At 72.5% G+C, this 57,240-nt stretch carries 52 protein-coding genes and 2 pseudogenes (2 of these 54 cut by a window edge); 15 read left to right on the top strand and 39 right to left on the bottom strand.

Annotated features, from left to right (window positions below):
• The 5 genes from ACPYN7_RS04770 to leuS form a co-directional block, all read right to left on the bottom strand.
• On the bottom strand, positions 1–753 hold the 5' portion of the coding sequence (locus ACPYN7_RS04770; protein WP_424346845.1) for a FecCD family ABC transporter permease. 327 nt of this gene lie to the left of the window's left edge; 753 of the gene's 1,080 nt are visible here — the first part of the coding sequence; it begins with the start codon at positions 751–753; the stop codon falls past the left edge of the window.
• Complete coding sequence (locus ACPYN7_RS04765) at positions 750–1,748, bottom strand: FecCD family ABC transporter permease (protein WP_424346844.1); 999 nt, start codon at positions 1,746–1,748, stop codon at positions 750–752. Before ACPYN7_RS04765 ends, ACPYN7_RS04770 begins: the two co-directional genes overlap by 4 nt.
• Positions 1,749–1,976: 228 nt before the next feature.
• Positions 1,977–4,544: a ComEC/Rec2 family competence protein gene (locus ACPYN7_RS04760; RefSeq protein WP_424346843.1), complete on the bottom strand. Its 2,568-nt coding sequence runs from the start codon at positions 4,542–4,544 to the stop codon at positions 1,977–1,979.
• The gene (locus tag ACPYN7_RS04755; protein WP_424346842.1) at positions 4,541–5,572 is read right to left on the bottom strand and encodes a helix-hairpin-helix domain-containing protein; all 1,032 of its coding nucleotides are present in this window, start codon (positions 5,570–5,572) and stop codon (positions 4,541–4,543) included. Before ACPYN7_RS04755 ends, ACPYN7_RS04760 begins: the two co-directional genes overlap by 4 nt.
• A gap of 337 nt (positions 5,573–5,909) precedes the next feature.
• Positions 5,910–8,402, bottom strand: coding sequence for a leucine--tRNA ligase (gene leuS / locus ACPYN7_RS04750; RefSeq protein ID WP_424346841.1), 2,493 nt, complete (start codon positions 8,400–8,402; stop codon positions 5,910–5,912).
• Between the two features lie 221 nt (positions 8,403–8,623).
• Between leuS and ACPYN7_RS04745 the strand changes: the two genes are divergently transcribed.
• The 5 genes from ACPYN7_RS04745 (at position 8,624) to ACPYN7_RS04725 (ending at position 13,456) form a co-directional block, all read left to right on the top strand.
• The gene (locus ACPYN7_RS04745) at positions 8,624–9,763 is read left to right on the top strand and encodes an alpha/beta fold hydrolase (protein ID WP_424346840.1); all 1,140 of its coding nucleotides are present in this window, start codon (positions 8,624–8,626) and stop codon (positions 9,761–9,763) included.
• Entirely contained in the window at positions 9,760–10,878 is a 1,119-nt protein-coding gene (locus tag ACPYN7_RS04740) for a glycosyltransferase (RefSeq protein ID WP_424346839.1), read from the top strand. The genes ACPYN7_RS04745 and ACPYN7_RS04740 overlap by 4 nt, the downstream gene beginning before the upstream one ends.
• A 275-nt stretch (positions 10,879–11,153) precedes the next feature.
• Positions 11,154–11,465 (top strand): zinc-binding dehydrogenase, encoded by a 312-nt coding sequence (locus ACPYN7_RS04735; protein ID WP_058873582.1) that lies wholly within the window; start codon positions 11,154–11,156, stop codon positions 11,463–11,465.
• A 329-nt stretch (positions 11,466–11,794) separates the two neighbouring features.
• Positions 11,795–12,247, top strand: a complete 453-nt coding sequence (locus ACPYN7_RS04730) for a hypothetical protein (RefSeq protein WP_058873581.1) — start codon at positions 11,795–11,797, stop codon at positions 12,245–12,247.
• Positions 12,248–12,616: 369 nt separating this feature from the next.
• Positions 12,617–13,456, top strand: a complete 840-nt coding sequence (locus ACPYN7_RS04725; protein ID WP_424346838.1) for a CPBP family intramembrane glutamic endopeptidase — start codon at positions 12,617–12,619, stop codon at positions 13,454–13,456.
• 504 nt (positions 13,457–13,960) lie between these two features.
• Here the strand turns inward: ACPYN7_RS04725 and ACPYN7_RS04720 are convergent.
• Positions 13,961–14,254, bottom strand: a complete 294-nt coding sequence (locus tag ACPYN7_RS04720; protein ID WP_424346837.1) for a hypothetical protein — start codon at positions 14,252–14,254, stop codon at positions 13,961–13,963.
• A 14-nt stretch (positions 14,255–14,268) separates the two neighbouring features.
• Here ACPYN7_RS04720 and ACPYN7_RS04715 point away from each other — a divergent pair, with 14 nt between their 5' ends.
• From ACPYN7_RS04715 to ACPYN7_RS04700, 4 genes are all read left to right on the top strand, one after another.
• Positions 14,269–14,484, top strand: a complete 216-nt coding sequence (locus tag ACPYN7_RS04715; RefSeq protein ID WP_424346869.1) for a type II CAAX prenyl endopeptidase Rce1 family protein — start codon at positions 14,269–14,271, stop codon at positions 14,482–14,484.
• Positions 14,485–14,803: 319 nt separating this feature from the next.
• Positions 14,804–15,904: an alpha/beta hydrolase gene (locus tag ACPYN7_RS04710; RefSeq protein ID WP_424346836.1), complete on the top strand. Its 1,101-nt coding sequence runs from the start codon at positions 14,804–14,806 to the stop codon at positions 15,902–15,904.
• A gap of 373 nt (positions 15,905–16,277) precedes the next feature.
• Positions 16,278–17,024, top strand: coding sequence for an SAM-dependent methyltransferase (locus ACPYN7_RS04705; protein WP_424346835.1), 747 nt, complete (start codon positions 16,278–16,280; stop codon positions 17,022–17,024).
• 81 nt (positions 17,025–17,105) lie between these two features.
• Positions 17,106–17,423, top strand: coding sequence for a hypothetical protein (locus tag ACPYN7_RS04700; RefSeq protein WP_424346834.1), 318 nt, complete (start codon positions 17,106–17,108; stop codon positions 17,421–17,423).
• Positions 17,424–17,530: 107 nt separating this feature from the next.
• Here the strand turns inward: ACPYN7_RS04700 and ACPYN7_RS04695 are convergent, their stop codons facing one another.
• The 10 genes and pseudogenes from ACPYN7_RS04695 to ACPYN7_RS04650 form a co-directional block, all read right to left on the bottom strand.
• Positions 17,531–18,112 carry a dihydrofolate reductase family protein gene (locus ACPYN7_RS04695; protein ID WP_424346833.1) on the bottom strand — a complete coding sequence of 194 codons (582 nt, stop codon included), beginning with the start codon at positions 18,110–18,112 and terminating at the stop codon, positions 17,531–17,533.
• Between the two features lie 195 nt (positions 18,113–18,307).
• The gene (locus ACPYN7_RS04690) at positions 18,308–18,706 is read right to left on the bottom strand and encodes a hypothetical protein (protein ID WP_424346832.1); all 399 of its coding nucleotides are present in this window, start codon (positions 18,704–18,706) and stop codon (positions 18,308–18,310) included.
• Between the two features lie 507 nt (positions 18,707–19,213).
• Complete coding sequence (locus ACPYN7_RS04685) at positions 19,214–19,522, bottom strand: GNAT family N-acetyltransferase (RefSeq protein WP_424346831.1); 309 nt, start codon at positions 19,520–19,522, stop codon at positions 19,214–19,216.
• A 23-nt stretch (positions 19,523–19,545) separates the two neighbouring features.
• Positions 19,546–19,746: pseudogene (locus ACPYN7_RS04680) on the bottom strand (putative immunity protein); the annotation flags it as partial.
• A 744-nt stretch (positions 19,747–20,490) separates the two neighbouring features.
• Positions 20,491–21,753, bottom strand: a complete 1,263-nt coding sequence (locus ACPYN7_RS04675; RefSeq protein ID WP_424346830.1) for a threonine/serine exporter family protein — start codon at positions 21,751–21,753, stop codon at positions 20,491–20,493.
• A gap of 255 nt (positions 21,754–22,008) precedes the next feature.
• The gene (locus ACPYN7_RS04670) at positions 22,009–22,431 is read right to left on the bottom strand and encodes a hypothetical protein (protein ID WP_424346829.1); all 423 of its coding nucleotides are present in this window, start codon (positions 22,429–22,431) and stop codon (positions 22,009–22,011) included.
• Between the two features lie 168 nt (positions 22,432–22,599).
• On the bottom strand, positions 22,600–23,277 hold the full coding sequence (locus ACPYN7_RS04665) for a flavin reductase family protein (RefSeq protein ID WP_424346868.1): 678 nt from the start codon (positions 23,275–23,277) through the stop codon (positions 22,600–22,602).
• Between the two features lie 91 nt (positions 23,278–23,368).
• Complete coding sequence (locus ACPYN7_RS04660) at positions 23,369–24,703, bottom strand: NtaA/DmoA family FMN-dependent monooxygenase (protein WP_424346828.1); 1,335 nt, start codon at positions 24,701–24,703, stop codon at positions 23,369–23,371.
• 123 nt (positions 24,704–24,826) lie between these two features.
• Positions 24,827–25,543 carry an NADPH-dependent F420 reductase gene (locus ACPYN7_RS04655; protein ID WP_424346827.1) on the bottom strand — a complete coding sequence of 239 codons (717 nt, stop codon included), beginning with the start codon at positions 25,541–25,543 and terminating at the stop codon, positions 24,827–24,829.
• A gap of 202 nt (positions 25,544–25,745) precedes the next feature.
• Positions 25,746–26,348, bottom strand: a complete 603-nt coding sequence (locus ACPYN7_RS04650) for a TetR/AcrR family transcriptional regulator (protein ID WP_424346826.1) — start codon at positions 26,346–26,348, stop codon at positions 25,746–25,748.
• A 196-nt stretch (positions 26,349–26,544) separates the two neighbouring features.
• Between ACPYN7_RS04650 and ACPYN7_RS04645 the strand changes: the two genes are divergently transcribed.
• Together ACPYN7_RS04645 and ACPYN7_RS04640 are read left to right on the top strand one after the other, a co-directional pair.
• Positions 26,545–28,080, top strand: coding sequence for a DHA2 family efflux MFS transporter permease subunit (locus tag ACPYN7_RS04645; RefSeq protein ID WP_424346825.1), 1,536 nt, complete (start codon positions 26,545–26,547; stop codon positions 28,078–28,080).
• A gap of 51 nt (positions 28,081–28,131) precedes the next feature.
• Positions 28,132–28,884, top strand: a complete 753-nt coding sequence (locus ACPYN7_RS04640) for an NADPH-dependent F420 reductase (protein WP_424346824.1) — start codon at positions 28,132–28,134, stop codon at positions 28,882–28,884.
• Positions 28,885–29,227: 343 nt separating this feature from the next.
• Here the strand turns inward: ACPYN7_RS04640 and ACPYN7_RS04635 are convergent, their stop codons facing one another.
• Positions 29,228–29,431 (bottom strand): hypothetical protein, encoded by a 204-nt coding sequence (locus tag ACPYN7_RS04635; RefSeq protein WP_424346823.1) that lies wholly within the window; start codon positions 29,429–29,431, stop codon positions 29,228–29,230.
• A gap of 488 nt (positions 29,432–29,919) precedes the next feature.
• Here ACPYN7_RS04635 and ACPYN7_RS04630 point away from each other — a divergent pair, with 488 nt between their 5' ends.
• The 3 genes from ACPYN7_RS04630 to ACPYN7_RS04620 all read left to right on the top strand — a co-directional run bounded on the left by ACPYN7_RS04630 (position 29,920) and on the right by ACPYN7_RS04620 (position 34,343).
• Complete coding sequence (locus ACPYN7_RS04630; protein WP_424346822.1) at positions 29,920–31,263, top strand: MFS transporter; 1,344 nt, start codon at positions 29,920–29,922, stop codon at positions 31,261–31,263.
• Positions 31,264–31,329: 66 nt separating this feature from the next.
• Positions 31,330–33,318 carry an acetoacetate--CoA ligase gene (locus ACPYN7_RS04625; RefSeq protein ID WP_424346821.1) on the top strand — a complete coding sequence of 663 codons (1,989 nt, stop codon included), beginning with the start codon at positions 31,330–31,332 and terminating at the stop codon, positions 33,316–33,318.
• A 95-nt stretch (positions 33,319–33,413) separates the two neighbouring features.
• A complete protein-coding gene (locus ACPYN7_RS04620; protein WP_424346867.1) occupies positions 33,414–34,343 on the top strand; it encodes an amidohydrolase family protein in 930 nt (309 codons plus the stop codon).
• On the opposite strand, the gene ACPYN7_RS04615 is transcribed toward ACPYN7_RS04620, so the two are convergent.
• Positions 34,274–35,011, bottom strand: a complete 738-nt coding sequence (locus ACPYN7_RS04615) for an IclR family transcriptional regulator (protein ID WP_424346866.1) — start codon at positions 35,009–35,011, stop codon at positions 34,274–34,276. The two genes, ACPYN7_RS04620 and ACPYN7_RS04615, sit on opposite strands and share 70 nt — an antisense overlap.
• Positions 35,012–35,164: 153 nt before the next feature.
• Here ACPYN7_RS04615 and ACPYN7_RS04610 point away from each other — a divergent pair, with 153 nt between their 5' ends.
• The gene (locus ACPYN7_RS04610; RefSeq protein WP_424346820.1) at positions 35,165–35,929 is read left to right on the top strand and encodes an SDR family oxidoreductase; all 765 of its coding nucleotides are present in this window, start codon (positions 35,165–35,167) and stop codon (positions 35,927–35,929) included.
• 166 nt (positions 35,930–36,095) lie between these two features.
• On the opposite strand, the gene ACPYN7_RS04605 is transcribed toward ACPYN7_RS04610, so the two are convergent.
• The 21 genes and pseudogenes from ACPYN7_RS04605 to aroB form a co-directional block, all read right to left on the bottom strand.
• Positions 36,096–36,686: a recombinase family protein gene (locus ACPYN7_RS04605; RefSeq protein ID WP_424346819.1), complete on the bottom strand. Its 591-nt coding sequence runs from the start codon at positions 36,684–36,686 to the stop codon at positions 36,096–36,098.
• A 288-nt stretch (positions 36,687–36,974) separates the two neighbouring features.
• Entirely contained in the window at positions 36,975–38,456 is a 1,482-nt protein-coding gene (locus ACPYN7_RS04600; protein ID WP_424346818.1) for a glutamate--cysteine ligase, read from the bottom strand.
• Positions 38,457–38,581: 125 nt separating this feature from the next.
• Complete coding sequence (locus ACPYN7_RS04595; protein ID WP_424346817.1) at positions 38,582–40,696, bottom strand: primosomal protein N'; 2,115 nt, start codon at positions 40,694–40,696, stop codon at positions 38,582–38,584.
• Positions 40,697–40,698: 2 nt separating this feature from the next.
• The gene (gene metK, locus ACPYN7_RS04590) at positions 40,699–41,904 is read right to left on the bottom strand and encodes a methionine adenosyltransferase (RefSeq protein WP_368825279.1); all 1,206 of its coding nucleotides are present in this window, start codon (positions 41,902–41,904) and stop codon (positions 40,699–40,701) included.
• Between the two features lie 79 nt (positions 41,905–41,983).
• Positions 41,984–43,210: a bifunctional phosphopantothenoylcysteine decarboxylase/phosphopantothenate--cysteine ligase CoaBC gene (gene coaBC / locus ACPYN7_RS04585; RefSeq protein WP_424346816.1), complete on the bottom strand. Its 1,227-nt coding sequence runs from the start codon at positions 43,208–43,210 to the stop codon at positions 41,984–41,986.
• A 337-nt stretch (positions 43,211–43,547) separates the two neighbouring features.
• Positions 43,548–43,802: pseudogene (rpoZ, locus tag ACPYN7_RS04580) on the bottom strand (DNA-directed RNA polymerase subunit omega); the annotation flags it as partial.
• Between the two features lie 29 nt (positions 43,803–43,831).
• Complete coding sequence (gene gmk, locus ACPYN7_RS04575) at positions 43,832–44,431, bottom strand: guanylate kinase (RefSeq protein WP_058872654.1); 600 nt, start codon at positions 44,429–44,431, stop codon at positions 43,832–43,834.
• A 67-nt stretch (positions 44,432–44,498) separates the two neighbouring features.
• Positions 44,499–44,813 carry an integration host factor, actinobacterial type gene (gene mihF, locus ACPYN7_RS04570; protein ID WP_058872655.1) on the bottom strand — a complete coding sequence of 105 codons (315 nt, stop codon included), beginning with the start codon at positions 44,811–44,813 and terminating at the stop codon, positions 44,499–44,501.
• 176 nt (positions 44,814–44,989) lie between these two features.
• Positions 44,990–45,904, bottom strand: coding sequence for an orotidine-5'-phosphate decarboxylase (pyrF, locus tag ACPYN7_RS04565; RefSeq protein WP_424346815.1), 915 nt, complete (start codon positions 45,902–45,904; stop codon positions 44,990–44,992).
• On the bottom strand, positions 45,897–49,223 hold the full coding sequence (carB, locus tag ACPYN7_RS04560) for a carbamoyl-phosphate synthase large subunit (RefSeq protein ID WP_424346814.1): 3,327 nt from the start codon (positions 49,221–49,223) through the stop codon (positions 45,897–45,899). Before carB ends, pyrF begins: the two co-directional genes overlap by 8 nt.
• Before the next feature lies 1 nt (position 49,224).
• Positions 49,225–50,472, bottom strand: coding sequence for a glutamine-hydrolyzing carbamoyl-phosphate synthase small subunit (gene carA, locus ACPYN7_RS04555; RefSeq protein WP_424346813.1), 1,248 nt, complete (start codon positions 50,470–50,472; stop codon positions 49,225–49,227).
• Between the two features lie 78 nt (positions 50,473–50,550).
• Positions 50,551–51,054: a hypothetical protein gene (locus tag ACPYN7_RS04550; protein WP_058872659.1), complete on the bottom strand. Its 504-nt coding sequence runs from the start codon at positions 51,052–51,054 to the stop codon at positions 50,551–50,553.
• Between the two features lie 40 nt (positions 51,055–51,094).
• A complete protein-coding gene (locus ACPYN7_RS04545) occupies positions 51,095–52,411 on the bottom strand; it encodes a dihydroorotase (RefSeq protein WP_058872660.1) in 1,317 nt (438 codons plus the stop codon).
• Positions 52,408–53,415, bottom strand: a complete 1,008-nt coding sequence (locus ACPYN7_RS04540) for an aspartate carbamoyltransferase catalytic subunit (RefSeq protein ID WP_058872661.1) — start codon at positions 53,413–53,415, stop codon at positions 52,408–52,410. The genes ACPYN7_RS04545 and ACPYN7_RS04540 overlap by 4 nt, the downstream gene beginning before the upstream one ends.
• Positions 53,412–54,035: a bifunctional pyr operon transcriptional regulator/uracil phosphoribosyltransferase PyrR gene (pyrR, locus tag ACPYN7_RS04535; RefSeq protein ID WP_058872662.1), complete on the bottom strand. Its 624-nt coding sequence runs from the start codon at positions 54,033–54,035 to the stop codon at positions 53,412–53,414. Before pyrR ends, ACPYN7_RS04540 begins: the two co-directional genes overlap by 4 nt.
• Before the next feature lie 127 nt (positions 54,036–54,162).
• Positions 54,163–54,714 (bottom strand): ABC transporter permease, encoded by a 552-nt coding sequence (locus ACPYN7_RS04530; RefSeq protein ID WP_424346812.1) that lies wholly within the window; start codon positions 54,712–54,714, stop codon positions 54,163–54,165.
• Positions 54,699–54,953: a hypothetical protein gene (locus tag ACPYN7_RS04525; RefSeq protein WP_424346811.1), complete on the bottom strand. Its 255-nt coding sequence runs from the start codon at positions 54,951–54,953 to the stop codon at positions 54,699–54,701. The genes ACPYN7_RS04530 and ACPYN7_RS04525 overlap by 16 nt, the downstream gene beginning before the upstream one ends.
• A complete protein-coding gene (locus tag ACPYN7_RS04520; RefSeq protein WP_424346810.1) occupies positions 54,943–55,881 on the bottom strand; it encodes an ABC transporter ATP-binding protein in 939 nt (312 codons plus the stop codon). The genes ACPYN7_RS04525 and ACPYN7_RS04520 overlap by 11 nt, the downstream gene beginning before the upstream one ends.
• Before the next feature lie 62 nt (positions 55,882–55,943).
• The gene (gene nusB, locus ACPYN7_RS04515) at positions 55,944–56,354 is read right to left on the bottom strand and encodes a transcription antitermination factor NusB (RefSeq protein WP_424346809.1); all 411 of its coding nucleotides are present in this window, start codon (positions 56,352–56,354) and stop codon (positions 55,944–55,946) included.
• Complete coding sequence (gene efp, locus ACPYN7_RS04510; protein ID WP_058872665.1) at positions 56,351–56,914, bottom strand: elongation factor P; 564 nt, start codon at positions 56,912–56,914, stop codon at positions 56,351–56,353. Before efp ends, nusB begins: the two co-directional genes overlap by 4 nt.
• 76 nt (positions 56,915–56,990) lie before the next feature.
• Positions 56,991–57,240, bottom strand: the end of a protein-coding gene (gene aroB, locus ACPYN7_RS04505) for a 3-dehydroquinate synthase (protein ID WP_058872666.1). Its footprint extends 866 nt past the window's final position; the window shows 250 of its 1,116 coding nt (coding positions 867–1,116); the start codon falls outside the window, past its right edge — the gene reads right to left on this strand; the stop codon is at positions 56,991–56,993.

Here is a 57,240-nt window from a genome sequence, read left to right as displayed (position 1 = left end):
GAGCTCCGGGCCCAGCTCGGCCGGCTCGAGGGCGCGGTGCACGGCCACGGCCGCGGGAACGGCCGGCGCCAGGCACGCCGCGAGGACGGCGATCCTCTCCCACGTGGCGGCGTTGAGCGAGCCCGCGGTCCACAGGGCGGCGTCCTGGGCGGAGTTCAGGGACAGCTGCACCAGCAGCGCCGCGGTGAGGGCCTGGGCGAGCGCGGCCACGCCGATGCCGGCGAGCAGGAAGCGCTCGCCCACGATCCCGCCCGTGCGCAGGCGCACCGAGGCGGTGGCGATGAGGGCCGCGGCGAGCACGGCCCCGGCCAGGGCGGTCCAGGACACGGCCGTGCCGCGCAGGCCCCAGACCGCGGTGCCGGCCACGGCCCCCGCCGCGGCGCCGTAGGTGATGCCCAGGATGTCCGGGCTGGCCAGGGGATTGCGCAGCACCCGGCGGAACAGGGCGCCGGAGCAGCCGAGCGCGGTCCCGGCGAGCGCCCCCAGCACGGCGCGCGGCAGCTTCTCCTGGAGCACGATGAAGCTCGCCCCGGGGATCTGCTCCCCGGCGAGGATCGCGAGGAAGTCGGGGACCGTCACGGTGTAGCGCCCGAGCAGCACGCGCACGGCCAGGGCCGCGAGCAGCGCCAGGGCCAGCAGGGCGACCGCCCGGCGGGTGCGGCGGGACCGGTCGCGGCGCACCGCCCGGACGAGCTCCTCGGCCCCGGCCGGCTCGGGGGCGGCGGGCGCGGGGGAGAGCACGGTGCCGGTCACAGGGTCACGCTCCGTCCCCGGCGCAGCAGCGCCAGCAGCACCGGCACGCCGAGCACCACCGTGGTCACGCCCACGTGGATCTCCTGGGGCGGGGTCAGCACCCGGCCCAGGACGTCGGCGAGCAGGAGCAGCACGGGGCCGAGCACCGCGCTGAACAGGACGATCCAGCGGTAGTCGCCGCCGAGGAGACGGCGCACGGCGTGGGGCACGAGCAGCCCCACGAAGGCGATGGGGCCGGCGAGGGCCGTGGCCGAGCCGGACAGCAGCACCACGCCCACGAAGACGAGCACGCGCTGCAGGCCCAGGTCCACGCCCAGCCCGTGCGCGAGCTCGTCGCCCAGGGCCATGGCGTTGAGCCCCGAGGAGCCGCCGAGCACGAGGAGCACGCCGAGCAGGACGAGGGGCGCCACGGCGGCGAGGTCGGTGGTCTCGGCGCGGGCGACCGAGCCGATGCTCCAGAACCGGAAGCGGTCCAGCACCGCGGGCAGCACGAGGACCACGGAGGTGGTCAGGGCGGTGAAGCCGGCGTTGACGGCCGCCCCGGACAGGACCAGGCCCGCCGGGGTCGGGGCGCCGCCGCCGAGCCGGGACGAGCCGAAGACGAGCACCGCGGCCACGGCCGAGCCTGCGAGGGCCAGCGCGGTGAGCTGCCAGGTGGCCACCGGGCCGAGCCAGCCGATCCCGAGGACCACCGCGCACGCCGCGCCGGCGGTCAGTCCGAGCAGGCCGGGGTCGCCCAGCGGATTGCGGCTGACCCCCTGCATCCCGGCGCCGGCCACGGCCAGGGCCGCTCCCGCCAGCACGGCCGTCAGGGTGCGGGGGATCCGGCTCTGCACCACGGCGGCGTCGATGCCCAGCCCGGCGGAGACCTGGGACCAGCCGCCCTCGAGCAGGGCCGCGGGCAGCCCGGTGAGCACGGCGAGCACCGTGGCCGGGTCCACCGAGCGGGCCCCCCAGAACAGGGAGGCCGCGGCCGCGGCCGCCAGCAGCAGCACGGCCGCGGACAGGGCGGGGCCCCGGGGCCCCCGGGGGGGGCCCGGGGCCCGCCCGGCGGGGGGGGGGGGGGGGGGGGGGGGCGCCGCGGGCGGGGGGGGGCGCGCCCCCGGCGGGCCCCGGGGGCGGGGGGGGGGGCCGCGGGGGGCCCGGGGGGGGGGGGCCGCGGCGGGGCCCCCCCCCGCGGGGCGCCCCCGCCCCCCCCCGCGGGGGCCGCCCGGCGGGCACCGTCATCGCAGGGGCACGGCGAGCAGCCGCTGCTCCTGGTGCACGAGCGCCACACCGCCGTGCTCGTCGGTGCGCACGAGCGGGACGCCGCGGCTCCGGAGGTGGTCGAGGATCCGGGGGTGGGGGTGGCCGTAGTCGTTGCCGCGGCCGACGGAGACGACGGCCAGCCGGGGGTCGGCGGCGTCGATGATCGCGGTGCCGCCGTTGCGGGCGCCGTGGTGGGAGACCTTGAGGACGTCGACGTCGACCAGGGGGCCGGCGGTGCGCAGGAGGGCCCGGGCGCCCTCCTCCTCGAGGTCCCCGGCGAGCAGCCACGAGGTGGTCCTGCCGTCCTCGCCGGTGAGCTCGGCGCGCAGCACGAGGGAGGCGTTGTTCTCGTCGGAGGACGACGGCTCGCTCCAGCGCCCCGGCGCGGTGGGCCCGGGGGCGAGGACGGTCAGGCGCAGCCCGCCGAGCGTGCGGGTCTCCCCCGCGTGCGGGCGGTGGGCGGAGGTGCCGGGCAGGGTCCGGGTCAGCTCCTCCGGCGGCGCGGCGGCCGCCGTGGCGTACCAGACCTCGCCGACCCGTCCGTGCCGCACGAGGGCGGGCAGGCCACCGGTGTGGTCGGCGTGGGCGTGGCTGAGCACCACGAGGTCCAGGTGCTCGACCCCGCTGCGGCGCAGGCACCGTGCGAGGGCCCGGGGGTCGGGCCCGGTGTCCACAAGGACGGCCCGGCCCGGCCCGGTGCGCAGGAGCACGGCATCGCCCTGGCCCACGTCGCACAGCACGGCCTCCCACGCCGGCGGCGGACGCCGGGCGTCCACGGCGGCGCGGACGGCGAGCAGCACGACGAGGAGCAGCACGGCCGCGGCGGCCGCCGTGCGCCGCCGGCGGGCCTGCGCCCGCCACCGCTCCTCCGGGACCGGGGCCGGGGCGAGGTCCGTGCGCAGGGTCCCGGCGGACGGTGCGGGACGTCGGCGGCGCACGTCGAGGGCGTGCACGGCGATCAGTGCCGCGGAGCTCGCCAGGACCATCAGGAGCACACCGGGCAGGCCTGCGGGCCAGGGGGCCAGCGCCCCGGGGGCACCCGCGAGCGCCCGGGCGGTCCCGGCGAGCAGGCGCACCCCGGCCGCGCCCACCCCCAGGGGCAGCACGGCCGCCGCGGCTCCCGCAGGGTCGGGCAGGTTCAGCAGGAGCAGGCCGGCGAGCCCGCACACGGTCACCACCGGCACCAGCGGGGCGGCGAGCACGTTGGCCGGCAGGGAGTACACGGGCACGGCGGGCTGCAGGAGCACCAGCACCGGCGCGCACCACAGCTGGGCGGCCGCCGGGATCGCGACCGCCACGGCGAGCACGTCCGGGACGCGGGTGCCCAGCCACCGGGTCAGGGGGCGTCCACTGACCACGATGCCCGCGGTCGCCAGCACGGACAGGACGAAGCCGTACTCGGCGGCGAGCGCGGGCCGGACGACGACGAGGGCGATCACGGCACCCGAGAGCGTGGCCAGGGACACGGCCGTGCGCCCCGTGAGGAGACTGAGCGCGGCGAGCCCGCCCATCACGGCGGCGCGCAGCACGGACGGATCGGGGCCGACGAGGAGCACGAACGCCGCCAGGGCGCCGAGCCCGGCCGCCAGGCAGGTGCGCCGTCCGGCGCCGAGGGACAGGGCGGCGTGCCCGGCCAGTGCCGTGACGAGGGCGCAGTTGGCGCCGGAGACGGCCGTCAGGTGGGTGAGCCCGGTGTCCCCCATGGCCTGCTCGAGCTCCGGGCCGATCCCGGAGCGCTCGCCGAAGGTCATCCCGGGGAGCAGTCCCGCGGCGTCGGGGCCGAGGCCGGCGGTGGCGAGCACGAAGCGCTCCCGGACCTGCTCCCGCGGGCCGGGCCGGGCCTCCGGGAGGTCGGCGGGCGGCGCGGCGGCGCGCAGCACCGGAGGGCCGGAGGACGGCGGGCCGGCGGTGAGCACCGCGGTGATCCGCCGGCCCGGGGCCAGGGCGGCCCACGCGGGTCCGTCCGCGAAGACGGTGGCCGTGACGTCCACGGGCCCGCCGCGGCCCCCGTGGACGACGTGCTCCAGGCGCAGCTCGAGGACCACGCCGGTCCGGTCCTCGTCCCCGTGGGCGGCCCCGGCGGCGGGAGCGGCCCACCGCCGGGGCGGTCCGGTCACCTCGGCGGTGACGGCCAGCGTCCCGCCCCCGGCGAGCGCTTCCCCGAGCGGGCCGGAGGAGGTGTCGTGGCCGGCGGCTGCGCTGCTCAGGAGCACGGCCGTGGCGGCGAGGGCGCTCAGGGCCGCGGCCGACCACGGCACGGCCCGCCACACCCCGGCGGCGGGCCGCCCGGGCGGGGCGTGCTCGCGCCGGAGGAGGAGTGCCGCGGCGCGGACCAGGACGGGTCCGAGCACCAGCGCCGTCAGGTACAGCGCCCCGCCGGCCGCGGCACGTTCCGGGGGCAGGTGGACGGCGAGCAGTCCCGTGAGCCAGGCACCGAGGGCGGCGGGGACGAGCCGCAGGTCCCAGGTGCGTCCCGGGGCACGGGCGTCGCGGTGCTCCTGGTGCTCCAGGGCCCGGGCCCACCAGGCGGCGGGGTGCTTCACACGGTCACCAGCGGGCCGAGGGCCTCCATCAGGGTGGGGCCGATTCCCGGCACGGCGTCGAGGTCGGCGACGGCGGCGAAACCGCCGTGCTGCTGGCGGAACTCCACGATCCTGGCGGCCAGCACCGGGCCGACCCGCGGCAGGGACTCCAGCTCCGCGGCGGTCGCCGTGTTGAGGTCCAGCGTCCCGGACGGGTCCGGGACGCCCGCCCCCGCGGGCCCGGGCGGCGCTGCGGGGTTCGCGGGGACCGGGGCCGGGCCCTCGGTGCCCGGGGCGGGAGCGGTGTCGCGGTCCGGGACGAGCACCTGCTGACCGTCCGTGACGGGGGCGGCCAGGTTCACGGTGTCCGTCACCGCGGCGTCCGTGAGGCCTCCGGCGGCCTCGACCGCGTCGACGACCCGCGCCCCGGCCGCGACGGACACGACGCCGGGGCGGGCCACCTCCCCGGTCACGTGGACGACCAGCATCGCACCTGCCGAGGACGTCGGCGCGGTGGGCGGTCCGGCCGGGTCCGCCCCGGGCCCGGTCCCCGCTCCGGCCCCGCCGCCGGGGTCCGCACCGGCAGCGTGACCCTGTCCCGGCTCCTGCCCGGCTCCCTGCTCGCCGGCGGGCTCCGCAGCGCCGTCCAGCTCGGCCTCGGCGAGAACGGGACGGCCGGCGGTCTCCGGGACCTCGCCCGTGTCCTGCCCGGGCCCCAGGACGGTCCAGGAGAGCCAGGCGAGCGCGGCCAGGGCGAGCAGCAGCAGTGTGCCGGGGACCCGGGTCCTGGCCGCGACCTTCCGGCGGTGGCCGGGAACCGGCCTCGGCGGCGGACCCGCGTCCGGGTCCTGGGCGGCGGGGCGGGAGCCGGCATCGGCCAGGAGCGCCGCCAGCCGCTCCCCCGGCGGCGGGTTCCCGGGGGCCGCACGGTCGACGGCCGACGGGGCGGGCGCCGAGGGGGCATCGGGCACGGGCGGGGCCCCGGGCACAGTGCCGGGCAGGGTCCCGGACGCAGGCAGGGTCGAGGCCGTGGGCGGGACGGAGGTCACAGGCGGGACGGAGGTCACAGGCGGGACGGAGGTCGCCCGCCGTCGGGCGCTCGGCGCGGTACCGGTCATGTCCCCAGCTCATCCCGGCCGGGCCCACCGGGGGCCCGCCCGGGGCCCGGCTGGGGACGCGCACGGGCCCGGAGGGCGCCTGTGGAGCCGGAACACCGGCCCCGGGACCCAGGAACCGCTCCGGGCACCGGGGCGGGCCCTCAGGAGCCGGTCCGGGCCCTCAGGAGCCGGTCCGGGCCCTCAGGAGCCGGTCCGGAGAGTCAGGGCCCGCACCGCGACACTGGTGCCGGACGGGGCGTCGTCGTGCTCCCCGGCCGGGGCCCCCGGCTCAGGCCACGATGTTGACGAGCTTGGGCGCGCGGACGATGACCTTGCGGATCTCGGCGTCGCCCAGCTGGCGGCGGATCGTCTCCGAGCCCAGGGCCAGCTCGCGCAGGGCGTCCTCACCGATGTCGGCGGGCACCTCGAGCCGGTCCCGGACCTTGCCCTTGATCTGCACCACGGCGGTGACGGTGTCGTCCACCAGCAGCTCCGGGTCGACCTCGGGCCAGCCGGCGACGACGACGGAGCCCTCGTGGCCCAGCGCGTGCCACATGTCCTCGGCCGTGTACGGGGCGACCAGCGACAGCAGGACCGCGACGGCCTCCGTGGCCTCGCGCACGGCCGGGTCCGCGGGCCCGCAGCCGGAGTCGATGGCCTTGCGCATCACGTTGACCAGCTCCATGGTCTTGGCGATCACCACGTTGAACTTCGAGGCGTCGAGCAGCTGGGCGGCGTCGTCGACGGCCCGGTGGGTCGCCCGCCGCACGGAGGGGTCCCCGGCCGCCGGGTCGGTCCCCGGGGCGGAGGCCACGTCCTGGGCCAGCCGCCAGGCCCGGGCCAGGAACTTCTGCGCGCCCTGCGGGGAGACGTCGGCCCAGTCCACGTCGTCCTCGGGCGGGGAGGCGAAGACCATGGTCAGGCGCACGGCGTCGACGCCGAAGCGGTCGAGCTGCTCGCCCAGGTCCACGCCGTTGCCCAGGGACTTGGACATCGCCCGGCCCCCGTTGAGCACCTGGCCCTGGTTCAGCAGCGCCTTGAACGGCTCGGTGAAGTCCACCAGCCCCAGGTCGAAGAGCACCTTGGTGAAGAACCGGGAGTAGAGCAGGTGCAGGATCGCGTGCTCCACACCGCCCACGTACTGGTCCACGGGCAGCCACTTGCGGGCCTCCTCGAGGTCGAACGCGGCGTTTTCGTCGTTCGGGGAGGCGAAGCGCAGGTAGTACCAGGAGGAGTCCACGAAGGTGTCCATGGTGTCGGTGTCCCGCAGGGCGGGACCGCCGCAGGAGGGGCACTCGGCGTGCACCCAGGACTCGGCGGCCGCGAGCGGGGACCGGCCCTTGGGCGCGAGCTGCTCTCCGCGCAGGTCGTCGGGCAGCCGCACGGGCAGCTGGTCCTCGGGCACCGGCACCTCGCCGCAGGCCCCGCAGTGCACGATGGGGATGGGCGCCCCCCAGAAGCGCTGGCGGGACAGCAGCCAGTCGCGCAGCCGGAAGTTGACCTGACGGTTGCCCGTCCCGGCGGCCTCGACCAGGCCGATGGCGCGCTCGACGGCCTCGGTCTTCTCCAGCCCGGACAGCTCGCCCGAGTTGATCAGGGTGCCCTCGCCCGTGGTGGCGATCCCGGTCTCGGCGGGGTCCTCCTCCCCCGTGTCCAGCACCGCGCGCACGGGCAGGCCGAAGGTGCGGGCGAAGTCGAGGTCGCGCTGGTCGTGGGCGGGCACGGCCATGATCGCGCCGGTGCCGTAGTCGGCCAGCACGTAGTCCGCGGCCCACACGGGCAGCTTCTCGCCGTTGAGCGGGTTGACCGCGTGGCGGCCCAGGAACACCCCGGTCTTCTGCCGGTCGGTGGCCTGGCGCTCGATGTCGGACAGGGCCTTGACCTGCTCGCGGTAGGCGGCCAGCTCGGCGGCGTGCTCGGGGGCGACGATCTCCCCGGCCAGCTCCGCGTCCGCGGCGACCACGAAGAACGTGGCGCCGTAGAGGGTGTCAGGGCGGGTCGTGAACACGGTCACCTCGCGGTCCGTCCCGTTCTCGCCGGCGCCCTCGACGGCGAAGCGCACGTGGGCGCCCTCGGAGCGACCGATCCAGTTGCGCTGCATGGCCAGCACCCGCTCGGGCCAGTGCCCCTCGAGCGCGGCCATGTCCTCGAGCAGCCGGTCGGCGTAGTCGGTGATCTTGAAGTACCACTGGTTCAGGGCCTTCTTGGTCACCGGGGTGTGGCAGCGCTCGCACGCCCCGTTGACGACCTGCTCGTTGGCGAGCACCGTCTGGTCCTTGGGGCACCAGTTGACCGGCGAGTTCTTCCGGTACGCGAGTCCCTTGGCGTGGAACTGCAGGAACAGCCACTGGGTCCACCGGTAGTACTCGGGATCGGAGGTGTGGATCTCCCGGGACCAGTCGGCGCTGATCGCGTAGCGCTGGAAGGAGGCCTTCTGGGTCTCGATGTTGGCGTAGGTCCACTCCGCCGGGTGCGCGTCGCGCTTGATCGCGGCGTTCTCCGCGGGCAGCCCGAAGGAGTCCCAGCCGATCGGGTGCAGCACGTCGTAGCCGCGCTGGCGCCAGTACCGGGCCACCACGTCGCCCATCGCGAACGCCTCCGCGTGCCCCATGTGCAGGTCGCCCGAGGGGTACGGGAACATGTCGAGGACGTAGCGGCGCTCCCGCGAGCCGTCGTCGACGGGCGCGTACACCTGCTGCTCCGCCCAGAACGACGGCCACGTCGCCTCGATGGCGCGGAAGTCGTACCCGGTGCTCTCGGTCGTGTGCTGCTGTTCGGTCACGGTCCTCGCCTTCGCGGTGGTGGACCGCCGCCGGCCTCGGAGCGGGCGGCGCGCGGTCGCGTGGGCGTCACCCGGGCATCACGGATGCCCGGCGGTGCGCCGACGGTGGTGGAATCCGTCCCATCCTAGCCCAGGGCCGCCCGGCGCCCCCGCCCGCAGCCGCTAGCATCGACAGCGGGCCGGGACGCACCGGGCGTCCGGCGGACCCGCAGGGAGGAACCATGACGGCAGCGGCCGGCGCACGGCACGGCGCCCCGGACGGCGGCGGGCGCACCGGCAACGACCCGCACGCGGAGGTCCCCGGCAGCGCGGTGCGCAACCCCTCGGCCGAGCGGCGCAGCATGGTCCTGGACGGGCACAAAGTGCGCTACTGGTTCTACGACGTGGACCCGGACCCGAAGCCGCTGATCGTGCTGGTCCACGGGTTCCGCGGCGACCACCACGGCCTGCAGCTGATCGCGGACCGGCTGCGCGGGCGCTACCACGTCGTCGTCCCCGACCTGCCCGGCTTCGGCCGCTCCGAGCCCTTCCCCGACCGCCCCCACGACATCGCCGGGTACGCGCAGTTCCTGCGCGGCTTCGTCGAGACCCTCACCGACGGCGCGGTGCACGACGGCGCCCGGCACGGCGTCGCCGTCCTGGGCCACTCCTTCGGCTCCGTGGTCGCCGCGCACTTCGCCGCCGCCCACCCGGCGATGGTCGAGCGGCTGGTGCTCGTCAACCCGATCTGCGAGCCCGCCCTCGAGGGCGGACCGGCGCTGCTGAGCCGGCTGACGGCGGCGTACTACCGGCTGGGCCGGGCGCTGCCCCGGCGGCTGGGCCACCGGCTGCTCTCCAGCTGGCTCGTGACGGACGCGATGAGCGGGGTCATGACCACGTCGCGGGACCCCCGGGTGCGGAGCTACGTGCGCCATCAGCACCGGGCGTACTTCTCGGCCTTCGCGGACCGGGACGTGCTGCTGGAGGCCTACGAGGCCTCGGTCTCGCACACGGTCGCGGAGGTCGCGATGCAGCTGTCCATGCCGACCCTGCTCGTCGTGGGCGCGCAGGACGAGCTGGGCTCGGTCGCGGCGCAGCGGACGATGGCGTCCTGGATCCCCCGGCACCGCCTCGAGGTCCTCGAGGGCGTGGGCCACCTCATCCACTACGAGGCCCCCGGGCGCACCGCCGAACTGGTCCACGACTTCCTCTCCGCCCCCGCCCCGGACCCGGTCCCCGCGCCGGAGGGCGAACCGCCCGCGCTGCACGCGCAGGCACCGCCCGCCGAGGCCCCGGACACCGCCCCGTTCACCGGGCTGCAGCGCATCGTGCGCCGCGCACCCCGCGGACGCCGAGGACAGCAGGGAGGACGTCGCCGGTGAGGCTGCTCCTGGACGCCCGCTACACCCGGCTCGAGCGCCACGACGGGATCAGCCGCTACGGGGCGAGCCTGGCCGAGGCCGTGGCCGGACTCGCCGCCGGGACCCCCGGTCTGGAGGTGGCGCTGCTCGTCAGCGACCCCCGCCAGCTCGCCATGCTGCCGGACCTCCCGCACGTCACCGGTCCCTCCCCGGTCTCGGCCGCCGAGGCCGCCACGGCGCTGGTGCTCAACCGGTACGCGCCCGACGTCGTGTTCTCCCCCATGCAGACCATGGGCTCCGCGGGCCGCCGGCACGGGCTGGTCCTCACCGTGCACGACCTCATCTACTACGACCACCCCCAGCCGCCCGCGGACCTGCCCGCCGCCGTGCGCGCGGCCTGGCGGCTCTACCACCGGGCCTGGTGGCCCCAGCGGGTCCTGCTGGACCGCGCCGACGCCGTGGTGACCGTCTCGCACACCACCCGCGAGCTCATCGCCGCCCACCGGCTCACCCGCCGGCCCGTGCACGTGGTGCCCAACGCCCCCCAGCCCGGCGCCGTGCTCGCCGCCGGGACCGCCCTCGAGCGGCTGCCCCGGCGCGGGCGGAAGCTGCTGTACATGGGCTCCTTCCTGCCCTACAAGAACGTGGAGACGCTGCTGCGGGCGGCCGGACGGCTTCCGGAGCACGAGCTGCACCTGCTCTCGCGGATCTCCCCCGCCCGCCGGGCCCAGCTGGAGGCCCTGGTCCCCGAGGGAGCGCGGGTCGTCTTCCACGACGGCGTGGACGAGGACGAGTACGCGGCCCTGCTCGCCGAGGCCGCCGCCCTGGTGCACGCCTCGCGGGCCGAGGGCTACGGGCTGCCGCTCGTGGAGGCGCTCGCGGCGGGCACCCCCGTGGTGTGCAGCGACCTGCCGATCTTCCGGGAGGTCGCCGGGGACGCCGCCGCCTACGCCGCGCCCGACGACGACGCCGGGTTCGCCGCCGCCGTGCGCGCGCTCGAGGACCCGGTTCGCGCCCGCACGCTGGTCCTCGCCGGGCTCGACCGGGCGCGGGCCTACTCGTGGGAGGCTTCGGCCCGGGAGCTGCTGGCCGTTGCCCGCGGGGTGCACGAGCGGCGCTCCCACCGGCCCGCCTGAGCTGGTCCTGCCTGGCCGGCGAGCGCACCATGGGATTCCGGTGGCCGCGCTCTCTGCGGCGGCGAGGGCTCGTGGTGCGCCTCGGCGCCCCCGGGGCGGGCCCGGTCGGGGTGTCCCGGCCTGCCCGTCGGGGTCGGGTCAGGCATCGCTCCCTACCCCGTGCGGAGCAGTCCGGTGTTCTCCTGCCCCAGCACCGACCGCGTCGGACCCGTCGACCGGGACTGCCCCCGGGTGCACGCGACTCGTGCTGTGCGTCGGCGCGTAGACAGGGGGGCGTGCTCGTCACCTGCGCCAACCCCGGTGGCCCCGCCGCAACGCTGCTCCTGATCGGCCGGGCGGCCGGGCGCCGCCTGCTCCCGGGCGGCAGGAGGATCCGTCTGTACGGCACGACGTCGTGGCGGCTGGACCGCCGCCCGCCGCCGGCGGCCTGGGCCACCCTCTACGAGCTGCTCGAGGCCGGGCGCATCCGCCCGGTGATCGCCGACCGCCTCCCGCTGCCCGAGGCGGCCCGGGCGCACACGATGCTGGAGAGCGGGGACGTCGTGGGCACCCTGGTACTCCTCGCCCCCGCCCCGGATACGGCATGATCCGGGGCCGTCGGTACAGGCACATCCCGCGGAAGGACAGCACGGTCTCTGTGCGTGGGTTGGTGGGACGTGGACCGGTGGAGGAACGCACCTGACGATGACCCGGGTTCGGGTCTCTCGTCAACGGTGAAGAACGGCCGGCAGTGCTCCCCACCGAGGTGTTGGAGGGCCGAGGATGCCCTCCTCGTCACAGTGACGGCTGCGGTGGTGCACGTTCGAGGCCCGTGGTGGAATGCGTCTCACCGGGCGTCGACTGCGACGCCCGATGTGGGAGACCTCCGCAGGCGTCCGTCGATGACCAGGCAGGGGGCGAACAGGAGGACACTGTCATGGGCGTTGGGGCAGACCGAGACCGCCGCGCTGGTGCCGCACGCCGGCGCTCCGACCGGGGCCGGGACACCGGCGGAGGGTGGGCCCTGGCCACCCGGGCGGTGGGGATCTATTTCGCCGGCTCCGCGGCGCTGAACGCGGTGTACACCGTGCGCCGCTCCCACCGGTTGATGAGCTGGTTCCACGACAGTGCCTGGTTGCCGCCCTATCGGTCGGTGCTGGGCGCGATGGAACCGGTTGCCCCGGTCGTCGTCACCGCCACCGTCGTGTTCGAGGCCGTTGTGGGCTATCAGCTGCTGCGTCTGCGCCGGATCTCCGGGGCCCTGCGCTGGGCACAGGCTTGGGTGCTGGGCCTCGTGCCGGCTCTGCCCTGGCCCTACTGGGTTCCCAACGCGATCTCGGCGGTGGCGTTCGAGGCCGTCCGCCGCGGCGCTCGCGCTTCGGTGTCCTGAAAGCGTGGATGTCGCACGAGTGATCGCCGCCGATGGTGCTCCACGCAGCGGGCGTCGGAATCCCCAGCTCGCGAGACCGGAGGGCACGGGATCGAAGTCTGCGGGCCACAGTCCGAGCTCCGCTGTCCTGGCGCGGGCTGCCGGCCGGCATCGACATCGCCGCACGACTTCTCTCCGCTTCTCTCCGCGCGACGTCCGCTGCTGTCGCTGCCACCCGTGGGAGACGCGACGATCACCAGGATTGGCGTGCGGACGGCCGTCGCGTCACGGACCGTGCCGTCCACGGCGGGGGCACTATGCTGGCGTCCCACACCGGCCGGTCCGGCGTCCGGGGGCCGGCACCGGCCGCGTCTGCTGCGGAGGTGGACCATGACACGTGCTTCGGAGGGCGCGGGGCCACCGCACGGGTCCGGCAGGTCCGCTGCGTCCGGGCCGCAGGGCTGGGCGGGCGCCCATCCGGTCGTCGGGTACCTGCTGCTGGCCTACGCGTTCTCGTGGTCGTCATGGGGGTTGGCGTCGCTGATCGGTGGGGCGGGGGCGTTCGTGCTGGTGGTGGTCGGCGGGTTCGGCCCGCCCGCCGCGGCTGCGGTGATGCTGCGGCTCACCGGCCGATCGCTGCGGGACTGGGGCCGGAGCATCCTGGGCTGGCGAGTGCCGTGGCAGTTCTACGCTTATGCCCTGCTGCTGCCGATGTGCGTGCAGCTGGGTGTCGACATCGTGCTCTCCGTGAGCGGCGCAGAGGTCGACTGGGCCGCGCTTCCCGGCCGGTTGCCCGGATACGCGGCGTCACTGGCCATCACGGCGGTGCTGTTCGGCGGCATGGAGGAACCGGGCTGGCGTGGCTACGCCCTGCCGCTGCTGCAGGACCGGCACCGGCCCGCGGTGGCCACGCTGCTGCTGGGGCTGGCGTGGGGCATCTGGCACGTGCCGCTGTACGGGCCGGCCGGATTCGTCGTGCCCCTGGTGCTGGCGTTCTTCTACACCTGGCTCTACAACCGCACCGGCAGCGTGCTGCTGTGCATTCTGCTGCACGGCGGCTTCACCGCCGCCCAGGACACGTTGCTGCTCACCGCGGACTCCCCCACGGCCGACCTCACCATCCTGAGCCTCTACGCACTCGGTGCGGCGCTGCTGCTGGCCGCCACCCGCGGACGGCTCGGCCACCCGCGCGGCACGGACACCGACGGGCGCCCGAAGGCTGCACGGTGAGCACCGGCGGGGCGGAAGGACAAAGCCGTTCGGGCCGTGACGGCCAGGGACACCTGGATCGATGCCAGGGCCGGCACCGCGGTCCGCCGGCCGGAGCTGAGTTCGCTCCAGCGCCGGCCCTGCCGGCCCGTCGTCCTCCCGGTCATGGTGGTCCTCTCGCTCGTGCGGTGGGTGGCCCCCGCGGCCCTGTCCGGGCTGGGCCGGCCACGGCCGAGCGTCCTCGGGTGGGACCTGGACCGTCACGGCGGAGGTGACCGTCCACGACGGGTCGGGGAGCAGCTCGTCCCCGGGCCAGGCCGTTGCCGCCTCCTCCGGGGTGGCGCCCCAGGTGCGGCGGTGGGAGCGCAGCAGGGGACCGCTCAGCAGATGCCCGGCCATCCGGGCGACTGCGGGCGCGTTGCGCACCCGGTTGCGTCCCACGTCCACGGTGAACTCCTCCCGTCGTGACGGCCGTTGCGGTGGAACCCGTCCCGCATGCCCTGGTGGAACGACCCGCCCCGGGCGTCAACGCCACCAGCCGCTGCCGTTACCGCCGCCGTGCCGCGGGAGTCCGTCATGTCCTGGAAGTCTCGCCTCCTGCGGGTCTGCGCGTGGTGAGGTCCGGGAGGACAGCCCGGTGCCCAGGACCAGCACGAGGACGGCTGCCAGGACGGTCATGACCACCGTGTCCACGCTGGGGAAGGCTTCCCACAGCGTGGCGTCGTCACCGAAGAACACGTCCCCGGCAACATTGCCGGCCCCATGGAGCAGGGTGAGGCAGCGGCCCTCGCGCTGGGCAGCATCAGCGCCGGCCAGCACCGCCCCGCCTCGGCATCGGCATCGGCATCGGCATCGGCCACATCGTGAACCTGGCCCGCGGCTACACCGGGGAGCAGCAGCTGCTTCAGATCGTCGTCGCCGTCGCGATCGGTCTCGTCCTGGCACTGCTGGTGGCCCTGACCGGGTCCATCCTGCCCGGGGTGGTGCTCCACATCCTGATCAACATCAGCGGCGACCTCACCGCCACGGACCTGCACCAGGAGCTCTAGGTCTCCGCGGGAGTCCTCCGCATCTGCGCGGCCTATGGGGCCTACCTCGTCCGGCGGTTGCGCCGACACGGGCCGGCCGCCTGCGCGACACCGAGGAAACCGGACATCCAACGGGCTTCGGCACACCCTCCGACGCCGCGAAGCCGGTCGTAGAATCCGTTCAGGGGCGGCGATGCCTTCCGGGGCGGTCTCGCCGTGGTGGTCGAGGGAGGTATCACCCCGGTTCAGCGCCGGGGCCTGTCCCCGGTGGACAACGTGTCCCGCGCTACTCCATTCGGGTTCATGCCACCGCACCGCGAGTCCGTCAGGAGCAGCACGCATGACCGCCCTGCGCAGGTTGACCTCAGCCGCAGCCACCGCTCTTGCCGTCGGCGCTCTGCTGCGCCGCACCCATCTCTGGAGCGACGGCAAACCCCTCCCGGTCGTCGGTGCGGACGGCCACCCGGCAGCCGGAGGTCTGGCAGAAAAGCTCTACCTGGACGTCAACGGGGTGCGACAGGGCATGTTCCTGCGCAGCCGCGATGCCGCGCAGCCGGTTCTGCTCTTCCTGCACGGAGGGATGCCGGAGTACTTCCTCACCGAGAGGTATCCGACAGTTCTGGAGCACCACTTCACGGTGGCCTGGTGGGAACAGCGCGGGACGGGACTCTCCTACAGTCCCGGCATCCCTTCCGAGGCCATCACCTCGGAGCAGCTCATCGCTGACACGCTCACCGTGACCGACTGCCTGCGCCAGCGATTCGGCACGGACAAGATCTACCTGATGGCGCATTCCGGCGGCACCTTCTTCGGACTGCAGGCCGCCGCCCGGGCACCGGAGCGGTACCACGCCTACATCGGCATGGCCCAGATGGCCGACCAACTGCAGTCGGAGGTCCTGGCCTACCAGTACATGCTGCGACGGTTCGAGGAACTCGGTGACAAGCGGATGATCCGGCGGTTCCGAAAGGCACCGGTGACCGTGACGGGGGGAACGCCGCGCGCCTATCTCGCGATCCGCGACACCGCGATGCACCGGCTGGGGGTCGGCACGACCCGGGACACGCACTCAGTGCTCTCGGGCATTCTCTGGCCGTCACTGCGCAGCCCGCAGTACACCCCCACGGAGAAGCTCAGGCTGTGGCGCGGCAAGTTCTCTTCCGGCGTCAGCGCCCTGTGGGACGAGAGCCTGGCGACCGATCTGGGAGAGACCGTGACCGAGCTGACCATTCCGCTCTACCTCCTGCACGGGATCCACGACTACACCTGCTCCTACCCCCTCGCACGGCAGTTCTTCGAGAAGGTGCAGGCACCGCTCAAGGGCTTCTACACCTTCCACCGATCCGCCCACAGCCCACTGTTCGAGGAGCCCGAGCGGGCACACGAGATTCTGCGCGACGACGTGCTGGGTGGCGCAACGAGTCTCGCCGATGGAACGTGAGAGACCCTCGGGCTCGCCGACCGGTCCTGTCGCTGACCTGTCGGACGGGCAGGTCTTCTCGATGGTGGTCAACGCAACTGCGCAGTCATCCAGAGGCATCACGTTGCTGACGTCGTGCCGTACCGCCTCCTCCCCAGGGGGACGACATCGCACCAACAATCCATGTCCGCTCAGGAGCACCCGCATCAGCCGCAGCTCCACCGTCCCTGGGAGAGGCTCCCGGTGTCGCCACGCCGCTGGTGACCGCGATGGCCGGCCTGTCATCCGCCGGACGCCAAGCGAAGGAGTGCTGAAGCAGGACCGGATGCCAGGAGGTGGCGCGGCAGCCCCACCGTTCTTCCCATCGCAAGGCCTGCCGGAGAAGAATCTGGTCATGGACCTTCCCCGCATCTTCACCATCCGTGAGAGCACCCACCGGATCCACAACCCGCTGACCCCGGACAAGCTCGCCGCCCTGGGCGAAGCGCTCCACCTCGCCCCCGGGACACGGGTGCTCGACCTGGCCAGCGGCTCGGGCGAGATGCTGTGCACCTGGGCCCGTGACCTCGGGTTCACGGGCACCGGGGTGGACCTCAGCACGGTCTTCACCGAGCAGGCCCGGGCCCGCGCCGCCGACCTCGGCGTCGCCGACCGGGTCGAGTTCGTCCACGGTGACGCCGCCGGCTATGTCGCCGACCAGCCGGTCGACCTCGCCGCGTGCGTCGGCGCCACGTGGATCGGCGACGGCGTCGCCGGAACCGCCGAGCTGCTCGAGCGCAGCCTCCGTCCCGGAGGGCTGATGCTGATCGGCGAGCCCTACTGGCGGCGGACCCCTCCGGACGAGGACACCGCCCAGGAGTGCCACGCCACCGGCATCGCCGATTTCCTGCTCCTCCCGGAACTGATCGCACAGTTCCAGGAGCTCGGATACGACGTCGTCGAGATGATGCTGGCCGACCAGGACAGCTGGGACCGCTACACCGCCGCCCAGTGGCTCAACCTGCGCCGCTGGCTCGACCGGAACCCAGAGGACGAACTGGCCGCCGAGGTCCGGGAAGAACTCACCACCGAGCCCGCCCGCTACGCCCGCTCCACGCGCGAATATCTCGGCTGGGGAGTCTTCGCCCTCATGAAACGCTGACCACCGTCCCGTGCGGACCCCGGACGCCACACCGTCCGGGACCCGTACAGCTCACGTCGCTACCGCGCGGGGGCGGTGATCGTGACCTTCGCGCAGTCGCCCTGGCTGCTCGCCGTCGGGGTCGTCCTGGCCGGCAGCGCCGGCGGCTGGGTCTGGGCGCCATACTCCGACATCGTGACCCGTGCGGTGCCCTTGCGGCAGCAGCCCAGGGCCTTGGCGATCATCACGACCGGCACCAGCGGCGGGCTGCTGCTGCTGGGCGGTCTGGCCGTGACGGCCGCGCCAGGAGCCTGCCCGCCGTCGACGCGCTCACCCGCCAAGGTGATGAGCCTGCTTCAGATTCTCCCGGTTCGACACGAACGTCGTCGCACCAACGTCCGTCAACCGGGCCATGTGTGAAGCGGGCGCGGAACACGGTCAGACGCCATCTGCCTGCGCATCGGTCCCAAGGCCCGACCTTGGGTCACCGTTGGCAGTGGGCCTCTTCGCGGGCCCGCTCGGATCGATCAGCGGCGCACCCGATAGCGCAGGTGAAGCACCCGGTTGCCCTGAATCACCACGTCGGGATCCTCCAACAGGTGCTGTGCGTGGACCGACCCGAAGTAGCGCTTGCCGGACCCGAACACGACCGGGACGACGTCCATGCGCACCTCCTCGACCAGGCCCGCAGCAAGCACCTGGCCCCCGACGTCGCCGGCGGCGACCTCGACGATGCGCTCACCGGCGAGCTCTTGCGCCTTGGCCATAGCGGCCTCGACGCCGTCAACGAAGTGGAACGGCGCCTCGGGGTCCCACCCCTCCGGTGCCGGCCGGTGCGTCACGACCACCACGTGGTCGACTCCGCCCGGAGGCTTCCCGTCCCAGCCCTCCGTCATGTCGAAGACGTGGCGGCCGACGACCGTGGCCCCGATCTGGTCCCAGTACGGCCTGGTGTAGTCGTAGGACTCCTGCGACACGTTCAGCGCCCCGCTCTCGTCCAACGGCACGTCACCGCTGAGCAGCCAGTCGAACAGCACTCCGGGCTGGTCGTTCTCGTCGGCGATGAAGCCGTCCACCGACACCGAGCTGTACATGACCACCGTGCCCACGGGCTCTCCTCTGCTGGGGTTGGCCGCCGAACTAGCGTGCCTTCAGCTGTCGCTCTTGTACGAAATCTATCGGCCGGCAGCGGCCGGCTGTCCAGCACATAACTGAGATGTTCGTGCAGGAACCTTCCCTGCATCAGCCCCCACCGGGTCCGGCATGAGTTCGTTGCACAGAGAGCGGACCATGGGCGAAGAGGTTCAGGCGGTCTCTGCCCCGGCGGGTTCGTCCGTAGGGCCCGTTGCCGGGGTGCAGCGAGTATGTGGGGGCAGTGCTGCGCTCAGGTGCGGAGCGATGTGTGCCAGGCGGGCGAGATAACCGTGGGCGCCCAGCTCACTCAACGCGACAGGAACCCGGGCCTTGGCCGTGCTGGCGCGGGCGGCGAGCTCGGCCAGAGCCAGGGTGTGCTCGGGACGGGTGCGGGCCACCGCGCGCAGCACCCGACGGGCCTCCAAGCTCAGCCGGGAGTCGGCGCCCGCCTGGTGGATCAGGGCGTCCAGGGTCGGGCGCAGCGCCGCGAAGGCCACCGCCCGCGACAGCGGATCCATCACGGGGACCGCCCAGTTGGCGTGCGCTGCGGCAGGGTGGACATCGTTCATGCGGGCCTCCTCAACCGGAACAGCTACCTGCGAATGGACGATGTGCTGCCACAGGGACGGAGGGAAGGTCATGGGTGCCGTGAGGGGCCGCCAGCCCGACGGCAGAAGCGTCGCCCCCCGACGACGGAGCCCAAGGCCCCAGCTCTTCTGCCGCCAGGACGGCGGCTATCCGACCGGTCTGGAATGGGCCAGCCTCCCGGCTGCGCCCTCTGACACGGTCCACGCTGGGTGGCTCAGCCCCCCGACTGAGCACCGTGCGCGATACCCCAACCGTACCGACCAGTAAGAACAAGATCGACTTGCATCCTGTCCCCACTTCCGCGGGGGGCGCCCCCATCGTGCTCACGAGGCGTTTCCCAGACCGGATCGTCCGCCCCAAGGCGGTTTCCGCCGGCCCGTGCGGCAGGCCGGTATTGCTCTGGCCCCTGTCCTGCGGACACCGACTCCGACCGCATCGGCCCAGCCTTCCCCCGGGGTGCCATTCGCGTGGTCCTGGCCTGGTGACAGTCATGGGTTCCAGGCCATGACACCATCAGCTGCACGCCCGGGGACCTCCGCGAAGCCCTCAGCCGCATAGAGCTTCTGAGCATCGTTGTCGGCCTCCACCGACAGGCTGAGCCGGGGCACCCCGCGAGCTCGCGCGTCGTCCAGCACCCGGCGCAGGAGCGCCCTGCCCTCTCCCCGGCCACGCCAGTCGCCCCGCACCCACAAGCTCACTTCCGGGGTGTCCTCGGCGAGGAATCCGTAACCAGGATCATCCGGGGGCAGGAATTGGGCCCGAACAACGCCGATGGCGTCCTTCCCGGCTTCGGCCACCCAACCGAAGTCGCCGCGCTGGGCTCCCCACGCACCCAGGCGCGGACATGGTCGATGGCTGCGCGCGGGCGCAGATCGCCCGGGTGAGCCGACTCGAAAAGGGGCAGGACGTGCTCAGCGCAGGAGGCAGCCCACAGCGCCAGCAGATGGTGGTCGGTGTCCGTCAAGGTGCCACCGCGGCGGATGGTCACGAGGCGGGGATCGCGGACCTTCGGGAGAATCATGGTCGGCAGCTCCCCAGGGACGGGCGTGAGTGAAGGACCTGCGGTGGCGCTCATCCCAGAGTACGTCCGTCTTCCCGGCCGCCGTCCTGGTCAGGTCATCCCCCATCTGCGCGGACGGACACGATGGGACGGCTGTGGCTACGGTGAACCCACGAGTGGTCGGGGAGGTGAGATGAAACTGCGGAGCTCGCGGCAGTACCGGTGGCTGCGGCGGGCCCTGGCCGGCGCAGTCGTGGTCATCGGTTGGGTGATCGCAGTGCACATCGTCCCTGCCCTGGAGTGACTGGGGGCCAGGGCGGGGTACTGGTTGCCCAACACGGTCGTGGGAGTCGTCGGTGCGACGGCTTTCGCCCTGGTGCTGCGCCACGAGCGCCGCAAGCACCGGCGTGAGGAGGCTGGACCGCCGCCCCAGCGTCCGTGGCTGGGCTACCGCCGTCGCGGGCAGCTGAGCCGGACCTTCGCCTTCATCGACGGGCAGATGGAGGCCCGGCATGGTCGCGCACTGGAAGACCGGGCGCTCCAGGAAGCGCCAGAGCCGCAACCGGCCGACCAGGTTGGCGGAGGAGTTGATGACTCCGGGCCAGCGGAGGAAACCGGGCCGGCCACAGGGAACCCTTGACGCACACGGCTGTGCTCCTCACAATCTACTTCCCCAGGCCTTCGAGCACTTGGGTCGAGACGGGGGCAGTGGTCAGCACCAGCAGCACACCAGTGCCTGCACCGACCCCGGGGCGCATCAGTCTCTTACAGAAACCGGGCACCACGGTGGCGGGCGAGTGGCAATTGGCTGATCAAGGAGCCGATCAGAGTGCCGATGGCGACGGCGAGCACGGCTGAGCCTGCCGTGGCGAGGTCATGAAGGCCGTCACCGGAGTGCATCTGGGCGGCGTTCATCAGGCCGAAAGAGCCGGGAACGAGGACCCAGAAAGCCGGTAGATAGATGACTTGCCATACCGGGGCGTTGGGAAGCGCATGGGCGATGGTGGCCGCAATGGCGGCGACGACGGCTCCCAGGAGACCTCCGATGGCGGCACCGTACATCGACTGGACCGTGAGTTGAACGCCAGCGGTGAGACCGGCAACGACGATGATGTACGGGGTGGCGGAAAGGGGCGTGCTGAACCAGATCATGATCCCGGCCAGCGTGATCGCCACCCCGAGGACCATGGTCCACCAGGAGGCACTGGTGACATACGTGTTGGCCAGGTCGGTGGACGGAGCACGAAGAAGTACTGCCGCCGTCAGGACTCCGGTGACAAAAAGCACCAACTGCACGCTTCCACCGAGGAGTCGGGCGGAGCCGGCGCTGATCGCCCCGGCTGCGATTTCGGAAAGACCGGTAACCAGCAGGCTTCCCGGAAGCAGGATCGCCAGAATGGCCACAATCGTGCGCAAGGCGCCATCCAGGATGGATGCTTGCACCGCCAGGAGCATCACGAAGGAGACGATGAACGCGGCCGTGACCGGCAGCAACGGCCTGAACGCAGCCCAGTGGCGGGCCACCGTGGAGAGTCCTGCGACGATCAAGGACCCCGCGGCGGCGGCGGCGATGTTGGGCAAGGCGGGTTGGAGAAGAACGCACAACCCCACCCCGACGGGAACGGCACCGAGGTCGGACACCCATGCGGGCCAGCGTGCGGGCGAACTTCTAATCCGCTTCAGGTCGCGCAGAGCATCATCGATGCTGAGGCGGCCGACGCGCACCAGCTGCCCGAGTTCAAGGATCTCAGCCGTTTGTTCGAACCTCAGCGGGTTGCCTGTGGGTTGGAACCCGGTATCGCCTGCCCTCTCGAGGGTGACGAAAAGGCCTGTGGGAAGTGCCGCTACCGCAACGTCGGGTCGTCCGAGGGCAACACCGAGGTGGCGGAGCGCGCCTTCGACGTCGTTGACGGGCAGACCCCCAGCGAGCAGCTCCGACCCCAGTTCCAGCAGCAAGCGGCGAAGCTCCTCCCCCGAGCCGTCCGCGTCAGTGCCAGGCTCTGGCTGGGTGGGGGTCTCACCGGTCATGTCTCACTCTTCTCCACAGGTCATATCCGCAAATCCAGGGCATCCTACGTCGTTGTGGCCGGTCACGGACGGCGATGGAATGCATCGACGACGTCATCCCCCCCCCCACTTCCCCGGAACTTCCTCTGAGCGAGACGACCGAGTTCGGGAAAACGCATCAGGCCCGCTCGGAGAACCGCTATTGCAGCGTGGGATAGCGGGTGTCACAGCTCAAGTAGGCGCTCCACGCGTTCGAGCGTCAGGCATCCTCTTCGCTCAGTGTTGGCCCCTGCCGTAGGGATTAGCCGGCCTGTTTTTCGTCCGCCAACCCTTCCGAAAGAAGAGGGCCAACAACACGGCGTAGAACACGGACAGAATCCCAGTCAGCACGGAGGCGGGAATCTCGGGGCCGCTACGGGGCGGCCACCACGCCAACGCGCTCGCCACGAGCATCACCAGCCCCGCACCGGCCACGACGAGACGAATCGCGTCCCCTTTCCGCTGCGAACTGCTCTCCCGCTCCATCCGCCGCAATCCACTGACCGCGACGTACCCAACCTGCACTAGGACCCAAAGACCGACCGCGTAGACAACGACGGCCCTGCTGTAATCGGACAACCCCACGATGAGCACCAGACATACGAAGCCGGGCACGATGGCCCAAAGCCAATCTCCTTTGCTGGCGCGATCCTCCTTCATTTCAGCTTCTAACGTCTGTTTCGCGGACGTGGAGAGCGCACCCGCGAGCCGGGAGTCTGGAAATCACCTTGATAGGCACCCGCGACAATCACCTAAGGAACCTTGCTCGATGGCGTCATGCCGTCAGTCTCACCCCTGACTTGCCCGTCAGACGTGAAGGGCATGTCGTCACTTATGCGTCAAGGACGCCGGTCCCGCCAGGGAAGCAGCCCACGCATCCAGTTGACCGGCCCATGCCGCGCAGAAAGCAACCCCTACCGCAGGGGACCATCGCAGCACGGTCCGCCGCTCACCGGGCCCTATGTAAAACAGGCGGGTCCAGCCGCTCTTGGTCCGCTGTCTACGGGTCGAGCATAAGTTGTTGGACCCTGGTAGCCCGGCAGGGTTCTCGTCCTCCGAGCGCGGTGATGGGCCCCAGGGTGTCCCGTCCGGACCCAGGTGGCGGTAGCGGCCCTGGAAGTACAGGAGGGGGTCATGCACGTGCCGGGTTGCCGGGTTCATCTCGGTGACCCTGCCCAGGACGATGACGTGGTCGCCGGCGTCATGCTCGGCCCAGATCTGGCAGTCGAGCCACATCAGGGTGTCCTCGAGGACAGGGTTGCTCGCCAGGGTCTGGTGCCAGCGGATGTCCGCCCACTTGTCGGTGCCCTTGCGAGCGAACTGGTTCGAGATCCCCTGCTGGTGGCTGGAGAGGACGTTGACCGCGAATCTCCCGGTCCGCCTGATGCGGGGGTAGGTGGTGGAGGTCTTCATGATGCTGAAGGAAATCAGCGACGGGGCGGTGGAGACGCTGTAGAAGGACTGGCAGGTGAACCCGATCCGGCCCTGCCCATCACGGCCGGTGATGCCGTGATCCCGGAGGCGTAGAGCCCCAGGGCGTCCCGGAAGGCCCGGGGGTCGATGTCCTGCCGGTCGGCTGCCGCTTGCATGGCCGGGGTCATCGGGCCGGGTCCGCGAGCCGGGGATCCAACCCGTACTGCTCGTGGGCTCCCAGGTTTTCCCGCAGCGTGGAGCCCTCGTAGTCGAGGTGGAAGAGCCCGCGCTCCTGCAGGAGGGGGATGACCTCGTCGACGAAGGTGTCGATCCCGTCCTCGTAGACGTCGATGGAGACCCAGAAGCCATCGGCCGCTCCGGCCTCGAACCACTCCTGCAGGTGGTCGGCGGTCACCGAGGCAGGCCCCACCGGGGTGGGGTGGTAGTCGATGACCCCGTGGGCGAGGATGTCGCGGATCGTCCATCCTTCCCGGGCGACCTCCAGGGCCCGCGGGGAGCGGGGATCGAAGGGGCTGGGGCGGGCGGCCGCCAACTGGGCGGGGCTCAGCGGCCGGTCCAACTGACCGGCCTCCAACTCCAGTCCCAGCATGGACCCCAGGTAGGGGACGCGGGCCGGGAACGTGTGCTCACCCAGGGCGACGCGGCGGTCCAGGGCGGCGCGCTTGGTGGGGCCGATGGCCGGCATGACCCCGGCGAAGAACTTCACCTCATCGGGGTTGCGCCCGGCCCGGCGTGCCGCCTCGCGGATCGCTTCACGCTGGGTACGGGCGGCCTCGATCGTGAACACCGCGCCGATGACCGCGCTGGCGTACCGGCCGGCTATCTCGAGTCCGTTCTCCCCGCCGCCGGCGGAGAAGATCACCGGTTGGCCCTGCTCCGAGGGCGGAACGGGCAGCGGCCCCTGGGAGGCGACGTGCTCCCCGCCCAGGTTGATCGCCTGGATCTTCTCCAGGTCGGCGAACCGTCCCGTGGCGGGGTCCTTGCGCCAGGCGTCGTGCTGCCAGCTGCCCCACAGCGCCTGGGTGATCTGGATGGTCTCGTGGGCGCGCTGGTAGCGCTGCGGGCGGGCGGCGATCTGCCGGCCGAAGTTGGCCGCGGAGGCGGGGTCGCTGGTGGTCACCGCGTTCCAGCCGGCCCGGCCGTGGCTCATCACGTCCAGGGCCTTGAACTGCCGGGCGAGGTTGTAGGGCTCGTTGAAGGTCGTCGAGCCGGTGGCCACCAGACCGATGCGCTCGGTGCCGCGGGCGATCGCCGCCAGCGTCAGCATGGGATCGAGGGTGAGCATGGGCGCCTCGTGGTCCAGGTTCCCGCTCAGGGCCAGGAAGTCGGGCAGGAACAGGAACGCGAGCTTCCCGCGTTCGGCGGCCTGGGCGTAGCGCACCTGGGCGTCGAAGTCGGTGTAGTTGGACGGGTCCACCCCGGGAGCCCGCCAGGCGGCGGGCTGGGAGCCGTAGCCGTTGCCGAGCTGCATGCCGAGGATCATCTGGGAACTGGTCAAGGTGTCTTCTCCTCCGGCTTTCGCCGGGCCTCCAAGGTGGGTGAGGGTGTGCCGCTGTCGGAGCTTCGCCGGGTGGACGCCGGTCCGGCAGGCGCCACCGCGTACAGGGGTGGGGCGGGTGCTTCAGAAGGTGCGCTCGGCCACCCGCACCCGCTGGGCACCCTCAAGTGCGGAGGTCAGCGTGGCGGCGGTGACCGGGGCGGCCGCAGCCTCGAGCATCTGCTCTGCAGGGGTGGCAGGGTCGGCGAGGTAGAGGCGGGTGTAGCCGGCGGCCTCGGGCTCGAACCGCCAGCTCTCGGCCAGGGCGCCGGCGTCGACGGCGTCGAAGCCGAGCCCGTCGATCAGCTCCGCCACCTGGGTCTTCGCCGTAGCGTCGTTGCCCGCGATGGGCAGGGCAGTGCGATCCGTCGTCCCGGCGGGGCGGGCCAGGGCGGGGATGTGGTGGGCGAGGATGTTGCTGAACGCCTTGACCAGCCGGGCCCCGGCGAAGTGGTGCTGGACGAGCTCGCTGGTGGTGACCTCCTCCGCGTCGAGCTCGGCAATTCGCCCGTCACGGAACGGGTAGTAGTTGCTGGTGTCGACCACCGTCTTGCCCTCCAGCAGCTCCGCCGGGATCGCGGTGGCCGCGGTCAGCGGCACGGACAGCACCACGATCTCCCCGGCGTCGGCGGCCTGCTCGACGGTGCCCGCAGTGGCCAGCGGGCCCAGCTCGGCGACGAGATCGGTGAGCGTTTCGGGGCCGCGGGAGTTGGCGACGACGACCGGGATGCCGGCCGCTGTGGCCAGGCGGGCGATGGCCGCGCCGATGTTGCCGCTGCCGATAATGCCGAGAGTGTGCATAACAAAACCTCAATCTGAGATAGGTGGGATGGATGAAGCGGGGCTCGGCGCCCGCTCGGGCGTACGTCCCGCGGTGGGCGGTTCACGACACCTCGCGAGCAGGGCTCCATCAATGGCTCAGCAGTCGTTGTCGCCTCGTCGTGAGGAGCACTGCGCTGAGAATGATGGGTTACGTCGGCGTTCTCGTGGTCGCCGGTGCAGATCAGCTCGCCGGGGCGTCCCCGGCCTGGGGTGTGGCCCAGCCGGAGCGGATCATCTCGCGCACCGCCAAGGCCGAGGATTCGTCGGCCATGGCCGCACCCCGCACCCAGGCTGCGGCCAGGGCGGCCAGGAAGAGGTCCCGTCCCCGGACCCACGGCCGGGCTGTGCCTGCGCGCTGGGCCGCGCCGAGGAACTCCTCGGTGGTCGTGATGAAGCCCTGGCAGGTGATCGCCAGCGGGGAGGATCCCTCAGACAGCGCCGCCCGCAAGGGGTCGGGCAGCCCGTCGAAAGCGGTCACCCACTCCCCCAGCGCCTCCAGCCAGTGCTCCAGTGCCGCCGCCGCATCCGTCTCCTGCCGCAGGGCCTCGAGCTGGGCCTCCAGCTCCTCATTACGGGCCTGCAGCAGAGCAGCCAGCAGGGCGTCGCGGTTGGGGAAGTGCCGGTAGAGGGTCCCGGCCCCGACACCGGCCCGCTTGGCCAGGGCGTCCAGGGACCCGGTGATGCCGGTCTCGGCGAAGAACTCCTCGGCGACCTCCAGGATGCGTGTGCGGTTGCGCCGGGCATCGGTACGCGGCCGACGTGTGCCGGTCTCTGCCTCAGTCATGGTCCCGCTCCTCTCATTGACAAAGTGGAGACTATCTCCGCATAGTCATCCATGGCAAGCGGAGAACATCTCCATTTCACTGTCATGGGGTCATCCCCGCTTCGACACCCCCTTTTTTTGCCGTCGCCCGAGGGACCCGGTCTGCACCGGCCCTCTTCGAGGCTGAACCCACCGCACCAGAAAGAGAGCACCACAGATGACCACCCCACAGATCTCGATCGACCCGCAACCCGATACCGGACCCCACGTGCCGGCCGCTCCGCCGAACGCGGGTTCGGCCGACAAGCTGGCTCCCGGTGACGGCCTCGTCCTGGGGCTGCTGATGGCCTCGACGTTCATCGTGCTGCTGAACGAGATGCTGCTGGGGGTGGCGCTGCCCACCCTCATCGAGGAGCTGTCCATCACCGCGACGACCGGGCAGTGGCTGACCACCGGCTACCTGCTCGTTCTGGCCGTCCTGATCCCGGCCACCGGCTTCGTGATGCGCAAGTTCCACCTGCGCACCATCTTCCTCACCGCGATGTCCCTCTTCGCACTGGGGACGGTGCTCGCCGCTCTCGCCCCCGGCTTCGGGCTGCTGTTCACCGGCCGGATCATCCAGGCCCTCGGCACCGCCGTGTTCCTGCCGCTGCTGATGGCCACCACCATGCGCCTGGTTCCGGCGGCCCGTCAGGGGCAGATGATGGCGCTGGTCGTGATCGTCTCCTCCGCAGCCCCGGCGCTGGGCCCGGCGGTCTCGGGCCTGGTGCTGTCGCAGCTGAGCTGGCGGTGGTTGTTCATCCTCATGGTGCCGATCGCCCTGGCCGGGCTGGTGCTGGGTGCGGTGAAGCTGCGCAACATCACCACCCCGGAGCCGGTCACCCTCGACGTGCTCTCCCTCGTCCTCTCCACGGTGGGGTTCGGTGCCCTGGTCTACGGACTGGCCACCATCGGGGAATCCGCCTCGGGCCACACCCCCGTCCCCCCGTACCTGCCGATCCTCGTGGGCCTTCTCGGTGTTGCCGCGTTCGCCCTGCGGCAGCGGGCCCTCCAGCGCACCGACGACGCGCTGCTGGACGTGCGGATCTTCACCGTGAAGTCCTTCACGGTGCCGCTGCTGGTGATGCTGGCCCTGACCATGACAGCCTTCGGCACGGCCGTCATCTTCCCGCTGCTGCTGAGCAGTGTCAGCGGCCTGGGCACCTTGCAGATCGGGCTCTTCCTCGTGCCCGGCGGAGTCACGATCGCCGTGGTCTCGGCCATCGGCGGGCGGCTCTACGACCGCCTCGGCCCCCGCCCCCTGGCGATCCCCGGGGCACTCATCGTGGCGGCCTCCCTGTGGTTCCTCAGCCGCCTCGATGCCGGCACGGCCGTCTCGACCCTGCTCATCGCCTACATCGCCATGTTCGTCGGGCAGGCGCTGATGTGGAGCCCGCTGACCACGGCCGCGCTGTCGGCGCTGCCCGCCCACCTCTACCCCCACGGCAGCGCGGCCTTCGGCACCATCCAGCAGCTCGGTGGCGCGGCCGGCACCGCGGTGCTCGTCTCCGCCTACACCCTCGGCTCCACCGCGCACGGCACCGGCTCCCTGGACCTGGCCCAAGCCGTCGCCGCCGCCCAGGCGGCCTTCACCGCCGCGGCCGTCATCGCCTCCGCCTCTGCCCTCGCCACCTTGCTCGTGCGCCGGCCCCGACCGGCCGGCCCGCACACTCCCGCAGAACCCACACCCACTGCCCCGGCGGCAACGGCCTGACCCACCCCCTCGCCCCGATCAGGGCGTTCACCTGCAGCAAGGAGACAGACCATGAAGATCGGCATTCTGGGCACCGGGCACATCGGCACCACCCTGACCCAGCGGTTGAGCGCAGCCGGACACGACGTGAAGGTCGCCAACTCGCGCGGGCCCGAATCGATCGGGCCTGGGGTGCTGGCCGCAGGCGGACGCACGGTCCTGGCGGCCGAGGCGGTGATCGATGTCGACGTCGAGGTCGTGATCCTCTCCGTTCCCCTGCACCGTCTTCCGCAGCTCGCGCCGCTGCTCACCGGTTTGCCCTCCGGCACCGTGGTCATCGACACCTCGAACTACTATCCGCAGCGCGACGGCAGGATCGAGGCCATCGAGGCCGGTCAGGTCGAGAGCCTGTGGGTGGCCGAACAGTTGGGACGACCCGTGGTGAAGGCGTGGGACGCCATCGGCTCCCATTCCTTCGCGGCCAAGGGTAAGCCGGCGGGCAGCCCGGACCGCATCGCCATCCCCGTGGCGGCCGATGACGACCAGGACCGGGTCGTGGGCATGGCCCTCGTCGAGGACACCGGCTTCGACGCCTTCGACGCGGGCCCGTTGGCTCAATCGTGGCGCCAGCAGCCGGGCTCCCCGTGCTACTGCACCGACCTCACCCTCGACGAGATGCGGGAGCAGTGGGCAGCAGCGGACGCGAGGCGATCACCGAAGCGACGCGACCTGGCCGTCGCCGCCATCCAGGAACGAGTCGGGGACGCCACCACCAACCCCGACGCCGAATACGGCATGCGCCTCAACCGCACCCTCTTCATCTGAACCCGCAAAACCCTTTGGCCCGCTCCCTGGCAAACACGGTGAAAACCACCCCATACTGCAACGCCACCCTCGTAAGTCGTGACCGGTAGCCGGGCCATATGTAAAGCAGGTGCCCGCTCCGGGGAGTGCCCGCACCCGCCGTACTGGATCCGCTTGACGGCATACGGCTGTGGGATATTTCGCCCGCAAACACCGATTGCGCTGACGGACTCTGCCGGTACTCCTTCGTGACATGGTCCAGGACCAGGGGCACCCCGGTCATCCTGGACGGCTCGGGACGGAAAATTTCCAGCTCCGTTGCTGAACGAGTCCTGTTGCCAGCCGGTGGCCGCGGTCTATCGCTTCAGCCGATGGTGCCCGTGCCACTGGCCGTGACGCTGACCGTGGGCCGGTCCTCCACGGCGATGAGGAACTCCGGCCCCTGCTGGTCGACGGCCATGATCGAGGTGTCGTCCCGACTGTGGGCGAGGGCGACACCGGCTGCCGAAATCGTGTTGATGTTCTCAAAATCCAGCAGCGTTGTGTGAGCGACACCGGCATTGGCCACGCTTTGTGCGGATCCTGCCCCAGGAGCGGAGCCGATGGTTGGGTGAAAGCAAAGGAGCGAGCCACGCACGCCCTTTCGGCAGGGGTCAGGGGTGTTCTGGACATGGCGGCTCCCACAGACCACCGGCCCACCGACTCACCACCCTCCGAGCGCTGCCCCATCGCCCTACGAGTCCCCGCACGAGACGTCCGCGATGGCTCGGGCCGCCGCATTCAGCACAAGACCCCGTCCCACATATCAGGCCACACACCACTGGTCGAAAATTCCAAAATACGGAACGGCTATCGCATTCCACCCTGCAATCGTTGAGCCGACGGGAACTGCACACCCTTCATAGACGCACTGCACGTCGAAATCAGGTCTCTGAGCCATTCCAGATAGCGGAACGTGCCCCCAGATTCTTCTAAGTTCTCGTAGGGGTGACTAGCGTCACAGCACGAGGTGATCGCCTCGACCCACGCAGCAGCACGAGTGACGAGGAAACTGACATGGATGTTCTCGAGGAGATCCGCCAGTCGCGGATGAGCCGGTTCCAGGTGGTGGCCGTGTCCATCGCCCTGGCGCTGATCATGATCGACGGCTTCGACGTCGCGGTCATGGCCTACGCCGCCCCGACCCTGTCCCGGGAGTGGGGCATCGACGCCGTCACCCTGGGCTTCCTACTCAGCGCGAGCCTGTTCGGCATGGCCGCCGGCTCCATCTTCCTCACCCCGCTGGCGGACAAGATCGGGCGGCGGAAGCTGACGATCATCTCCCTGGTCATCATCAGCATCGGCATGGTCCTGTCGGTCTTCAGCACCGGTGCCACCGAGCTGATGATCTGGCGGGTGCTCACCGGCCTGGGCGTGGGCGGGATGATGGCCAACCTCAACGTGCTGGTCGCCGAGTACGCCTCGGACGCCCGCCGGGGCTCGATCATCGGCATCTACACCGCCGGCTACCCCATCGGCGCGACCATCGGCGGACTCGTGGCCGGGCCCTTCATCCCCCTCTACGGCTGGCAGGCGCTCTTCGCGATCGGCGCGGCCCTGACCGTGCTCATGCTCGCCGTGTCCTGGAAGTTCCTCCCGGAATCCCTGGACTACCTGCTCACCCGCCGTCCCACGAATGCGCTGGAGCGGATCAACGGCATCCTCACCAAGATCGGCAAGACCCCCGTGGCGGCCCTGCCCCCGGTGGCGGCGGCACTCGAGCAGCAGAGCGCGATCGGCGAGGTCATGACCCGCCCCGTGCGCTTCCGCACCCTGATGCTCTGGATCGGCTACGCGTGCCTGGTGGCGGCCTACTACTTCGCCAACACCTGGACCCCGAAGATCATGGCCACCGCCTCCGGCAGCGACGCCGTCGGCGTCACCACCGGCGTCATCGCCAACGCTGGCGGCATCCTGGGCTGCTTCATCTTCAGCGCCCTGGCCGTGAAGTTCCGCAGCCAGCTGCTGCTGGTCGCCACCCTGGGCGGGGCCGCAGTGGCCTACCTGTTCTTCGGACTGGTCTTCCACCAGATCGGTGTGGCCATGGTCCTGGCCCTGTTCCTGGGCATCCTCACCACCGCCGGCATCGCCGGGTTCTACGCGGTCTCCCCCGGCGTCTACACCGCCCGGGCCCGGGCCACCGGGGTGGGCTGGATGATCGGGCTGGGACGGCTGGTCTCCATCGTCGCCCCCATCCTGGTCGGCTACCTCATCTCCGGGGGCTGGCAGCCGGAGAACGTCTTCTTCCTCTTCGCCATCCCGCTGGCCGCCGCCGCCCTGTGCATCGTGGCCCTGGGCGTGTCCCTGAAGCGCTCCGGGGCCCCGCTGGGTGTGGCGGCCGTCCCGGCCGCCACGCACTGACCACCCGCCCCGGACGGTTCACCCGCACCCCACCGGCTCACGCCGGCACCACCCGAAGGACATCGCATGCACCCCGTCGAACCCGGCACCCTGCTCCGCCCCGCCCCCGCCCGCCAGGACTGGTCCGCCTCCCGGATGGGCCGCTTCCTCGAGCACATCGAGGCCAAGACCGGCCGGACCTTCCCCGACTACGAAACGGCCTGGGCGTGGTCGGTCGAGCACCTCGAGGAGTTCTGGGCCGAGATCTGGGAGCACTTCGAGATCATCGACCACGCCAGCTACGAGACCGTGCTACCCGAGCGGACCATGCCCGGGGCCCAGTGGTTCCCCGGGGCACGCATCAACTACACCGAGCACATCGTCCGCTCCCTGCGCGCCCGCTCCTCGGACGTGATGCTCAAGTCACGCAGCCAGACCAACGGTTCTGTTGACTGGACCGGGGAGCGGCTGCTGGAGGAGATCGGGCGCATCCAGGCCGGCCTGCGCCGGGCCGGCATCGGCCGCGGGGACCGGGTGGCCGGATACCTGCCCAACATCCCCCAGACCGTGGCCGCCTACCTGGCCGTCACCGCGATGGGCGCGATCTGGTGCTCCGTGCCCCCGGAGATGGGCCCCAAATCCGTCCTGGACCGCATCACCCAGCTGGAACCCTCCCTGCTGATCGCCATCGACGGCTACCGCTGGGGCGCCAAGGACCTCTCCCGCGCCGAGGACCTGGCCCGGATCCGGGCCTCCCTGCCCGAGGTCCCCGTGGTGCTGCTGCCCTACCTCGACGAGCACTGCGCCGTGCCCGCCGGTGCGGTGCCCTGGTCCGGGTTCACCGCCGAACAGGCCGAGATTCATTTCGAGGCCGTGCCCTTCGAACACCCCCTGACCGTGCTGTTCTCCTCCGGCACCACCGGCAGACCCAAGGCCATCGTGCACTCCCACGGCGGACTGCTACTGGAGCACTACAAGGCCATGGGCCTGCACTTCGACATGAGCCCGGAAGACACCGCGTTCTTCTTCTCCACCACCGGGTGGATGGTGTGGACCCTGTCCGTCTCCTGCCTGCTCGTCGGTGCGACCATGGTCCTCGAGGACGGAGACCCCAACTGGCCCGCCCTGGACGGCCCCTGGTCCCAGTGGGCCGTGGCCGCCGAGACACAGGCCACCTACTACGCCACCGGCTCGGCCTACCTCGCCGCCTGCGCCCACGCCGGGATGCGCCCGGGGCACACCTGGGACCTGTCCCAGCTCCGGGAGATCCAGTGCTCCGGCTCCCCGCTGGCCGCCGACGTCGCCGGCTGGGTCTACGAGGCGATCCACCCCGACGTGCTCCTGGCCCCCACCTCGGGCGGCACCGACATCTGCGCCGCCTTCGTCGGCGCCTCCCCGCTGACCCCGGTCTGGGCCGGAGAGATGTCCTGCCGCCCCCTGGGCGTGGCCGTGGAGTCCTGGGACCCCGAGGGCAAGCCGCTCGTGGGAACCCCGGGCGAACTGGTGGCCACCCAGCCGATGCCCTCGATGCCGGTGTTCTTCTGGGGCGATGAGAACAACGAACGCTATCTCAACAGCTACTTCGGCGCCTACGAGGGCGTCTGGCGCCACGGGGACTGGCTGATCCACACCGAACGCGACAGCTGGGTCATCACCGGCCGCTCCGACGCCACCCTCAACCGCGGCGGAGTGCGCCTGGGCACCGCCGAGTTCTACGCCGTCCTCGACGGGCTCACCGGCATCCAGGACTCCATGGTCCTGCACTTCGAGGACGGCGGCGGCATGGGCCAGCTCGTCCTGCTCATCGACGCTGACGACACCGCCGACACCGACGCCCTGGAGAAGACCATCCGCACGGGGCTGCGCACCGAGCTCTCCCCCCGGCACGTGCCCGACCACATCGTCTTCGTCGAGTCCATCCCGCGCAACCCCAACGGCAAACGCCTGGAGATTCCCCTCAAGCGCATCATCCAGGGCGCGGCCCTGGGCGAGGTCATCGACCCCGGCTCGGTCATCCGGGTCGAGGACATCGACGAGACCGCCCGCCGCGTCCACCGCGCCCTCCAGCCCAGCTGAACAACCCCGCCCCACACCACCTCCGACCCGCCCCGATCCGAGAAGGACCCACTGTGAGCACCTCCCTGAACCTCACCGACCTGGTGGCCATCGACATGCACGTCCACATCGAGTGCGACGACCACGGCCACACCGACATGCCCGATGCGTTCCGCGACGCCGCCCAGCAGCACTTCGGCGCCGCCCACGACCCCCTCGACGTCGCCGCGGTGGCCGAGCACTACCGGTCCCGGAACATGGCCGCCGTCGTGTTCACCGTCGACCACGAAGCCACCACCGGCCACCCCCCGATCTCCAACCGGCACCTGGCCGAGCAGGCCGCCGAGCACGCCGACGTGCTCATCCCCTTCGCCAGCATCGACCCCGCCCGGGGCAAGGCCGCGATCGAGGAGGCCCGGATCCTGGTGGAGGACTACGGGGTGAAGGGCTTCAAGTTCCACCCCAATCTGCAGTCCTTCTTCCCCAACGACCCGGCCGCCTACCCGCTCTACGAGCAGATCCAGGCGCTGGGGGTCCCGGCGCTGTTCCACACCGGCCAGTCCGGGATCGGCGCCGGGATGCCCGGCTCCGGAGGCATCCGCCTGAAGTACTCCAACCCGCTGGCCCTCGACGACGTGGCGGTGGACTTCCCCGAGCTGAGGATCATCGCAGCCCACCCCTCCTTCCCCTGGCAGGACGAAGCCCTGGCCGTGGCCGCCCGGCACAACCACGTCTACATCGACCTCTCCGGGTGGTCCCCGAAGTACTTCCCGGCCTCCCTCATCCAGTACGCCAACACGATGCTGCAGGACAAGGTGCTCTTCGGCTCCGACTTCCCCCTGCTGCCCCCGGACCGGTGGATCACCGACTTCGACAAACTCGAGATCAAGCCGAAGGTGCGCCCGAAGATCATGAAGGACAACGCCATCCGCCTCCTAGAACTCACCGATGCCCCGGCGACAGGCCCCGGCAGAGATCAGCCAGGAGCCTCCGCGGCGAGCAACTCCTCCAACGAGGCCCTGGCTGCGGCCAAGCCCTCCACGTAGCCGGGCACGTCCTGACGGCGGAACCGCACACTGGGCACCGCAGTGGTCAACGCAGCCACCACGTCACCGGAGGGCGCGTGCACACTGACTCCCAGACCGTGCACGCCCCGCTCGGTTTCCTCGACACTGGTGCCGTACCCCACCCGCCGCACCGTCGCCAGGTTGCGTTTCAAAGCGTTGAGTGTGGTGAATCGGGCAAAAGGCCAGGGTGTCAGGCCCCCGCGGTAGAGCCGCTCCAGCTCGGGATTGCTCAACTCCGCCAGCATGGCCTTCCCACCGGCCGAGCAGTAGGCCGGCATCTTGTCGTTGAGGCGCATCCCCACCCGCAGGCCCCGCTCCACGTCCTCGATACCATCGATGAACAAAATGCTGTTGCTCGAGAGCACCATCAGCTGCACCGTCTCCCCGAGACGCTCGTGAAGATCCTGCAGCACCGGATAGGCCAGCCTGCGCAGCAGACCCGCACCCACCTGCGGGGCCTGCGGGACGAACACCGGACCGGCCACGTACCGACGCTCCCGGTCCTGGGCTGCGAACCCGCGGTGGACTAAGGCACTGAGCAAGCGGTGGGCCGTGGACGGGGCAGTTCCCAGCGCCTCGGCCGCCTCCTGCACGGAGAACCGGCGGCCCTCGCGTAACAGCAACGCCAGGTGCAAGGCCCGGTCCACCGACTGCAACGGGACAACCTCAGAATTATTCTGCATAACGGAACCATGACACGGGCAGCTCACCCACGGAACGTTGTCCTCGACCATGTCGCACCTGACAGCGCCGCCCTCCGGGACAAGCACTCCACGACCACCACGAGAAAGGCATCCACCATGACCCCCCAGCGCGTTCTGGTCACCGCCGGCGCCAACGGCATCGGCCTGTCCATCGCCCAGGCCTTCGCCGCCGACGGCGCCCACGTCCACATCTGCGACATCGACCCCGCCGCCCTCAAGCAAGCCACCGCCAGCTCCGAAAACATCACAGGTTCCATCTGCGACGTCAGCGATCCCGCCGCCGTCACCACCCTGTTCGACGACGTCCAATCCGCCCTCGGCGGGCTGGACGTCCTCGTGAACAACGCCGGCATCGCCGGCCCCACCCAGCCGGTGGCCGACTACGACCAGGCCGCCTGGAACGCCGTGCTCTCCGTGAACCTCACCGGCACCTTCGCCGTCACCCAACAGGCGATCCCGCTGCTCAAGGAGTCCCTACGAGCGTCGATCGTCGTCATGAGCTCCATCGCCGGCCGCTTCGGCTACCCCAACCGGGTGGCCTACTCCACCACCAAGTGGGGCCTGGTCGGATTCACCAAGACCCTGTCCCTGGAACTGGGCCCGCACGGAATCACCGCCAACGCCATCCACCCCGGCGCCGTCCAAGGACCGCGAATCGAACAGGTCATGGCCGGACGCGCAGAGGTCTCCGGACGCACCGCGGAGGAAGAAACCCAGCTGGCCCTGGCCAACCAGGCCCTCAATCACTTCGTGGACCCGGCCGACATCGCCGCCCTAGCCGTTTTCCTCGCCGGCCCGCACGGCCGATCCATCTCCGGGCAGTCCTTCCCCATCGACGGAGACTCCAAAGCCGCCCAATGACAATCACCAAGAGGGACGGGACCCCATGAACGTGAACAGTCCCCACATCCATCTGACACCTTTCCCCACTCCGCGTCGGGCCCGGTACTTCCCGACCCCCAAGGTCCCCGAGTTCCGCCGAAAGAGTGGACACTGTGCTCATCACGGGCAGCGGACGACGGCCACCTCAGATCGTCGCCGGCGACAGCTCCCGGATCCGCCGATAGAGGGTCGCCCGGGACATCCCGAGGTCACGGGCGACCTGGGTGGCCGGCTCCCCACCGTCGATCAGTCGGAGGGCATTGCGGATCTGGGAGTCGGTGAAGGTCTGCCGGCGTCCGCCGAGGTCCTTGCCGGCGGCCCGGCGTTTGGCCACCGAGTCGGTGACCCGTTCGCGTTTGATCTCCAACTCCATCTGGGCCAAGGCAGCCATGACGGTGAAGACCATCGACCCCATCGGGGTGGCCGTGTCCACGTCTCCCCCACCCAGGTTGAGCACCCGCAGCCCCGCTCCCCTCCCCCGCAGCGCTTCGGCGAAGGCCAGCATGTTCTGCGTCGAGCGTCCCAGTCGGTCCAGCGTGGTGATCACCAGAGTGTCCCCCGACTCGAGCGCAGCGACCGCCCGGTCGAACTGCGGACGCGACGCACGGCCTCCAGACACTCCACTGTCGACATAGATGTCATCGCGCCGGACGCCGGCACCCAGGAGGTCAGACAGTTGACGGTCTGCGTCCTGCTGCCGCGTCGACACACGTGCGTACCCGATCAGCTTTCCCACGTCCACCCCATCTGTCTCGCAACTAACGTTGAGTATCCGATTCTAGGGGTATAGATAAAGCACATAGATGCGAGACGCGCTCAACCGCGGAAACTCGCGGGAGCAAATTTTCCGGACGAGACGTCTCGCATCCCATCGGTCGCGAAACGTCTCGTGCGGGAGCGTCGTGGCCGCACCTGTGACGCGCGAGGGCAAACGGCGGTGGTCTGACGACGCCCAGAAGCCGCCTCGGCGTCACTCACCGGGAGCCTGGTGACTGCCCGGCCGGTTTCGAGGGGCTCGACCGCCCTACGGCACCGGCCAGGTGTGCACCGGCTCGTTCTCGTCCATGTGCTCGGTGTAGGCCTGCAGCATCCGGCGCAGGGCGGTGGGCCGGTCCGCGCCGTGGCGCTCGAAGTGCTCGACCGCCCGGGTCTGCCACACCGCGCCGTTGACCCCGGAGACGCACCGGCCCTCGATGATCCCCAGGTAGCGCTCGCGCACCTCCGGGGCCACCCCCCACTCCTCGAGGCCCTGGTGGGCCAGCGGGAGCAGGTGGCGCAGCACGAGCTCGTCCGCGCTGACCTCCCCGAAGCCCGGCCAGTAGAACCGGGCGTCGAGACCGTCGCGGGCGGCGCGGGAGAAGTTCTCGGCACAGGCGGGGAAGCTCATCCGGGTCCACACCGGCCGCTCCTGCCGGGCCAGCACCCGCGTGGCCCCGTAGTAGAACGCGGCGTTGGCCATCACGTCGGCGATCGTCGGGCCCGCGGGCAGCACCCGGTTCTCGACCCGCAGGTGCGGCCGCCCGCCGACCACGTCGTAGATGGGCCGGTTCCAGCGGTAGACCGTCCCGTTGTGCAGCCGCAGCTCCGCGAGGTCCGGGGCCAGTCCGGCCCGCAGCTTCGCGGCCGGGTCCTCCTCGGAGCACTCGGCCAGCAGCGCCGGGAACCAGCGCACGTTCTCCTCGAACAGGTCGAAGATCGAGGTGATCCAGCGCTCGCCGAAGAACACCCGCGGGCGCACCCCCTGGTTCTTCAGTTCCACGGGACGGGTGTCCGTGGCCTGGGCGAACAGTGCGATCCGGGTCTCGGCGTGCAGCCGCCGGCCGTAGAAGTACGGGCTGTTCGCGCCGAGGGCGATCTGCGGGGCGGCCAGCGCCTGCGCGGCGTTCCAGTGCGCGGCGAACTCGGCCGGGGCGACCTGCAGGTGCAGCTGCACGCTCGTGCACGCCGACTCGGGGGCGATCGAGTCGCAGTAGGTGGAGATCCGCTCGCCGCCGGGCCCGTCGATCTCGAGCCGGATGTCCTCCCCGCGGGCCACGAAGATCGAGTCGTTGAGCGCCGTGTAGCGGTTGTTGTCGCTGATCCACTCCTGCTCGTAGTGCTCGGGACGCAGGGTGGGCAGGATGCCGATCGTCACGATCCTCGAGCCGACGCCGCGGGCCGCGGCGTCGGCGGCGTTGAGCGAGGCGCGCAGGTCCTCCTCGAGGTCGAGGGCGGCCCGCCCGGGCAGGGGTCGCGGGGGCACGTTGAGCTCGATGTTGTACCGCGCCAGCTCGGTCTGGTACCCGGGATCGGCGATCGCGGCGAGCACCTCGTCGTTGTGGAAGTGCGGGTCGAACCGCCCGTCCACGAGGTTGAGCTCGATCTCCAGGCCCGTCATGGGCCGGTCGAACTCGAACGAGGCGCGGGCGAGCATCTGCTCGAACACGTCGAGGTCCTCGCGGACCTTCTCCCGGTAGCGCTGGCGCTGCTCGCGCGTGTAGCTGCGGGAACTGACCTCTTCGCCCACGGTGGCCTCCGAATCCCGGCCGCGGCGCGGCCCCAGGACTCCAACCAACCACACCGCGGCCCGTGCGCCAACACCCGGCCCCGGCCCGGGCGGGTACGGGGTCTCCCCCGGGTGCCCCGCGGGGCTCAGAGGAGGTCGGTGACGTCGCAGCGCACGTGCACCGGGGGGTGCTTGCGCAGCGCGGAGGCCTTCGACCGGGCGGCCCGCAGGCGGCGGGTGACCTCGCCGGCCACGCCGTAGCCGAAGAACAGCAGCGCCCGGTGCGGCGCCGGCTCCCCCTCCGGCCCGGGCTCGTGGTCCTCCAGGGGCGTGGGCCCGATGACCCGCACCGCGGGCGGCAGCTCGAGGTCGGCCAGGAACGCGGCGACGGCCGCGGCGGGGCCCGTCAGCGCCGCCGAGCGCACGGCCGGGGGCAGGCCCAGGGACTGGCGCTCCACGAGCTCGCGCTCGGCGTGACCGGCCGGGTCCCACCGCACGAGCGCGCCCACGGCGGCCTCGTGCTCCGCGGTGACCACCACGATCCCGCCGTCCCGGGCCCGGCGCACGAGTGCGGCCGCGTTGAACCACCGGCGCAGCGTCTGCTCCGCGGCGCGCAGGGCCGGGCGCATCAGCATCCGGTTGCCGTCGAGCAGCAGCGCCGCCGCGTAGCCGCCCTCGGCGACGGGCTCCGCGCCCGGGGTCGCCACGACGAGGGCGGGGGCCCCGGTGACGTCCGCGCGCACCGCGTCCCCCGAGGACGCCACGACGGGCACCCGGGGGAACGCCCGCCCGAGCTCCTCGGCGGTGCGCAGCGCGCCGACGGTGACCAGGCGCATCCGCGGGGACCCGCACGCCGCGCAGGACCACGCGTGCGCCGAGCGGCCGCACCACCCGCACCGGGGGACCCCGCGCCGGGACACGACCCCGAGCGGGCCGTCGCAGGCGGTGCAGCGGGCGGGCTCGCGGCAGCGCTCGCACGCGAGGTGCGGGGCGTAGCCGGCGCGGGCGACCTGGACCAGGACGGGACCCCGCTCGAGGCCCTCGCGGGCGGCGCGGTAGGCCGTCTCGGGCAGCCGGGCGCGGGAGGCGAGGGGGTCCCGGGCGGCGTGGAAGGAGTCGGCCGTGGAGACGATCCGCGGCGTGTGGACCCGCAGCACGTCCCGGGCCGGCGCGATCCGGCGGGCCCACCCGGAGACGACGAGCCGCTGGGCCTCGGGGCTCACGGCGTGCCCGGCGAACAGGGCCGCGCACCCGCTGCGCCCGGCGCGCAGCAGCAGCACGTCCCGGACGTGCTGGTACGGGGCGCGCTGCTCCACGAGGTTCTCGTCGCCGTCGTCGAAGCAGGCCACGAGCCCGAGGTCGTCCACGGGGGCGTAGGCGGCGGAGCGGGTGCCCAGGACCACCCGGACCTGGCCGGTGGCCGCGGCGAGGAACGCCCGGTAGCGGGGCGTGGGCCCGTCCTCGGCGTGCAGGCGCACGAGGTGCTCCCCGCCGATCTCGTCCACGACCGAGCGCTCCAGCCGCGCCAGCGCCTTCTGGTCCGCGACGACCGCCACCGCTCCGCGCCCGGCCCGCCAGGCCGCCCCGATCGCCGCGGCGAGCACGTCGGTCCAGTCGTGGGCGGGATGGGCGGGGAGCACCTCGACGACGGCCCGCGGGGACGCCCCCGCCGCGAGCTCCGCCAGGAACGCCGCACCGCCGGCGTAGTCCGCCAGCGCGGCGTCGTGGGAGGGCCCCGGGGCCTGCGGGGACAGCCCGGTGGAGTGGCCCGGGGCCTCGGCCAGCCGCTGCTCGACCTCCTTCTCGACGCGGGCGACCCGCGGCGGGACGGCCACCCGCACGACGTCCGCGACGGTGCCGGCGGAGCGGGCGGCGACGTCCTCGGCCAGCCGGGCGATCTCGGGGGCGAGCACGGGCAGCGGGGACAGCACCCGGCGCAGGGGCTGGATCCGGTGCATGACCTCGGAGCCGGCGGCGCGCTCGAGCACGTAGCCGGTCAGCTCCTGGCCGCCGAAGCCGACCTTGACGCGCGCGCCCGGCACCGCCGCCGCGGCCATCCCGGCGGGCACGAGGTAGTCGAACGGGCGGTCCAGGTGCGGGACGTGGGTGTCGAGCAGCACCCGGGCCACGGGGTCCTGCTGCGCCGCCTGGACGGCGCCCACGCCCTTCGCGTCCTCGCGCGGAGGCCGGGGCGGGAAGCCCGAGAGGAGCGACAGCTGCCGCGGGCCCTCCGCGGCCGCCCCGGGGTCCTCCGGGTCCACGGTCAGAGCCCGGCGGCCGACCGCAGGTCCGCGACGCGGTCCGTGCGCTCCCAGGTGAACTCGGGCTCGGAGCGGCCGAAGTGCCCGTGCGCGGCGGTGCGCGCGTAGATGGGGCGCTTGAGGTCGAGGTCCTCGATGATCGCCAGGGGACGCAGGTCGAAGACCTCGCGGATGGCGCGCTCGATCCGGGCCGGGTCGACCTGCTCCGTGCCGAAGGTCTCCACGTAGAGGCCGACGGGAGCGGCGCGCCCGATCGCGTAGGCGACCTGGACCTCCACGCGGTGGGCCAGCCCGGCCGCCACCACGTTCTTGGCCACCCAGCGCATCGCGTAGGCCGCGGAGCGGTCGACCTTCGAAGGGTCCTTGCCGGAGAAGGCGCCCCCGCCGTGGCGGGCCATCCCGCCGTAGGTGTCCACGATGATCTTGCGCCCGGTCAGGCCGGCGTCCCCCACGGGACCGCCGCGCACGAAGTTGCCGGCCGGGTTGATGATGACCTGGGTCCCGGACAGGTCCAGCCCGGTCTCCTCGAGCACGGGGGTGATCACGCTCTGCCGCAGGTCGGAGGCCAGCTGGTCGAGGTCGTAGCCCTCGACGTGCTGGGCGGAGACCACCACGGTGTCCACGGCCACGGGCCGGTGGCCGTCGTAGCCGAGGGTGACCTGGGTCTTGCCGTCGGGGCGCAGCCCGGGCAGCACGGCGGTCTTGCGGACCCGGGTGAGCTGCTCGGAGAGCCGGTGCGCGATGAAGATCGGCGCCGGCATCAGGACCTCGGTCTCGTCGGAGGCGTAGCCGAACATGATGCCCTGGTCCCCGGCGCCCTGGGCGTCACGGGCGTCGCGGGCGGTGCCCTCGCGGACCTCGAGGGACTGGAACACGCCCTCGTAGATCTCCGGGGACTGCTCCCCCACGCTGATCGACACCCCGCAGAACTCGCCGTCGAAGCCGTGCACCGAGGAGTTGTAGCCGATGTCGAGCAGCGTCTTGCGCACCACGTTGGGGATCTCCACGTAGCCGCGGGTCTTCACCTCGCCGGCGACGTGGACGAGCCCCGTGGTCACCATGGTCTCGACCGCCACGGAGGACTCGGGGTCCTGGCGCAGCAGGTCGTCCAGGATGGAGTCGCTGATCTGGTCGCAGATCTTGTCGGGGTGTCCCTCCGTGACGGACTCGGAGGTGAACAGTCTCAGGTGCTGGGTCGTCTCGCTCACGGGAGACCACACTACCGGGCGCCCCGGACGGCGCAGCGCCGCGCCCGCCGGCGGCGGAGAGCGGGGCGGGGCGGCCGGCTCAGGCGCGGACGCCGGCCAGCTCCTCGGCGATCCGCGCCACGAGCCCGCGGGCCACGTCCGCCTTGGACCCCTCCAGGACCTGTTCGGGGCCGCCGGCGGCGCTGAGCACGGTCAGGACCGTGCTGTCCTGGCCGAACACCAGGTTCTCCCCCACGTGGTTGACGGCCAGCAGGTCGCAGCCCTTGCGCACGAGCTTCCGGCGCCCGAACGTCAGCGGGTCGGTCTCGGCGTCACCGGTCTCGGCGGCGAAGCCCACGAGGAGCTGGCGGCGCCGGGCGGTGTTGCGCAGGTCCACGAGCTCCCGCAGGACGTCGGGGTTGCGCACCAGCTCGAGCACGGGGTTGGAGCCGTCCTCGGCCTTCTTCAGCTTCGCGTCGGCGACCCGGGCCGGGCGGTAGTCGGCCACCGCGGCGGCCATCACCACGACGTCGGCCCGCGCCGCGGCGCGCACGCAGGCGCGGCGCAGCTGCTCGGCGGTGCCCGCGTGCACGACCTCGACGCCGGCGGGCACCGGGGTCTCCAGGTGGGCGGCCACGAGGGTCACCGCGGCGCCGGCGTCCCGGGCGGCGGCGGCGATCGCCACGCCCTGCTTGCCGGAGGAGCGGTTGCCCAGGTACCGGACGGGGTCCAGGGGCTCGCGGGTGCCGCCGGCGCTCACGAGCACCCGGGTGCCGGCCAGCGGGCCGTCGGGGGCGTCGCCCCGTCCGGCGAGGGCCAGGGCGGCGTCGCGGACGGTCTCCGGCTCGGGGAGCCGGCCGGGGCCGGAGTCGGGACCGGTGAGCCGGCCGTCGGCGGGCTCGAGGACGGTGTGCCCGTGGGCGCGCAGCGTCGCGACGTTGGCCTGCACGGCCGGGTTGAGCCACATCTCGGTGTGCATGGCCGGGGCGAACAGCACGGGGGCGCGGGTGGCGAGCAGCGTGGTGGTCAGCAGGTCGTCGGCGTGCCCGTGGGCGGCGCGCGCCAGCAGGTCGGCGGTCGCCGGGGCGACGACGACGAGGTCGGCGGCCTGGCCCTGGTGGACGTGGTTGACCTCGTCCACCCGGTCGAAGACGTCCGTGCTGACCCGCTGGCCCGAGAGCGCCTCCCACGTGGGGGCGCCCACGAACCGCAGCGCGGCCTCGGTGGGGACGGGCACCACCGTGTGGCCGCCCTCGGTGAACAGGCGCAGGAGCAGCGCCGCCTTGTACGCGGCGATGCCCCCGCCGATGCCGAGGACGATCCTCATGCCGCCGCGCCCCGGCGCGAGGGTGCCGGGCGGCTCACTGGTCCTGGAGGTCCCCGGGCTCCCGCCCCGGCTCGGCCGGAGCGGCGTCCGCGGCGTCGCCGGCGCCGTCGGAGGCGCTGTCGGCGGCGATGGCCGCGGCGCTGCCGGGCAGGTCGCCCAGCGGCTCGGCCGGGGTCTCGGCGCCGGAGGAGAAGTCGACCGAGGTGCCGCCGGAGAAGGCGGCGTCCGCGGAGAACTCCACGGCATCCTCCTCGGTGCCCTGGGCGAAGAAGTCGGCGCCGAACACGTCGGCGGCGAGGTCGGCCTCCGTGGTGAGCTGGCCGTTCTCGGCGAACCCGGCGTGCTCCACCGGGCGGCCCTCGATGAGGCCCTCGTCGATCTCGCGGAACGCGATCGACAGCGGCTTCTCGTTGAGCTGGGTGTCCACGAGGGGACCGACGTACTCGAACAGGCCCTCGTGGAGCTGCGAGTAGTAGGCATTGATCTGCCGGGCCCGCCGGGCGCCGAAGATGACGAGCCCGTACTTGGAGTCGGACTTCTTCAGCAGGGCGTCGATCGGCGGGTTGATGATGCCTTCGGTGTGGGTAGACAAGCGATTGCTCCAGACGGGGTGGACGGGTATCAGGATGCCTGCTCGGGGTCGATCCCCATGAGCTGCACGAGTTCGGCGGCGGCGCGCTCGACCCGGTCGTTGACGACGGTGTGGTCGAACTCCGGCTCTGCCGCGAGCTCCAGTTTAGCGGTTTCCAGCCGGACCCGCTGTTCCGCGGCCGTCTCGGTGCCCCGGCCGACGAGCCGGGCGACCATCTCGTCCCAGCTGGGCGGGGCGAGGAACACGAAGTTGGCGTCCGGCATGGTGTCGCGGACCTGCCGGGCGCCCTGCAGGTCGATCTCGAGCAGGACGCGGTATCCGCGCTCGATGGCCTGCTCCACGGTGGAGCGCAGCGTGCCGTAGCGGTGCGAGTTGTGCACCACGGCCCACTCGAGCAGCCGGCCGTCCCGGGCCATCGCGTCGAACTCCTCGTCGGAGACGAAGAAGTAGTGCGTGCCGTCGACCTCCCCCGGGCGGGGGGCCCGGGTGGTCGCGGACACGGACAGCCACACCTGGGGGTAGTGGTCCCGGACGTAGGTCGAGACCGTGCCCTTGCCCACGGCCGTGGGTCCGGCGAGCACGGTCAGGGACGGGCGCGCGGCGCGGGGCGCGTCGGGGCTCACGGGCATCCTCCTGGGACTGGGGTGTTTCCCCCAATCTAGCGGATCGCGCCCGGGCCCCCGCGCCCCGCCCGCCTCAGCGGTCGAGGTGCTCGATGAGCGCCCTGCGCTGGTGCACGCCGAGCCCGCGCAGCCGCCGGGTGCGGGCGATGCCGATCTCGTCCATGATGGCCGCCGAACGGACCTTGCCGATGCCGGGGGTGGCCTCGAGCAGGTCCGAGACCTTCAGCCGGCTCACGGCCTCGTCCCGGTCCGCCCGCTCGAGGATCTCGGCGACCGTCAGGCGGCGCTCGCGCAGCCCCTTCTTCACGTCGGCGCGTGCGGTCCGCGCTCTGGTGGCCTTCTCCCGCGCGGCGGCGCGCTCCTCGTCGGTCAACGGACGCAGTGCCATGTGGTTCCTCCTCGTCGCCACGGACTGCAGCCCCCGTCCCGCGGAGGGACGGACAGCCCGTTTGCTAAAGAAACTACATGAAGAACGATGTTCTGCACGGCAACACGTCCGTGGCGTGACCAGGGGTGTCGTCATCGGGGACCCCGCCGGAGCACGTCCCGGGACCGGCGAGGAGCTCAGCCCAGCGCGGCCGCCAGCTCCCCGGCGGAGCGGCGGACCGCCTCCCGCAGCGCCGCGGCGTCCGGTCCGCGGCGCAGGATCGCCCGGCTCGAGGCCGCGAGCACTTGGCCGGCCGCGGTGCCGAACACGCCCGGCAGCTCCTCGGCGCGGGCGCCCTGCGCGCCGTAGCCCGGGGCGAGCAGCGGCCCGCGCACGGCGGCCAGGTCGAGGCCCAGCTCGGCGGGGGCGGCGCCGACCGTGGCGCCCACCACGAGCCCGCAGGAGCCCAGGCCGTCCCGGGCCGTCCCGGCGGCCGTCCCGTCCGCGGTCGCGAGGAGCCGGGCGTTCTCGGCCGCGGCCGCGGCGCACACCGCGCCCGCCACCGACTCGCGGCCCCCGGCGTGCTGGACGGAGCGGCCCTCGGGGTTGGAGGTGAGCGCCAGCACGAACGTGCCGCGCCCGGTCCGGGCGGCCAGGTCCAGGGCCGGGCGCAGGGACTCGAAGCCGAGGTACGGGCTCAGGGTCACGGCGTCGGCCGCGAGCGGGGACCCCTCCCCCAGCCACGCGGCCGCGTAGGCCTCCATCGTGGAGCCGATGTCGCCGCGCTTGGCGTCGGCGACGGTCAGCAGGCCCGCCGAGCGGGCCTCGGCGAGCAGCTCCTCGAGCACGGCGAAGCCGGCGGCGCCGTAGGGCTCGTACAGCGCCACCTGGGGCTTGAGGGCGGCGGCGTGGCCGGCGGCCGCCTCGAGGACCGTCAGGGTGAACCGGCGCAGTCCCTCGGCGGAGCGGGGCAGGCCCCACGCGTCCAGAAGGCCCGGGTGCGGGTCGACGCCCACGCACAGGGGGCCGTGCTCGTCCATCGCCGCCCCCAGCCGGGCGCCGAAGGGCGCGCGGCCGGGGGCGGGGGGCACCGGGGCCGCGCGCTCAGGCACGCACGGCCTCGGGCTCGGACTCCTCGGCGCGGAGCAGGGCCTCCAGGCGCTGCTCGTGCTCCTGCAGGCTCGTGACGTCCCACGAGTAGGAGCGCAGCGCGGTGACGGCCTGCAGGGCGGCGCCCAGCACGGAGACCGTGGTCATCAGGGGCACGCCCACGCTGGTGGCCGCGGCGCGGATCTCGTAGCCGTCGCCGCGGGCGGCGCCGCCGGCCGGGGTGTTGAAGATCAGGTCGATCTCCCCGTCCGCGATCAGGTCCACGATGGTCCGCTCGCCGGGTGCCGTCTCCCGGATCTTGCGGACCACGGTGGACTCGATGCCGTTGCGGCGCAGCACGTCCGCGGTCCCGCCGGTGGCGAGGATCTCGAAGCCGAGGTCGCGGAACATCCGCACGTAGGCGATCGAGGAGCGCTTGTCCTTGTTGGCCACCGAGACGAACATCCGCCCGGACGTGGGCAGGGAGACGTTCGCGGCGGCCTGGGCCTTGGCGAAGGCCGTGTCGAAGTACTTGTCCAGGCCCATGACCTCGCCGGTGGAGCGCATCTCCGGGCCCAGCAGGGAGTCGACCACGGCCCCCTCGGCGGTGCGGAAGCGCGCGAACGGCAGCACGGCCTCCTTCACGGCCACGGGGGCCGAGGCCGGCAGCGTGGAGCCGTCGATCCGCTGGGGCAGGTGCCCCTGGGCCCGCAGCTGGGCGATGGTCGTGCCGGTGCCGATGAGGGCGGCGGCCTTGGCCAGCTGCACGCCCGTGGCCTTGGACACGAACGGCACGGTGCGGGAGGCCCGCGGGTTCGCCTCGATGACGTAGAGGACGTCGGAGGCCACGGCGAACTGGATGTTGATCAGCCCGCACACGCCCACGCCGCGGGCGATGGCCAGGGTGGCCTCGCGCACGCGCTCGACCACGTCGGGGCCGAGGGTGATGGAGGGCAGGGTGCACGCGGAGTCGCCGGAGTGGATGCCGGCCTCCTCGAGGTGCTCCATGACGCCGCCCACGTAGAGCTCCCGGCCGTCGTAGAGGGCGTCCACGTCGATCTCGATGGCGTCCTCGAGGAACTTGTCGATCAGCGCGGGCCGCGCGGCCGAGACCTCCGTGGCGTTCTGCAGGTAGCGGGCCAGGGCCGGCTCGTCGTAGACGATCTCCATGCCGCGGCCGCCGAGCACGTACGAGGGGCGCACGAGCACGGGGTAGCCGATGTCGTCCGCGATCCGCTTGGCGTCCTCGAAGGTGGACGCCGTGCCGTTCTTGGGCTGGCGCAGGCCGGCCTCGCCGAGCACGCGGGCGAACTCCCCGCGGTCCTCGGCGAGGTCGATGGCCTCCGGCGTGGTGCCCAGGATCGGCACCCCCGCGGCCTTGAGCTGGGCGGCGAGCTTGAGCGGGGTCTGCCCGCCCAGCTGCACGAACACCCCGAGCAGCCCGCCGGTGCGCCGCTCGGTCTCGACGACCTCCATGACGTCCTCGAAGGTCAGCGGCTCGAAGTACAGCCGCGTGGAGATGTCGTAGTCGGTGGAGACGGTCTCCGGGTTGCAGTTGACCATGACGGTCTCGTGACCGGCCTCGCGCAGCACCATGGACGCGTGCACGCACGAGTAGTCGAACTCGATGCCCTGCCCGATCCGGTTCGGCCCCGAGCCCAGGATCATGATCGACGGGCGCTCGTGCCGGCCCACCTCGCTCTCCTCGTCGTAGGAGGAGTAGTGGTAGGGGGTGAACGCCTCGAACTCCGCCGCGCACGTGTCCACGGTCTTGAACACGGGCCGGATGCCCAGCGCGTGGCGCACGCCGCGCACCACGTCCTCGGACAGGTGGGCGAGCTCGCCGATCTGGGCGTCGGAGAAGCCGTGCCGCTTGGCCAGGCGCAGGGTGCGGACCGTGAGGTCGCCGTCCTCGCGCACGGCGTCGGCGACCTCGTTGAGCAGCACCAGCTGGTCGAGGAACCAGGGGTCGATGCCCGTGGCCTCGTAGAGCCGCTCCACCGACGCGCCGGCCAGCAGGGCCTGCTGGACCTGCTGGAGGCGCTCCGTGGTGGGCGTCCGCGTGGCGTCGACGAGCCGCGCCAGGGCGTCGTCGTCGAGCTCGGCGCGCACGAACGAGAAGCTCGAGCCCTTCTGCTCGAGGGAGCGCATGGCCTTCTGCAGCGCCTCGGTGAAGTTGCGCCCGATCGCCATGGCCTCGCCGACCGACTTCATGGTGGTGGTCAGCGTGGGATCCGCGGCCGGGAACTTCTCGAACGCGAAGCGCGGGATCTTCACGACGACGTAGTCCAGCGCCGGCTCGAAGGACGCCGGGGTCTTCTGCGTGATGTCGTTGGGGATCTCGTCCAGGGTGTAGCCGAGCGACAGCTTCGTGGCGATCTTGGCGATCGGGAAGCCGGTGGCCTTGGAGGCCAGCGCCGAGGAGCGGGAGACCCTGGGGTTCATCTCGATGACGACGACGCGGCCGGTGTCCGGCTCGACCGCGAACTGGACGTTGCACCCGCCGGTGTCCACCCCGACCTCGCGGATCACGGCGATCGCGATGTCGCGCAGCTTCTGGTACTCGCGGTCGGTCAGGGTCATGGCCGGGGCCACGGTGATCGAGTCCCCGGTGTGCACCCCGACGGGGTCCAGGTTCTCGATGGAGCACACGACCACGACGTTGTCGTGCTTGTCGCGCATCATCTCCAGCTCGTACTCCTTCCAGCCGAGGATCGACTCCTCGAGGAGCACCTCGGAGGTGGGGCTGTACTGGATGCCGGCGCCGGCGATGCGGTGCAGGTCCTCCTCGTCGTAGGCCATGCCCGAGCCCAGGCCGCCCATCGTGAAGGACGGGCGCACCACCATGGGGTAGCCCAGCTGCTCGGCGGCGGCGAGGGCCTCCGGCATGGAGTGCACGATCACGGAGCGGGCGGACTCGGCGCCGCAGCGCTCCACCACGCCCTTGAACGCCTCCCGGTCCTCGGCGAGGTTGATCGCCTCGACGTCCGCCCCGATGAGCTCCACGCCGTACTTCTCGAGCACGCCGTTCGCGTCGAGGGCGATGGCCGCGGTGAGGGCCGTCTGCCCGCCCAGGGTCGGCAGCAGGGCGTCGGGCCGCTCCTTGGCGATGATCTTCTCCACCACCTCGGGGGTGATGGGCTCCACGTAGGTCGCGTCGGCGAACTCCGGGTCGGTCATGATGGTCGCGGGGTTGGAGTTCACGAGGATGACCCGCAGGCCCTCCTCCTTGAGCACCCGCAGGGCCTGCGTGCCCGAGTAGTCGAACTCCGCGGCCTGGCCGATGACGATCGGCCCGGAGCCGATGACCAGAACGCTGGTGAGGTCTGTCCTGCGCGGCATGTCAGTTCTGCCCTTCCGTGTCTGCGTCCCGGGACTCCTGCGCGCCCTGGGCGCCGCCGGGGACGGCGTTGTCGATGGTCGGGTCGGCGCGGCCGTCCCGGTGGCTGTCCATCAGCTCGATGAACCGGCCGAAGAGGTAGGAGGCGTCGTGCGGGCCGGCGGCGGCCTCCGGGTGGTACTGCACCGAGAACGCGGGCAGGTCGAGGCAGTTGAGCCCCTCCACCACGTCGTCGTTGAGGCACACGTGGCTGACCTCGACGCGCCCGAACTCGCCCAGGGGCGCCTCGACCGGGCCGTCCAGGGGGGCGTCGACGGCGAAGCCGTGGTTGTGGGCGGTGATCTCCACGCGCCCGGTCCTCCGGTCCAGCACCGGCTGGTTGATCCCCCGGTGGCCGAAGACGAGCTTGTAGGTGCCGAAGCCCAGGGCACGGCCCAGCAGCTGGTTGCCGAAGCAGATGCCGAAGAACGGGATGCCGGCGCGGAGCACCTCCCGCAGGGTCTCGATCTGCCGCTCGGCGGTGGCGGGGTCGCCGGGGCCGTTGGAGAAGAACACCCCGCGCGGGTCCAGGGCCCGGATCTGCTCGAAGTCCGTGCCGGCGGGCACGACGTGCACGCGCACGCCGCGCTCGGCGAAGCGGTGGGGGGTCATCGACTTGATCCCCAGGTCCACCGCCACGAGCTCGTGCAGCACCTCGCCGGTCCAGCCGTGCTCGGCGGGCTCCACGACGTAGGCCTCCGGCGCCGAGACCGTCTCGGCGAGCCGGCGGCCCTCCATCCGCTCGGTGGCGCCGACCTCGGCCACGAGCTCGGCGTCCGGGCGCAGCGCGGCGTCCCCGGAGAAGATCCCGCCGCGCATCGCGCCGCGGTCCCGCAGGTGGCGGGTGATCGCCCGGGTGTCGACGTCCTGGATGCCGACGACGCCCTGCGCGGCCAGCTCCTCGTCGAGGGAGCCCTCGGAGCGCCAGTTGGACGGGCGGCGGGCCGCGTCGCGCACGACGTAGCCGGACACCCAGATCCGCCGGGACTCGGCGTCGGCGGCGTTGACGCCGGTGTTGCCGATGTGCGGGGCGGTCTGCACGACGAGCTGGCCGGCGTAGGAGGGGTCGGTGATGGTCTCCTGGTAGCCGGTCATGCCGGTGGAGAACACGGCCTCGCCGAGGGCGGTGCCGAGCGCGCCGTAGGCGCGGCCGCGGAAGACGCGGCCGTCCTCCAGCACGAGCACGGCGGGTTCAGTGGTGATCGAGCTCAAGGTCGTCCTCACGTTCAGGTCTGTGGGTCGTCAAGTCTGGGGGTCGTTGCGGCGGGGCGGCGGGGTGCCGCCGGCGGGTCAGGAGTGCGGTGCCGGGACGATCGCCTCCACGGCGGCGAGGAGCCGCTGCTTGTCCTCGGCCCGCTGGGTGCGGAAGCCGGTGTCCACCACGGTGGGGCCGAGCCTCCAGGTGAGCACGGCGAGCCCGTCCCGCTCCACGAACTTCCCGACCATGCCGGAGCTGGTGCCCACGGCCACGAGGTCAGCGGCGGGGACGAACAGGGCCGGGGCGCCCTGCCGGTCGAGGAGCACGCCGTCCTCGAGGACCAGCGCCCTCGCCCGGGCGCGCACGCCCAGGCCGTGGGCGGCGATCCGCTCGAGCGGGGCGCCGGTCTCCGTGGTGCTCACGTACATGCCCGGGACCACGAGCCGGGGCTCGCGCTCCTCGAGGCCCGCGGGCGGCGCGGCCGGCGCGGGGATCCCGGACTGGCGCCGCACGCGCGTGGTCCAGCCCCGGCGGAGCAGGGCGAAGAGCACGGCGAGGACGAGGACCGTGACGAGCACGGTGGTGAGCTGGTCCATGGGACGGGGGCCTCCGGGCGGTGGAAGGGGGTCGGAGCGGTCAGGCGGCGGGCACCGGGGCGGGGGTGTTGAGCGCCCGGTCCAGGACGGTGGGGTGGCCGCGGAAGAAGGTGGCCCGGACCGCGCCGGGCAGCTCCATGCCGCGGTAGGGGCTGTTGCGGCCCTTGGACGCGTGCCGGGCGGGGTCCACCACGGTGGTGGCCGCCGGGTCCCACAGGGTGATGTTCGCCGGCTCGCCCTCCGCGAGCGGCCGGCCCTGGCCGGCCAGGCGGCCGATCCGGGCGGGGGTCGCCGAGGTGATCCGGGCGACGTCGCGCCACGTCAGGAGGCCGGTGTCCACGAGGCTGAGCTGGACCACGGACAGCGCGGTCTCGAGCCCGGTCATCCCGTTGGCCGCGCAGGACCACTCGCACTCCTTGTCCTCGGCGGGGTGCGGCGCGTGGTCGGTGCCGATCACGTCGATGGTGCCGTCGGCCACGGCCTCGCGCAGGGCGTGCACGTCCTCGTCCGTGCGCAGCGGCGGGTTGACCTTGAACACCGGGTCGAAGCTGCGGACCCGCTCGTCGGTGAGCAGCAGGTGGTGCGGGGTGGCCTCCGCGGTGACGTCGATGCCGCGCCGCTTGGCCCAGCGGACGATGTCCACGGAGCCCTTCGTGGAGAGGTGGCAGATGTGCACGCGGGAGCCGACGTGCTCGGCGAGCAGGACGTCGCGGGCGATGATCGCCTCCTCGGCGACGGCGGGCCAGCCCGTGAGCCCGAGCTCGGCGGAGACGGAGCCCTCGTTCATCTGGGCGCCCTCGGTCAGGCGCGGTTCCTGGGCGTGCTGGGCCACGACGCCGTCGAAGCCCTTGACGTACTCGAGCGCCCGGCGCATCAGCACCGGGTCGTGCACGCACATGCCGTCGTCGGAGAACATCCGCACGCCGGCGCGGGACTCGGCCATCGCCATGATCTCGGACAGCCGCTCCCCCTTCAGGCCCACGGTCACGGCGCCCACGGGCCGGACCTCGACCCAGCCGGCGGAGCGGCCCAGCTCGTGGACCTGCTCGACGACGCCGGCCGTGTCCGCCACGGGGTCGGAGTTCGCCATGGCGAAGACGGCGGTGTAGCCGCCGAGGGCGGCCGCGCGGGTGCCCGTCTCGACGGTCTCGGCGTCCTCCCGGCCCGGCTCGCGCAGGTGGGTGTGGATGTCCACGAGACCGGGCAGGGCCACGAGCCCGGCGGCGTCGACGACGCGCGCGCCGCCCGCGGCCCCGGCGAGGTCGGGGCCGATGCGCCGGACCACGCCGTCCTCGACGAGGATGTCGGCGGCCTGCTCGCCGTACGGCTGGGCGCCCTGGATGAGGTACGAGGTCACGAGAGGTCAGCGCTCCTGGGGTGCGGGGTGGAGGTGGGGTCGAGGTCGTCGCCGGACAGCAGCAGGTAGAGCACCGACATCCGCACGGAGACGCCGTTGCGCACCTGGTCCAGGACGGTGGAGCGCGGGGAGTCCGCCGCGGCCGAGGAGATCTCCAGGCCCCGGTTCATGGGTCCCGGGTGCATGATCGCCGTGGACGCCCCGGCGGCGTCGAGGGCCGCGACCCGCTCGGGGGTCAGCCCCCACTCCCGGGCGTACTCCTGGGCGGTCGGGAAGAACGCCGCGTGCATCCGCTCGCGCTGCACGCGCAGCATCATCACGGCGTCCGGGGCCGGGTCCAGCGCCTCGTCGAGCGAGAAGACCACCCGGCACGGCCAGTCCGCGATGCCGACCGGCAGCAGCGTGGGCGGGGCCACGAAGGTCACGCGGGCGCCGAGGGTGGTGAACAGCCACAGGTCGGAGCGGGCCACCCGGGAGTGCAGGACGTCGCCGACGATCACCACGTGCAGGCCGTCGAGGTCGAGCCCGCGGGTGCTCTCCCGGCCCTCGGTGCGGGCACGGTGCTGGCGCAGCGTCATGGCGTCGAGCAGCGCCTGGGTGGGGTGCTCGTGGGTGCCGTCCCCGGCGTTGACCACGGCGGCGTCGATCCAGTCGGACTCGGCGAGCTGCTGCGGGGAGCCGGAGGCCGAGTGCCGGATCACCACGGCGTCGGCGCTCATCGCCGCGAGGGTCTGGGCGGTGTCCTTGAGCGACTCGCCCTTCGAGACCGAGGAGCCCTTGGCGGAGAAGTTCAGCACGTCCGCGGACAGGCGCTTGGCCGCTGTCTCGAAGGAGATGCGGGTGCGGGTGGAGTCCTCGAAGAAGAGGTTGACCACGGTGCGGCCCCGCAGTGCGGGGAGCTTCTTAACGGAGCGCTGGCCCACGGCGGCCATCTGGTCCGCGGTGTCCAGGACCGTCAGGGCGGCGTCGTAGGAGAGGTCCTTCGTGGACAGCAGGTGCCTCATGCGCCGGCCCCCGGCACGGTGGTCTCGATGACCACGCAGTCGGCGTTCTCCTGCGCGCGGGGCTCCGGGTCGGTCTCGGCCAGCCGGACCCGCACCTTCTCCTGCGAGGAGGTGGGCAGGTTCTTGCCCACGTGGTCGGCGCGGACGGGCAGCTCCCGGTGGCCGCGGTCGACGAGCACGGCGAGCCGGACCACGCGGGGGCGCCCGACGTCCACGAGGGCGTCGAGGGCGGCGCGCACGGTGCGCCCGGAGTACAGGACGTCGTCGACGAGGACCACGGTGCGCCCGTCGATGCCCTGCACGGGGATGCGGGTCGGCTGGGGGGCGCGGGCGGGGTTCTTGCGCAGGTCGTCGCGGAACATCGTGACGTCGAGCTGGCCGAGGCTCGCGGCGGCGTCGAAGCCGGGGTCGGTCGCGGCGATCTTGGCGGCGATCCGCTGGGCCAGCGGATAGCCGCGGCGCGGGATGCCCAGCAGCACGAGGTCCGAGCTGCCCTTGTTGGCCTCGAGGATCTCGTGGGCGATGCGCGTCAGGGCGCGGTCGATGTCGGCTGCCGAGAGGATGACGCGCGCGGCCGCGGGTCCCGTGGCGGGACCGGCCGTGGAGGTGTCGTCGTTCATGGGTGCCGCCTCCTTCCCCGCCTCACAGGACGGACTTAAAGGTTGCTTGCTCGCCCCAAACTAGCACAGCGGCCCGCACCCCCCGGGCCGGGCGTGACCTGCGCCTCCTCCGGCCGTGCGGGCCCGGTCAGGCGCTGTGGTCGGCCCGCTCCCACCAGGCCGCGGTGGCCGCGGCCGAGCCGAGGGCAACGAGCCCCACGCCCAGGGGCCCGGCCCAGCCGGTGTCCGCGGCGGCCGGGCCGGCGGTCCCGGCGAGCAGGGCGGGCACGGCCCAGGGGAACCACGCGCCGTGGCCGACGGCGGCGAGCACCTGGGCCGTGAGCACGGTGAAGAAGAGCACCGCCACGGCGGGCAGGTAGCCCCGCCCCACGCTCGCGGCCAGCCCGTACGGCACGGCCAGGCCCGCCGTGAGCAGCCCGGCGCCGAGGACGCCGCCGGCCCCGCGCAGGGCGGCGCCGGCCGACCAGCCGGGCAGTCCGAGGCCCGCGCCGAGGACGAGCACGAGCAGCACGAGGAGCACCGTGAGCACCCCGCACCAGCCGAGCAGCAGCAGCAGCTTCGCCAGGACCACGGCGGTGCGGGAGGTGGGCAGGGCCAGCAGGTCCGTGGCGGTGCGGTCGGAGAACTCCCGGCCGAACAGCCAGATCGCCGCGGTCCCGAAGATCACGAGCCCGCCCACCGAGACGGTCTGCGCGGTGAGGGAGAAGTACCCCGCCCAGTCCGCGGTGCCCCGGTGAGCTGGGCCTTGGTCCCCAGCAGCCCCAGGGTCCGGGCGCGGTCGACGTCCTGGAGCACGAACATGAAGAACGCCCCCACGGCCCCGGCGAGCAGGACGGCCCCGGCGGTGGCCCACGGCACGCGCGAGCGGCGCAGCTTCAGGGCCTCGGCGTGCAGGGCGGCCACCAGCTCAGCGGGCACCGGAGGCCTCCTGCTGCTCCGGGGCCTGCGCGCCCACCAGGCGCAGGAAGTAGGCCTCGAGGTCCTCGCGGACCACCGTCAGGCCCGTGGGCGGCACGCCGCCGTGCACCAGGGCGGCGGCCACGGCGTCCGGCCGGTCCGTGGCCCCGTCCGCGTCGAGCACGAGCGCGCGGGGCCCGCGCCGGGCCGCGAAGCCGGCGGCGGCCAGGACCCGCACCGCCCGGTCGTCGTCGCGCGTGCTGAGCTCGAGCCGGCGGCGGACCCGGTCGGGCAGGGCTGCGGTGGCGAACTCGTCGAGCAGCGCGCCGCGGTGCAGGACCCCGATCCGGGTGGCCACGCGGGCGACCTCGCCGAGGATGTGGCTGGAGAGCAGCACGGCGGTGCCGTGCTCGCGGGCGAGGCGCTCGAGCAGGGTGCGCACCTCGACCACGCCGGCCGGGTCCAGCCCGTTGACCGGCTCGTCGAGGACCAGCAGGGACGGGCGGTGCAGCACGGCCCGGGCCAGGGCCAGCCGCTGCAGGTTGCCCTGGGACAGGACGCGGGCGCGACGGTCGGCGTGCTCGCGCAGACCGAGGAGCTCCACGGCGTCCTCGACCGCGGCCGGGGACCGCAGCCGGTGCAGCCGGCGGGCGACCTCGAGGTTCTCCCGCACGGTCAGCTCCGGGTAGGCGGAGGCGGCCTCCACGAGGTAGCCGACCTCCGCCCACACCGACCGCTCGCCGCGGCCGCGGCCGAGCACCGTGACGGAGCCGGCCGCGGGCCGGACCATGCCGAGGACCATCCGCATCACCGTGGTCTTCCCGGCGCCGTTGAGCCCCAGCAGCGCGTAGATCTCCCCCGGGGCGACCTCGAGGCAGACGCGGTCGACCGCGCGCACGGTCCCGTAGTGCTTTGAGACGCCCTGCAGGCGCAGTGCGGGAGCTGTCATCGGGACCTCCCCGGGAACGGCGGGCCGTGCTCCCGGCCATGCTAGCGCCCCGGGCGTGCCGATCAGCCCAGCAGGGTCGGCTTCATCCTCTGCAGCCGGCCCAGGAGGCCGTTGACGAAGCGCGGGGAGTCGTCCCCCGCGAGCTCCTTGGCGAGGGACACGGCCTCGGCCACGGCGACCCCATCCGGGACGTCGTCGTTGAACAGCAGCTCCCAGGCGCCCACGCGCAGCACGTTGCGGTCCACGGCCGGCATCCGCTCGAGGGTCCAGCCCTGGGAGTACGTCTCCAGGTACTCGTCGAGCTCACCGCGGCGCATCGTGACGCCGAGCACGAGCTCCTCGGCGTACGGGGAGACCAGCGAGTCGCTGTGCAGCCGGCGCCGCTCCATCACCTCGCGGGCGTCCTCGCCGCGCTGCTCGGCCTCGAAGAGGATCTCCACGGCGCGCCGGCGCGCCTTGCCCCGGGCGCTCACTCGTTGACGCGGCCCAGGTAGTCACCCGTGCGGGTGTCGACCTTGACCTTGGTGCCCTGCTCGAGGAACAGCGGCACCTGGATCTGGTAGCCGGTCTCCACGGTGGCGGGCTTGGTGCCGCCGGTGGAGCGGTCGCCCTGCAGGCCCGGCTCGGTGTAGGTGATCTCGAGCACCACGGACGCGGGCAGCTCGATGTACAGCGGGGCGCCCTCGTACATCGCGATGGTGGCGTTGAGGTTCTCGAGCATGAAGTTGGCGGCGTCGCCCACCACCTCACCGGGGACGGTGATCTGGTCGTAGGTCTTGTTGTCCATGAAGACGTAGTCGGCGCCGTCCTGGTACAGGTACTGGTACTCGCTGCGGTCCACGGTGGCCGTCTCGATCTTGGCGCCGGCGTTGAAAGTCTTGTCGACGACCTTCCCGGACCGGATGTTGCGCATCTTGGTGCGCACGAACGCCCCGCCCTTGCCCGGCTTGACGTGCTGGAACTCGATGACGTTCCAGAGGTTGCCCTCCAGCTTCAGGACGGTGCCGTTCTTGATGTCGTTCGTGGTAGCCACAGGTTCTCTCTCTGTCTGTCTGCGAAGTCGGCAGGTCGGCGCGGTCGGCCGGTGTCGTCCCGGACCGCGGACCAGTCTAGCGGGGCGCGCCCTCGGCGATTTCCTGGTAGGTCGCGAAGAGGATCGCGGGGTCGGGGACCTCGAGGACACGGGGCTTGCCGACGGCGTCGAGGACGACGAAGCGCAGCAGGTTCCCGCGGGTCTTCTTGTCCCGCTTCATGACCTCGAGCAGCCGGGGCCACTGGTCCCACCGGTAGGCGGTGGGCAGCCCCAGGGCGGTGAGGACGCTGCGGTGGCGCTCGACGACGTCGTCGGCCAGGCTGCCG

Source organism: Kocuria sp. CH-021, assembly GCF_049716185.1.
Taxonomy (GTDB): Bacteria; Actinomycetota; Actinomycetes; order Actinomycetales; family Micrococcaceae; genus Kocuria; species Kocuria cellulosilytica.
The sequence above is the reverse complement of the archived record's forward strand: the minus strand, read 5'-3'. Positions and strand labels throughout refer to the sequence as shown.

What these genes read in the sequence shown, in the direction of transcription:
- ACPYN7_RS04670 (WP_424346829.1), bottom strand. Translation starts at nt 22,431, where the DNA reads ATGAAGGAGGATCGCGCCAGCAAAGGAGATTGGCTTTGGGCCATCGTG.
- ACPYN7_RS04710 (WP_424346836.1), top strand. Translation starts at nt 14,804, where the DNA reads ATGACCGCCCTGCGCAGGTTGACCTCAGCCGCAGCCACCGCTCTTGCC.
- ACPYN7_RS04650 (WP_424346826.1), bottom strand. Translation starts at nt 26,348, where the DNA reads ATGACTGAGGCAGAGACCGGCACACGTCGGCCGCGTACCGATGCCCGG.
- coaBC (WP_424346816.1), bottom strand. Translation starts at nt 43,210, where the DNA reads ATGAGGATCGTCCTCGGCATCGGCGGGGGCATCGCCGCGTACAAGGCG.
- ACPYN7_RS04655 (WP_424346827.1), bottom strand. Translation starts at nt 25,543, where the DNA reads ATGCACACTCTCGGCATTATCGGCAGCGGCAACATCGGCGCGGCCATC.
- mihF (WP_058872655.1), bottom strand. Translation starts at nt 44,813, where the DNA reads ATGGCACTGCGTCCGTTGACCGACGAGGAGCGCGCCGCCGCGCGGGAG.
- ACPYN7_RS04640 (WP_424346824.1), top strand. Translation starts at nt 28,132, where the DNA reads ATGAAGATCGGCATTCTGGGCACCGGGCACATCGGCACCACCCTGACC.
- ACPYN7_RS04730 (WP_058873581.1), top strand. Translation starts at nt 11,795, where the DNA reads ATGGGCGTTGGGGCAGACCGAGACCGCCGCGCTGGTGCCGCACGCCGG.
- ACPYN7_RS04690 (WP_424346832.1), bottom strand. Translation starts at nt 18,706, where the DNA reads ATGAACGATGTCCACCCTGCCGCAGCGCACGCCAACTGGGCGGTCCCC.
- ACPYN7_RS04725 (WP_424346838.1), top strand. Translation starts at nt 12,617, where the DNA reads ATGACACGTGCTTCGGAGGGCGCGGGGCCACCGCACGGGTCCGGCAGG.
- ACPYN7_RS04745 (WP_424346840.1), top strand. Translation starts at nt 8,624, where the DNA reads ATGACGGCAGCGGCCGGCGCACGGCACGGCGCCCCGGACGGCGGCGGG.
- ACPYN7_RS04540 (WP_058872661.1), bottom strand. Translation starts at nt 53,415, where the DNA reads ATGAGGCACCTGCTGTCCACGAAGGACCTCTCCTACGACGCCGCCCTG.
- ACPYN7_RS04610 (WP_424346820.1), top strand. Translation starts at nt 35,165, where the DNA reads ATGACCCCCCAGCGCGTTCTGGTCACCGCCGGCGCCAACGGCATCGGC.
- gmk (WP_058872654.1), bottom strand. Translation starts at nt 44,431, where the DNA reads ATGCCCGTGAGCCCCGACGCGCCCCGCGCCGCGCGCCCGTCCCTGACC.
- ACPYN7_RS04620 (WP_424346867.1), top strand. Translation starts at nt 33,414, where the DNA reads ATGCACGTCCACATCGAGTGCGACGACCACGGCCACACCGACATGCCC.
- ACPYN7_RS04705 (WP_424346835.1), top strand. Translation starts at nt 16,278, where the DNA reads ATGGACCTTCCCCGCATCTTCACCATCCGTGAGAGCACCCACCGGATC.
- ACPYN7_RS04645 (WP_424346825.1), top strand. Translation starts at nt 26,545, where the DNA reads ATGACCACCCCACAGATCTCGATCGACCCGCAACCCGATACCGGACCC.
- ACPYN7_RS04550 (WP_058872659.1), bottom strand. Translation starts at nt 51,054, where the DNA reads ATGGACCAGCTCACCACCGTGCTCGTCACGGTCCTCGTCCTCGCCGTG.
- ACPYN7_RS04630 (WP_424346822.1), top strand. Translation starts at nt 29,920, where the DNA reads ATGGATGTTCTCGAGGAGATCCGCCAGTCGCGGATGAGCCGGTTCCAG.
- pyrR (WP_058872662.1), bottom strand. Translation starts at nt 54,035, where the DNA reads ATGAACGACGACACCTCCACGGCCGGTCCCGCCACGGGACCCGCGGCC.
- ACPYN7_RS04520 (WP_424346810.1), bottom strand. Translation starts at nt 55,881, where the DNA reads ATGACAGCTCCCGCACTGCGCCTGCAGGGCGTCTCAAAGCACTACGGG.
- ACPYN7_RS04625 (WP_424346821.1), top strand. Translation starts at nt 31,330, where the DNA reads ATGCACCCCGTCGAACCCGGCACCCTGCTCCGCCCCGCCCCCGCCCGC.
- carB (WP_424346814.1), bottom strand. Translation starts at nt 49,223, where the DNA reads ATGCCGCGCAGGACAGACCTCACCAGCGTTCTGGTCATCGGCTCCGGG.
- ACPYN7_RS04675 (WP_424346830.1), bottom strand. Translation starts at nt 21,753, where the DNA reads ATGACCGGTGAGACCCCCACCCAGCCAGAGCCTGGCACTGACGCGGAC.